This window comes from Streptomyces sp. NPDC107581, assembly GCF_055657175.1.
Genome location: NZ_JBVKBH010000006.1, coordinates 112,114 through 167,671, shown reverse-complemented (window position 1 = coordinate 167,671; position 55,558 = coordinate 112,114). Strand labels below are relative to the sequence as shown.

Genomic DNA, 55,558 nt, shown 5'->3' with positions numbered 1-55,558 from the left:
GGCGGTGTTGGCGGTGGTGGCCGTGTCCGCCGTGTCCGCCGGAGGGGCCTCCGGTCGTCCATGGCCGCCCGAAGGAACCTCCGCGAGTCCGCGTCCGCCGCGTCCGGCGTGTTCGCCGTGCGCACCGTGTCCGCCGGAAGGGCTTCCTGGTGCCTACTCCCAGCGGAAGAACTTCCCGGCGGCGGCCAGTCCCACGACCGCCCACGCGGCGAGGATGCCCAGGTCGCCCCAGGGCATGCCGGCGCCGTGCTGGAGCACGTCCCGCAGACCGTCCGAGAGGGCGGAGATGGGCAGCAGCCCGAGGACGTGCTCTCCGGCCGAGCCGAACTTGTCGAGCGGCACGATCACTCCGCCGCCCATGAGCAGCAGCAGGAAGACCAGGTTGGCGGCGGCCAGGGTCGCCTCCGCCTTCAGGGTGCCCGCCATCAGCAGGCCGAGGCCCGAGAAGGCGGCCGTGCCGAGGACCAGCAGCAGCAGGACGGCGGCCGGGTTGCCCTGCGGGGACCAGCCCAGTGCGAAGGCGATCGCCGTCAGCAGGATCACCTGGAGGATCTCCGTGACCAGGACGGATGCCGTCTTCGCGGTCATCAGACCCCAGCGGGGCAGCGGGGAGGAGGCGAGCCGCTTCAGCACGCCGTAGCGGCGCTCGAAGCCGGTCGCGATGGCCTGCCCGGTGAACGCCGTCGACATCACGGCCAGGGCCAGAACGCCCGGGGCGAGGAAGTCGACCGCCTTGCCAGCGCCGGTGTCGACGATGTCCACGGAGCTGAAGAGCACCAGCAGCAGGGCCGGGATCACGACCGTCAGCAGCAGCTGCTCGCCGTTGCGCAGCAGCATCTTCGTCTCCAGCGCCGCCTGGGCCGCGATCATGCGGGGCAGCGGAGCGGCACCCGGCCTGGGAGCGTAGGTACCCGTCGCGGTCGTCATGAGCGCAGCTCCTTGCCGGTCAGCTCCAGAAAGACGTCTTCCAGGGTGTGCCGCTCCACCGAGATCCGGTCCGGGATCACCCCGTGCTGGGCGCACCACGAGGTCACCGTGGCCAGCAGCTGCGGGTCGACCTTGCCGACGACGCGGTAGCTGCCCGGGGTCAGCTCGGCGGCCGTGCAGTCGGCCGGGAGCGCCTTGAGCAGCGAACCCACGTCGAGACCGGGGCGGCCGGTGAAGCGCAGGGTGTTCTCGGCGCCGCCCTTGCACAGCTCCTCCGGGGAGCCCTGGGCGATGACCCGGCCGCCGTCGATGATCGCCACGTCGTCGGCGAGCTGCTCGGCCTCGTCCATGTGGTGCGTGGTGAGGATCACCGAGACACCGTCGGCGCGCAGGTCCTTGACCAGGTCCCAGGTGGCCCGGCGGGCCTGCGGGTCGAGGCCGGCGGTCGGCTCGTCCAGGAACACCAGCTCGGGACGCCCCACCACGGCCATGGCGAGCGCGAGGCGCTGCTGCTGGCCGCCGGACAGCCGCCGGTAGCCGGTGCGCCCGCAGGAGCCCAGCCCGAGGCGTTCGGTCAGGGCGTCCACGTCCAGGGGATGCGCGTGCAGTCTGGCGACGTGCCGCAGCATCTCGTCCGCCCGGGCGCCGGAGTACACGCCGCCGGACTGGAGCATCACGCCGATACGGGGACGCAGCTCGGCGGACTGGCGTACCGGGTCGAGGCCCAGGACGCGCACCGTGCCGGAATCCGGCTTCCGGTACCCCTCGCAGGTCTCGACCGTGGTCGTCTTCCCCGCCCCGTTGGGGCCGAGGACGGCGGTCACTCCCGCCTGGGCCGCCAGGTCGAGGCCGTCCACCGCGGTCTTTGTGCCGTACCGCTTCACCAGGGCCTGGACCTGGACCACGGGCTCACTTCGCATGAGTGCAGAGTCTAGGGAGACGCCGGACCGCTCAGGCGCGGGGGTGCCCCCGCTCGAACCGGGCCAGGGGAGGGGAAGGGGGCGGGAACTCCTCCGCGCGGGGCCGGTGCACGGCCAGCCACCGCTCGGCGTAGGCCACCGCGTCCGCCACCGGGAACAGCCGTGCGTCGGCCGCACCGACCTTGCCCCGGAGCACGGGACGGTCCCGTTCGAAGTCGTGGCCCAGCTCGTCGAAGCGGTCCGAGGTGATCGACACCTCGGTCACCGTCTCCCAGCCGCCGCCCGGGGCCGGCCGGCCCACCTGTACCAGCGGGGACGGTATGCGGTACTCGGCGAGATGGAAGCTGGTGCAGGCGTCGTAGCCCGCGCCCAGCAGCAGGACCCGGGCCGCCAGCTTCTCCAGCCGGGCGAGCGGGCTGCGCTCGCCCAGCCGGCAGTCGGGGGCATGGCCCTCGGTGATCTCCGCGGCGCGCGGCCCGAGCGCCGCGAACGAGGTCTGCGGGTGCGCGCTGCGCCGGGCGCCCGGCCAGGTGCGCACGGTCTCCGGGAGCACGCCGACCCCGCGCGAGGGGGTGATCAGCGGGTCGTAGTCGGGCATCGTGGCGCGGATCCTGTCCCACCACTGCTCGGGCACCGGAGGAGCGCCCCACACGGCCGGGTCGGACAGGTCCGCGGACTGGGTCGGGACGACGAGTGTGCCGGACGGACCGAGGGCGTCCAGGAGCCCCTGGACGACGGCGACGGCCCCTCCGTTGACCCAGCCGAGGGAACTGAGCGACGTGTGCACCAGAAGGACCTCGCCGCCCTCGACACCCAGCAGTCGAAGCTGGGTGGCGACGGTGTCGCGAGTGACAAGAGGGCCGGTCGGAGGGGGTATGGGCATGATGCGCGAGTCTTCCCGACGGGCTCGTCCGGCGCCACCGAAATCGCCGGGGAACCCGCACCGGATGATCGATCAGAAGATCATTTCCGCAGGTCAGATTAGGTATGCCTAAGTGATGCAGGGCACCGTCCGATGATCCGGACGTGGCTTGTCAGGCTCCGAGGAATTACGCAACAATGGCGTTGTGAAAAACGTCGGCGAGGCTCGGGAGACCCCGGTGGGTACCCCGCACGAGGAGCTGGCGGCTGGGATGCGCTCGGATCGCTCGACGCGCAACCGGGTCGCGCGGTCCATCCTGGACCACGGCCCGTCGACCGTTGCCGAGCTGGCCGGCCGGCTGGGACTGACCCAGGCCGCCGTGCGGCGCCACCTGGACGCCCTGGTCGCCGACGACGTCGTGGAGGCACGCGAGCAGCGGGTGTACGGCGCCCGGACCCGTGGCCGTCCCGCCAAGGTCTTCGCGCTGACGGACTGCGGCCGCGACGCCTTCGACCAGTCCTACGACACGCTCGCCGTGGACGCCCTGCGCTGGATCGCCGAACAGGGCGGCGGCGACGAGGCGGTCGCCGCGTTCGCCCGCGCCAGGATCGCCGCCCAGGCGGGTGCGTACCGCAAGGCGATCGAGGGCGCCGGCCCCGACGAGCGCGCCGAAGCGCTGGCCAAGGCCCTGAGTGTGGACGGGTACGCTGCAACGGCGCGCAGCGCACCGGTCGGCGAGCAGCTGTGCCAGCACCACTGCCCGGTCGCCCACGCGGCGGAACAGTTCCCGCAGTTGTGCGAGGCGGAGACGGAGATCTTCGCCGAACTGCTGGGTACCCACGTCCAGCGACTGGCGACCATCGCCCACGGCGACGGCGTCTGCACGACGTTCATCCCCAAGATTTCGAAGACCGATCACCAGAGCGACCAAGCATCTGCAAGCACGGCCGGGAGGAACCCCGCATGACTCTCCCCACGGAGACTGCTCACCCCGAACTCGAGGGTCTGGGCACGTACGAATACGGCTGGGCCGACTCCGACGAGGCCGGTGCCGCTGCGAAGCGTGGCCTGAGCGAGGACGTCGTCCGCGACATCTCGGGCAAGAAGTCCGAGCCGGAGTGGATGACCAAGCTGCGCCTCAAGGGTCTGAAGCTCTTCGAGAAGAAGCCCATGCCGAACTGGGGCTCGGATCTGTCGGGCATCGACTTCGACAACATCAAGTACTTCGTGCGCTCCACGGAGAAGCAGGCGGAGTCCTGGGAGGACCTGCCCGAGGACATCAAGAACACCTACGACAAGCTGGGCATCCCGGAGGCCGAGAAGCAGCGCCTCGTCGCCGGTGTCGCCGCCCAGTACGAGTCGGAGGTCGTCTACCACCAGATCCGTGAGGACCTGGAGGAGCAGGGCGTCATCTTCTTGGACACCGACACCGCGCTGAAGGAGCACCCCGAGCTCTTCAAGGAGTACTTCGGGACCGTCATCCCGGTCGGCGACAACAAGTTCGCGTCGCTCAACACGGCCGTGTGGTCCGGCGGCTCCTTCATCTACGTGCCGAAGGGCGTGCACGTCGAGATCCCGCTCCAGGCCTACTTCCGCATCAACACGGAGAACATGGGCCAGTTCGAGCGGACCCTGATCATCGTCGACGAGGGTGCCTACGTGCACTACGTCGAGGGCTGCACGGCCCCGATCTACAAGTCGGACTCGCTGCACAGCGCCGTGGTCGAGATCATCGTCAAGAAGAACGCCCGCTGCCGCTACACGACCATCCAGAACTGGTCGAACAACGTCTACAACCTGGTCACCAAGCGCGCCGTGGCCTACGAGGGCGCGACCATGGAGTGGATCGACGGCAACATCGGCTCCAAGGTGACGATGAAGTACCCGGCCGTCTACCTGATGGGCGAGCACGCCAAGGGCGAGACCCTCTCCATCGCCTTCGCGGGCGAGGGCCAGCACCAGGACGCCGGCTCCAAGATGGTCCACATGGCGCCGAACACCTCGTCCAACATCGTCTCCAAGTCGGTGGCGCGCGGCGGCGGCCGCACCTCGTACCGAGGCCTGGTCGAGATCGGCGAGGGCGCCCACGGCTCGAAGTCGAACGTGCTGTGCGACGCGCTGCTCGTGGACACCGTCTCCCGCTCCGACACGTACCCGTACGTCGACGTCCGTGAGGACGACGTGTCCATGGGCCACGAGGCGACCGTCTCCAAGGTCTCCGAGGACCAGCTCTTCTACCTGATGAGCCGCGGTCTGACCGAGTTCGAGGCGATGGCGATGATCGTGCGCGGCTTCGTCGAGCCGATCGCCAAGGAGCTGCCCATGGAGTACGCCCTCGAACTCAACCGGCTGATCGAGCTGCAGATGGAAGGCGCGGTCGGCTAAGGCCGCCCCCAGCAGTAGCAGCCCGCCTCACGGGCGGGCCGAGGATCTCAACTGACGTAGGAAAGAGAGCAGACCGACAGCCATGGCTGAGGCTCAGAACATCCCCGTGGGCTCCACCACCGCGGGCCAGATCGCGGTGGCCGCCGAGTCGACCGTCGCCACGCGCATGAGCGCGCCCCCCTCCTTCGACGTGGCGGACTTCCCGGTCCCGCACGGCCGCGAGGAGGAGTGGCGGTTCACCCCGCTGGAGCGGCTGCGCGGCCTGCACGACGGCACCGCCGTCGCGACCGGCGAGGGCGTGAAGGTCGTCGTCGAGGCCCCCGAGGGTGTGACCGTCGAGACCGTCGGCCGTGACGACGCGCGGCTCGGCCGGGCGGGCGTCCCGGTGGACCGCGTCGCCGCCCAGGCGTACTCCGCCTTCGAGCAGGCCGGCGTGGTCACCGTCCCCAAGGAGACGGTGCTCACCGAGCCGATCCGCATCGCCGTGCACGGTGAGGGCGGGGTCGCCTACGGCCACCAGCTGATCGAGCTGGGCGCCTTCGCCGAGGCCGTCGTCGTCATCGACCACACCGGCGACGCGGTGCTCGCCGCCAACGTCGACTACGTCCTGGGCGACGGCGCCAAGCTGACCGTCGTCTCCGTCCAGGACTGGGACGACAAGGCCGTCCACGTGGGCCAGCACAACGCGCTGATCGGCCGGGACGCCACCTTCAAGTCGTTCGTGGTCACCTTCGGCGGCGACCTCGTCCGTCTGCACCCGCGCGTGGCCTACGCCGGCACCGGCGGCGAGGCCGAGCTGTTCGGCCTGTACTTCACCGACGCGGGCCAGCACCAGGAGCACCGCCTCCTGGTCACGCACAACACCCCGCACTGCAAGTCGAACGTCGTCTACAAGGGCGCGCTCCAGGGCGACGAAGCGCACGCCGTGTGGATCGGTGACGTGCTGATCGAGGCCAGCGCCGAGGGCACCGACACCTACGAGATGAACCGCAACCTCGTCCTCACCGACGGCGCGCGGGTCGACTCGGTGCCGAACCTGGAGATCGAGACCGGCGAGATCGTCGGCGCCGGTCACGCCTCCGCCACCGGCCGTTTCGACGACGAGCAGCTGTTCTACCTGATGGCCCGGGGCATCCCCGAGCACGATGCCCGCCGCCTGGTGGTCCGCGGCTTCTTCGCCGGGCTGGTCCAGCAGATCGGCGTCGCGGACATCGAGGAGCGCCTCATCGCCAAGATCGAAGAGGAGCTGGAGGCGTCGGTCGCATGACTGCCCCTTCGACGTTCCTGCGCGCCTGCGGGCTGAGCGAGCTGGAGGAGGACACCCCGAAGAGGGTGGAACTCGACGGCACGCCGGTCTCGGTCGTGAAGACGGAGGGGGAGGTGTTCGCGATCCACGACATCTGCTCGCACGCGAACGTCTCGCTCTCCGAGGGCGAGGTGGAGGACTGCCAGATCGAGTGCTGGCTGCACGGCTCCAGCTTCGACCTGCGTACCGGCAAGCCGTCCGGCCTTCCCGCAACGCGCCCCGTCCCCGTATACCCCGTAAAGATCGAAGGGGACGACGTTCTCGTCTCCCTCACCCAGGAGTCCTGAGGCACCCATGGCAACGCTTGAAATCCGAGACCTGCACGTCACCGTCGAGGCCGACAACGCCACGAAGGAGATCCTCAAGGGCGTCGACCTCACCGTGAAGCAGGGCGAGACGCACGCCATCATGGGCCCCAACGGCTCGGGCAAGTCCACCCTCGCCTACTCGCTCGCGGGTCACCCGAAGTACACGATCACCAGCGGCACCGTCACCCTCGACGGCGAGGACGTCCTGGAGATGTCCGTCGACGAGCGCGCCCGAGCCGGCCTGTTCCTGGCGATGCAGTACCCGGTCGAGGTCCCCGGCGTCTCGGTCTCCAACTTCCTGCGCACCTCCGCCACCGCCATCCGCGGCGAGGCCCCCAAGCTGCGCACCTGGGTGAAGGAGGTCAAGGAGGCCATGGAGCGCCTCAACATGGACCCGGCCTTCGCCGAGCGCAACGTCAACGAGGGCTTCTCCGGCGGTGAGAAGAAGCGCCACGAGATCCTCCAGCTCGAACTGCTCAAGCCGAAGGTCGCGATCCTCGACGAGACCGACTCCGGCCTGGACGTCGACGCGCTCCGCATCGTCTCCGAGGGCGTCAACCGCGTCCGCGAGACCGGCGAGGTCGGCACCCTGCTGATCACCCACTACACGCGCATCCTGCGCTACATCAAGCCCGACTACGTCCACGTCTTCTCCGGCGGCCGCATCGTCGAGTCCGGCGGCGCCGAGCTCGCCGACAAGCTGGAGGACGAGGGCTACGAGGCCTACACGAAGGGTGGCGCATCCGCGTGACACAGCTGCCGGGCCTCCTCGACGTCGAGGCGATCCGCAAGGACTTCCCCATCCTGGACCGCCAGGTCCACGACGGCCAGAAGCTCGTGTACCTGGACAACGCGGCGACCTCGCAGAAGCCGCGCCAGGTGCTGGACGCCCTGAGCGAGTACTACGAGCGCTACAACGCCAACGTCCACCGCGGCGTGCACGTCCTCGCGGAGGAGGCCACGGCGCTGTACGAGGGCGCGCGTGACAAGGTCGCCGAGTTCATCAACGCGCCGAGCCGCGACGAGGTGATCTTCACCAAGAACGCCTCCGAATCGCTGAACCTCGTGGCGAACATGCTGGGCTGGGCCGACGAGCCCTACCGGGTGGACCACGAGACCGAGATCGTCATCACGGAGATGGAGCACCACTCCAACATCGTGCCGTGGCAGCTGCTCGCGCAGCGCACGGGTGCGAAGCTGAAGTGGTTCGGCCTCACCGACGACGGCCGCCTGGACCTGTCCAACATCGACGAGATCATCACCGAGAAGACGAAGATCGTCTCCTTCGTGCTGGTGTCGAACATCCTGGGCACGGTCAACCCGGTCGAGACGATAGTGCGCCGCGCCCAGGAGGTCGGTGCCCTGGTCTGCATCGACGCCTCCCAGGCGGCGCCCCACATGCCGCTGGACGTCCAGGCCCTCCAGGCCGACTTCGTGGCCTTCACCGGCCACAAGATGTGCGCCCCGACCGGCATCGGCGTGCTGTGGGGCCGCCAGGAGCTGCTGGAGGACCTGCCTCCGTTCCTCGGCGGCGGCGAGATGATCGAGACGGTGTCGATGCACTCCTCGACCTACGCCCCGGCCCCGCACAAGTTCGAGGCGGGTACGCCCCCGGTCGCCCAGGCGGTCGGCCTCGGTGCCGCGATCGACTACCTGAACTCGATCGGCATGGACAAGGTCCTCGCCCACGAGCACGCGCTGACCGAGTACGCGGTCCGGCGGCTGGCCGAGGTGCCCGACCTGAGGATCATCGGCCCGACCACGGCCGAGGACCGGGGCGCGGCGATCTCCTTCACGCTGGGTGACATCCACCCGCACGACGTGGGCCAGGTCCTCGACGAGCAGGGCATCGCGGTGCGCGTCGGCCACCACTGCGCGCGGCCCGTCTGCCTGCGCTACGGAATTCCTGCGACCACACGAGCGTCGTTCTATCTGTACTCCACGCCGGCCGAGATCGACGCTCTGGTCGACGGTCTGGAGCACGTACGGAACTTCTTCGGCTGAGGGGCCTGACAGGTGAAGCTGGACTCGATGTACCAGGAAGTCATCCTGGACCACTACAAGAACCCGCACGGGCGTGGTCTGAGGGATGGCGACGCCGAGGTGCACCACGTGAACCCGACGTGCGGCGACGAGATCACCCTTCGCGTGAAGTACGACGGAACGACGATCAAGGACGTCTCGTACGAGGGCCAGGGCTGCTCCATCAGCCAGGCCTCGGCGTCCGTCCTGAACGAGCTCCTCGTCGGCAGGGAGCTGGCCGAGGCGCAGAAGATCCAGGAGACCTTCCTGGAGCTGATGCAGTCCAAGGGCCGCATCGAGCCGGACGACGCGATGGAGGAGGTCCTGGAGGACGCGGTCGCGTTCGCCGGTGTCTCCAAGTACCCCGCCCGGGTCAAGTGCGCCCTCCTGAGCTGGATGGCGTGGAAGGACGCGACGGCCCAGGTGCTGGGTGGCGCCGACGCCGAAAGGAAGACAGCATGAGCGAGACCGCTGAGATGAAGCCGGCCTCGGAGGAAGAACTCCGCGAGGCGCTGTACGACGTCGTCGACCCCGAGCTGGGCATCGACGTGGTCAACCTCGGCCTGATCTACGGCATCCATATCGACGACGCGAACATCGCGACGATCGACATGACCCTGACCTCGGCGGCCTGCCCGCTGACGGATGTCATCGAGGACCAGGCCAAGTCCGCCACGGACGGCCTCGTCAACGAGCTGCGCATCAACTGGGTCTGGATGCCGCCGTGGGGCCCCGACAAGATCACGGACGACGGCCGTGAGCAGCTGAGGGCGCTCGGCTTCAACGTCTGACACCTCCGCGTGCGGGAAGCGGCGGCACCCGGCCTGACGGGTGCCGCCGCTTCCGCGTGTTCGGGCCGGCGCGTCCACGAGCGGGAACGCCGGGCCCGTGAAGGGGAACGTGCGATGTGTACGGCCGTACGCAAGCACTGTGTACGCTTGTACACATGGGATACCTGTTGCTCGCCGGCGCCATAGCCGCCGAGGTCGCCGCGACGACGGCGATGAAGTACAGCGAGGGGTTCAGCCGGCTCTGGCCCTCTCTCGTGACGGCCCTCGGCTACGTCGTCGCCTTCGCTCTGCTCGCCCGGACCCTGAAGACCGTGTCGATCGGCACGGCGTACGCGATCTGGTCCGGGGTGGGCACCGCGGCCATCGCGGTCCTCGGCCTGCTGCTGTTCGGGGAGGGGCTGAGCGTGACCAAGGTCGCCGGGATCCTGCTGATCGTCGGGGGAGTGGTGGTGCTCAACATGGGGGGTGCGCACTGATGCCCCGCCGGCACGATCCCGAGCGGCGGCAGCGGATCATCGACGCGGCGATCCGGGTGGTCGGCAGCAAGGGCATCGCGGGGCTGAGCCACCGCTCGGTCGCGGCCGAGGCGGACGTGCCGCTGGGCTCCACCACCTACCACTTCGCCACCCTGGAGGAGCTGATGGTGGCCGCGCTGCGGCAGGCGAACGAGGGGTTCGCCAGGGTGCTGGCCGAGCGGCTGCCCGAAGCCCCCGAAGCCCCCGAAGCCCCCGAAGCCTCCGAAGCCCCCGAGGACCCTGAGGCCCCCGAGAGCGAGGACGGCCGGGGCGATCTCGCCGCGGACCTCGCCCGGGCGCTGGGGGAGTGGCTGGGCGGCGACCGTACGGGCGTGGAGCTGGAGTACGAGCTGTATCTGGCCGCACTGCGCCGGCCCGCGCTGCGCCCCGTCGCGGCCGAGTGGACCGAGGAGGCGGCGGCGAGGATCGCCCGGCACACCGACCCGGTCACGGCGCGGGCCCTGCTCGCGCTGATGGACGGCATCTGTCTTCAGGTGCTGCTGACGGGCGGTTCGTACGACGAGGAGTACGCGCGCTCCGTGCTGGCTCGGGTGATCCCCTGAACCCTGGCCCGGCACGTGAGACGTCCCCCGTACGGGTTCGCCCCCACGACCTCCCCCACGTTAGGTTTCCTACATGACCGACACTGCTTCTCGTACCACCGGCGCCGTCGCCGCCGGCCTCGCCACCCTCGCCTCCGACGGCACCGTTCTCGACACCTGGTTCCCGGCCCCCGAGCTGGTCGCGGAGCCCGGCCCCTCCGGCACCGAGCGCCTCTCCGCCGAGCAGGCCGTAGAGCTGCTCGGCAGCGGCGCGACCGCGGCGGTCGGCCCGGACGCCCGCCGGGGCGTCGAGGTGGTCGCGGTCCGTACGGTCATCTCCTCGCTCGACGAGAAGCCGATCGACACGCACGACGCCTACCTGCGCCTGCACCTGCTCTCGCACCGCCTGGTCAAGCCGCACGGCCAGAGCCTGGACGGCATCTTCGGCCTCCTCGCCAACGTCGCCTGGACCTCGCTGGGCCCGGTCGCCGTGGACGACCTGGAGAAGGTCCGGCTGAACGCCCGCGCCGAGGGCCTGCACCTCCAGGTCACCTCGATCGACAAGTTCCCGCGCCTGACCGACTACGTCGCCCCGAAGGGCGTGCGGATCGCCGACGCCGACCGGGTCCGCCTGGGCGCGCACCTCGCCGAGGGCACCACGGTCATGCACGAGGGCTTCGTCAACTTCAACGCAGGCACGCTCGGCACCTCCATGGTCGAGGGCCGGATCTCCGCGGGCGTCGTGGTCGGCAACGGCTCGGACATCGGCGGCGGCGCCTCCACCATGGGCACGCTGTCCGGCGGCGGCAACGTGATCATCTCCATCGGCGAGCGCTGTCTGATCGGCGCCGAGGCGGGCGTCGGCATCGCGCTCGGCGACGAGTGCGTGGTCGAGGCCGGCCTGTACGTCACCGCGGGCACCCGCGTGACCATGCCCGACGGCCAGATCGTCAAGGCCCGCGAGCTCAACGGGGCCTCCAACATCCTCTTCCGCCGCAACTCGGTCACCGGCGTCGTCGAGGCCCGCCCGAACAACGCGGTCTGGGGCGGCCTGAACGACATCCTGCACGCCCACAACTGACCCACGGCGGCCGTGACCTGCGGCCGCCTCATCGATCAACGTCCTGGCCTGCCGCTGAGCTGTTGGCCATGGTCGACGTCGGTCACCATCGAGCGCCCTTCCACGGCCCCAGGACGGCCCGGGAGGGCGCTCGTGCACGACACCGCAGCAGAAGTGCGTTCTACACCCGCCCCCGCTCCCGGCGCCGTCGTCGGGCTGGTCCGGCTATCGCCCGGGGGGGCGCTGACGTATGCCTCCGTCCGGCCCCGTCGACGTCGGCGTGGGATGTCGCCGAAGTGATCGCCGCCGACCGCCGTACACGCGAGGGCGGCACCGGCGTCGGCGGTCCCGTCCGTCCCGCACCCGACGGGGACCAGGACTCCTGCCGGAAGCAACGGCCCCGACGGGGACCAGGACTCCTGCCGGAAGCAACGGTGAGTCGGTCCTGCGACGTTCATGCCCCGGACATGCGTGACGACCTGTGCTGATGCCGCCCGGTGCGATGGTGGGCCCCGGACCGCCGAGCGCGCTGGACAACGCACGGCCGCGTGAGCCAGGTCGGTCCGGCACCGGCTCCGGAAAGGCTTGAGCGATGGTGAGGAACCGATGAAGCCGAGCGACGTCGACCGTACCGAACAGACCGTCACCGAACACGAAGCCGATACCGAGGCCGGAGTCAAGCCGCTGCTCGACGCCCCTCAGACGGCCGCGGCGGCGGTCGCGATGTGGACCTTTGTCGTCGGGCCGATGATCTGTCTGATCATCGCGGTGCCCTTGGCATGGGGATGGGGTCTGTCCGCGCTGGACATCGGCATGGCCGTGGTCGCCTACCTCGTGTCCGGCTTCGGCCTCACGGTCGGCTACCACCGTCTCTTCACGCACCGCTCGTTCAAGGCTCGGCGGGGCCTGCGCATCGCCTTGGCCGTCGCGGGCTCCCTGGGGGTCGAGGGCTCGCCGGTCCAGTGGGTGGCGAACCACCGGCGCCACCACGCCTTCGCCGACCGCGAGGGTGACCCGCACTCGCCCTGGCGCTACGGCACCGACACACGCGCGCTGCTCAAGGGACTTCTCCACGCGCACATCGGGTGGATGCTGAAGCGTGAACTGAGCAACCGGGCCAGGTTCGCGCCCGACATCGTCGCCGATCCCGATCTGCAGCTCATCGGCCGGCTCTTCGCACCGCTGACCGCCGTCTCGCTTTTGACCCCGGCGCTTGTCGGCGGGTTCGTCACCGGTACCTGGACCGGTGCGCTGACCGGGTTCTTCTGGGCCGGCCTGATACGGATGGCGCTGCTGCACCATGTCACCTGGTCGGTGAACTCGATCTGCCACGTCGCGGGCAGGCGACCCTTCGCCAGCCGGGACGAGGCCACCAACTTCTGGCCGCTCGCACTGCTGTCCTTCGGCGAGAGCTGGCACAACTCCCATCACGCCGACCCCACGGCCGCGCGCCACGGCGTGCTGCCGGGCCAGCTCGACCCGGCAGCACGCCTCATCTGGGTGTTCGAGAAGCTTCGCTGGGCCCACGATGTGCGCTGGCCGAGCTCGGAGCGTCTCAGCGCCCGACTGCTGCCCGAACCGGGTGTCCCGAACGGGTCCACAGGCTGACACGGGTCGGACAGCGCGTCACCGTGGTTCCGCCGGTGCGGCCCCGGCAGGATCCGAACCCGCGGCACCCGCTTCAGGAGCGAGGCTGGGCGTCGGGATGAGGGGGCGCCTGAATCGAGGAAGAGACTGGTGCCGGAGTCGACGTCGTAGATACCGCCGGTCAGGAGACCGGCGGTGTTCTTCATGATGGTGCTCCGGTCAGGTTCGGTCGGTGAGCACACCCCGAAGAGACCTGCTTCCCGTCCCCGGTTGTGGCGACCGACGGGCGGCAGGTCGGCGGAGTCCGGCTGGTCGCCCTCGCAACCGTGTGGTTCACGGGGTGTGTCCGAACCCGCCGGCGCGGATGACGCGGCCGTGGCGGCGCTGTCCATGGCTGTCGAGGTGGCGGTGAAGGGCGACGAGAGCCGCGTCGTCGCTGAGGCGTCCGCGGGTATGGGCCAGCAGATCGCGTCGGATGTGGTGGAGCAGCGATTCGGGGCCGGTCCTGTTCCACTGGGCGGCCCGCGTCTCCAGGGGGTAGAAGCGGCCGTGGGCGTCGCGGGCTTCGATGACGCCGTCCGTGTAGAGCAGGAGGGTGTCGCCGGGCTCGAAGGAAGCCATGTCGATGGTGTACGCATCCGGTCCCGTTTCCGCGACTCCCAGGGGCGGCGCGGGGTGCAGGCTGGGCACGGTGAGGGCGTTGGCCGGGCTGAGCAGCAGGGGAGGGGGATGCCCGCAGCTGATCATCCGGACGACGTGGTCGTCGTCGAGGAGCTCCAGCAGCAAGGTGGTCGCGAACCGCTCGCCGGCCTCTGCCGCAGGCTCGAAGTCGGCCAGGTAGCGGGTCACGCTGTGCTCCAGGGTGGCCGCCAGATCGGGAAGAGTGGCGTGCCGGTGGGCGGCCTCACGGAAGGCCCCCAGCAGAAGGGCGGCTTCGCCGACGGCGGACAGGCCCTTTCCGCGCACATCTCCGATCATGACGCGCACGCCGCCGGTGATGCGGGTGGCCGCGTACAGGTCACCGCCGATCTGCGCCTCGTCCTCGGCGGCCAGATACAGGCAGGCGATCCGCACGGGGCCCATCCGCTCCGGCAGCGGCCACAGCAGGCCGTGCTGCGCGGCCTCGGCGACCGACCGCACCTGGACCAGCTGGCGTTGGCGTCGCTCGCGCATCACGCAGAAGCACACGCACAGGGCTGACAGCACCGCCAGGGCGAGGATCTGGACCAGCACGGTGCGCGTGAAGAGCACGCCGAAGTGCCAGCCGATGTCTGCCTCTGCCGCTTCGGACAGGAAGCCGATCAGGCCCGTCAGCAGTGCGTCGGCGAACGTGGCGGTGACGGCGGGGGCGATCACGAGCAGCGGGCCGAGATGGATGTCCTCCGGGCTCAGCTGGTCGACTGTCGTGATCACTACGATGATGACGAGGGGAATGAGGAGCAAGGCGCGGCTTGACCGCCGCGGCTGCCGTACACCGGCCGAGCTGTCCCCAGCTTTCACATCTTCCACATTGCCACCGGAGTGGGCACCCTACGAGTAGACGCATCGGCGTCCGCGGCGCACGGGCCGGACGGGGTATCCCCACGGCCGCATCTTTATCAGGCCGAGTGGTTGCGGGCCGGCGGCACTGCCGTCGCAGTCGGGTTGATCGTGTATGGCTACATTCCGTGAGGAGTGCGCCCCGGGGCCGGGGGCCGGTTGCTGCCTTGCGCGCCGGTGGGCCCCTGTACGCCCCCCGGTGGCCCTTCTTGCCCGGGCCGGGACGTCAGCCGGTTCGCAGGCGTCCCCGTGCGTCCGCCGTCATTGATGTCGGGTGTGGATATCAGGCTTTCCGACTCGGTGGTTGTGGCGTCGGCGCATCAGTTCCCATGGGACTATCACTGCTGTGCAGTAGATGGCCACGCCCAGCCATGTCGGCATGGTGAAGCAGAGCAGAAGCCCGCTTGCGTACCAGGCCAGGCAGCAGATCAGCTCTACCCGGAGCGGAATATATCCGAGGCTGCGGAACACCAGGGGTATGGGTTGCTCCTGACTGTATGCCGAGGCGCACCGCATATAGGCGACGCTGGTGTATACAGCAGTGATAGCAGCGGTAATGATGATAAGGATCTGCATCGGAATCTCAATCTCCTGTCCCACTTGCTTTCTCAAAGTTCTCAGAGTGGGCGCGAGTCGGCCATGGAGATTTCCGGCCGGCGTCAGAGCAGCGGCACCGAATGACACGGTCCTGAGTCTCACCCGAATCTGAGGAATTTCATATCCAGGGAAGCCGACCGGAGAGCCTCACGTCATGCCACGGAACGTCGTAGCTTGACAGGTTGGCATCGGTGAGATCGCCGATATCGGTGAGATCGGTGATTGGCCAGGCCGAGCGCGCATGCGCGCCGGTGACTGGGGGCCTCCGCGCCGGTGACCGGGGGCTTCCACGCCGCCCGCGCGGCCATCCGAACAGGGACGTTCAAGGGACCGGCCGGGAGCCCCGGCCTGATCCGGGCCGAGTGGCCGTGACCTGCGTATCCCGTCAGCCGCCCTCCGTCAAGTCACGTGTTTTCCTGCCACGCACTCCAGGGGCATGACGCGATTCGATCGCCGGGGCTCAATTGGAACACGGCTCACAGCGAGCCAGTGGCCCGCCCGCACCGTCCGGAACAGTCCTGAGGATGCGATTTACGGGACACATTTCCCCCTACTCGTACAAGAAAGGATGTGGCAGCGATGCTTCCCACCTCCGTACATCCCCTGAGCGTCGAAGCGACCCTGGATCCCCGGCTCACCCGATGGAAGTGGCTGGTGAAGTGGGCCCTCGCCACCCCGCACTACATCGTTCTGTTCTTCCTGTGGATCGCGTTCCTGCTGCTGAGCATCGTCGCGTTCTTCAGCATCCTCATCACCGGCAGATACCCCCGACCGCTCTTCGATTTCAACGTCGGCGTCATACGCTGGAACACGCGGGTCAATTACTACGCCTCCGCAGTGCTCGCCACCGACAGGTATCCGCCGTTCACCCTCAAGGACGTTCCCGACTACCCGATCCGCGTCGATCTCGCCTATCCCAAGCGGCTGTCCCGGGGGCTGGTCCTGGTCAAGTGGCTGCTGGTCATCCCCCAGTTGCTGGTGGTCACGATATTGATGTACGGCGGCTGGAGCGGGTACCGGCACTTCGATCACTACAATCCGTTCTCCTCCGGACTCATCGGCCTGCTCTCCCAGATCGCGGTGGTGATCCTGCTGTTCACGGGGAGGTACCCGCGGGCTCTGTTCGACGTCCTCGTGGGCATGCTGCGCTGGACGCTGAGGGTGCTCGTCTACGTGTACCTCCTGACCGACAAGTACCCTCCGTTCCGGCTGGACATGGGAGGCAGCGAGCCCCTGGCGGCAGTGGTGCAGCCGACGGGCGGCAACTAAGTCCCCGTCGCCGGCCAACGGCTCGGTACCTTCCATCCCTGCTGGTCAACGGCCTGAGTACGGCCGGCCCAAGCTGGGAGACGTGGCACCGAGCCGAACAACGCAAAGGGCCGGCTCAGGAGGGTCTACCTCCTGAGCCGGCCCTTGCCTGGTCGGGTGGGGCCACGGCTGCGACGCCCGCGGCAAGCATTCTCGCGATCACCCGGTCTGCCAGGCCGTCATCACAGATGAGTTCGGCCATGGGCGCGTCACCCTCAGGATCGGCAGGTAGCCCGCGCCGGACTGGTGGAGCTCCCAGCGATCGCGCTCAGTGGTCCACATCGGCTCGTGTGCGAGCACGTCCCGGTCGCTCATGAACACCCCCTGGGTGCACGCCGGCGCATGGTCGGGCGGAGCGACTTCGGGAGTCCGGTGCCGGGCGGAGCGCGTACAGAGCCGTTCACCTGCGTTCATGGATGGCCTGGCTGCGGGAAGGACCCGGCACATGGTCTCGTCCGAACGATGGTGAACGGGGCCGAACGGGACGGAAACTGACCCGGTCGCACCCCGCACCGCAGTACGGGAGACGGCCCGCGGCCAGTTGCCGGGGCCGCCGTCATTCGCGGGGCTACGCTGCCTTGCGTCGTGTCGCACGTATGCCCGAGTCGGGCTCCTGTGCGTCCTCGGATGGCAAGGTCTCGTCTTCCCCGAAGTCAGGGGCCTGGAAGGGGTTGGTCGCCGGGGGCGGCGATGCTGCCGCGGAGCAGCGGGGTTGCCCTTCCAGGGCGGAGAACAGCGACGTCAGATCGATGAGAGGACTCTCTTTCGTGGCGGGCCCCGGAAGGGGCCTGGTGTGCCGTGACCGGGCACTGCGGTCCTACAGCTTGGTCATCTTGGCGTACGGGCTCAAGATCCGCATCTGCGCCGAGCCGAAATCCACGAGGGCCGCGACTCCGTCCTCGATGCCGACTACTCGACCGAGGCCGTACATGTCGTGTGTGACCTGGTCGCCCACGGCGAAGTGCTTGGGAGTCGGTGTGACCGGGGCCTTGAAGGGGCTGGTAGGCAGATGACGCTTGGGTGCAGCGGGCTTTGTCATGACTCAGTATGAGCCTACGCGCGCGCCGTTTGCTGTGGTCGTCGGCACAGATCAGGACGGGACCAACCGCCTCACGCCACTGACCTGCGGTTTAGAGACCTGGTGAGGCGAAACTTAACCATAGGTCTCCTTCGTTGACCATGGCGGCCCTCCGGCATCTGGCGCGATACGGACCGTACGCGACAGGGCGCCGTACCCTGCACTTCGCTCGAACCGCCACAACCTCCACAACCACCGCCATCATCACAAAAGAAACTTCAGCAACAAGAGTCACATCGGCAGCATCAGCCCCAACTGACGCAGACGACACGGCCGGCGTGGTCGGCGCAGATGGCGCAGGTGGCAGGTGGCAGGTGGCAGGTGGCAGGTGGCAGGTGGCAAGTGGCAAGTGGCGCAGGTGGCACAAATGACCGACGGCAGCCGCCCCGAGCGCGGTTGCCGTCGGTCGTCCCGCTCCTCGTCACAGACCCATGGAGATGGCGAGTCGCGTCAGTTCGGCCGTGCTGTTGATGTTGAGCTTGGCCCGGATGCGGCGGAGGTAGGCGTCGACCGTGTGCTTGGAGAGTCCCATGTGGCGGGCCGTCTGCAGATAGGTGCGCCCCGCGGCGATGTGGTGGAGTGTCTCCCGTTCGCGCGGAGCCAGTGCGGGAGCTTCGGCCTGGGAGGTGTTGGCGATGAGGCTCATGGGACGTCCTTCGGCGGGTCGGCATGGTGTCGCTGCTCGCATCGTCGAAAGCAGGGGGCTAAATGTCCGAATATTGGCTTTTCGCCCTCTTTCTTAGAGTTTGCTTAGGTGACGTCATGGCGGTGTCCGCCGACTGTCACAGCCGTGTCACGAGCCCTGCCGCGGCCTCGGCCGGCGTCGAAGCGGCAGGCCCGCGAAGGGGCAGGCCCGCGAAGGGGCGGGTTCGCGAAGGGGCGGGTTCGCGAAGGGGCGGGTTCGCGAAGGGGCGGGTTCGCGAAGGGGTCGGCGTGCGGCAGTCGGGGCAGGCCCGGGACCGGGGCGATCCAGTGGTTGGCCTCGGTCATCCAGGTCGTCGCCCGGCACGGCTCGTGGCCGAGCGACGGCAGCCCCGGGCCGTGGGACGGGTTCGGCCGCACCCGAAGGAGCCGCGGGCGGTCCGGACGCAGGGCGGCCCCGATCGTCTTGCCGGACGTAGGTCGGCCCTGATCGTCGCGCAACCCTCGGGGCGGCGCTCGGGCCGGGCCGCGTAAGGAGTGGGGGACCGTCGATGTCCAGGAACAACAGGGGGCGGCTCGCGCGGCCACCGTGGGGCGCGGCGGTGGGCGGGGACGCGGGATCTTTTCTTCCGCCGGTGTCCCACGGCGTCCGGCCGCGAGACCCCGGACGCCGCCTTCTCCCGGCAGCACGGGCGGCCGGTCTTCGCCGGCCGCTGCTCACGCCGCGGTCAGCTCCCGGTGGAGCGCCAGCAGCCCGTCGGTCGTCTCGCGGCCGGCGGGCAGCAGCGGTGCGCGCACCGGGCCCGCGGGCAGGCCGAGTTCCGGCAGCAGCGCCTTGGCGGTGACCGTGCCGGGCAGGCCCGCGTCCATCATCGCCTCGATGAACGGCGTGGCCCGCAGCTGGAGTTCGGCCGCGCGGTCCGTCTCGCCCGCGTCGAAGGCGTCGAGGACGGCGGCGATGTGGCCCGGTACGGCGTTGGCGACCGTGCTCACGCATCCGGCCCCGCCCACGGCGTACAGCGCGAGGATGTGCTCGTCGCACCCCGCGTAGTACGACAGCTCCGTGCGCGCCAGCACCTTCTGGGCGCCGAGGAAGTCGTAGGAGCAGTCCTTGACCGCCACGATCCGCGGGTGTCCGGCGAGGCGGATCATCGTCTCCGGCGCGATCCGGGTGCCGGTGCGGCCCGGGATGTCGTAGAGCATCACCGGCAGCCCGCTCGCGTCGGCGACCCGGCGGAAGTGCGCCTCCACCGCCTCCTGCGGTGGTCTGCTGTAGTACGGCGTCACCACCAGCACGCCGTCGGCGCCCGCCTTCTCGGCGGCGAGGGCTCCGTCGATCGTGTGCCGCGTGTCGGCGGTGCCGACGCCCGCCACCAGCGCGACGTCCCCGCCGACCGCCTCCCGGACGGCCGCGATCAGCTCCGCCTTCTCCGTGTCCGTGGTGGTCGGCGACTCGCCCGTGGTGCCGTTCAGCACCAGCCCGTCGCAGCCCTGTGCCACCAGATGGCCGGCCAGCTGCCGGGCGCCCTCCAGGTCGAGCGCGCCCGCCTCGGTGAACGGGGTGATCATCGCGCACAGGGTGCGGCCGAAGGGCTTGCGTCGGTTCGTCATGGGGGTAGTCTCGGCGGAACCACAATGTAGCTCTACTTAAATCTTCTACGATATATTGTTAAGCATTGCTGATGAGGTGAGTGGGTGGCCGACGGTCCTGTGTCCAACTCGGCCCTTCATGGGTCACTATGGGCCTGGACGGTCATCGACGTCGGTCATGGGAGGCACCATGAAGCTCGGCAAGGCACTGGCCACCGGAGTCGCCGAGGAGCGGCCGCTCGTCCACGAGGAGGAGCCGCAGCTCCCCGAGGAGATCAGCCTCACCGCACCGGCCGAGCCGGCCCGCGAAGAGGTACCGGCGGCCCGATGAGGCTGCGGCTCCCGGTGGAACGCCCGACGGAGCCGCCGACCGGTTACAAGATCGCTCACCCGGTGCTGTCCCAGGACGGCACCCGGGCCGGGTTCACCGGTGTGTCACTGGGCGGCGCGCTGCCGTACGGCGTGCTCGACGACGCGTCCTGCGTCTACGGGCGCAGGCACCGCCCGCCCGCGCGCCTGTGCGACTGCGGCTTCCACTGTGTGCACGACCGCGCGGCCGCGGAGGCCCTGCTGTGCACGGCGGAGCACCGGGCCGCGGTCCTGCTCGAAGTCTCCGTGATCGGTGCCTACATCCGTTTCGAGCGCGGCTTCCGCTACGCCCGGCAGCGGGTGCGCACGGCGACCGCCGGCCCGTGCACCTGCGGTGCCACCGCGGTCGGGTTCGCCGACGCCGGCTGGGGCAGACCCGGCTGGCGGGTGCTCGAACCGGTCTGCGCGGGCTGTGTGCGCGGCCGTACGTCCCTCTCGCTCGCCGGGTTCGCCCGGCTGGCCGGTCAGGGGCTGCGGGTGGTCGCGGGCGGCGGTGCCGCGGCGGCCCCGTCCGCCGGGTTGACGGCCGACGGGAAGCTCGGCGTGCCCGAACTCGTGGCCGAGGCGGCCCTGTTGCAGGCGCGTCTGGACTGGTTCCAGACCCAACTCGCACATCTCGGCGAGCGCGGCGCCGGTGGCGCGGAGAGGGGCTGACGGTCTTCGGCCGGGGTACCCGCAGTTCCGTGAGGAGAGGAGGCGGACGCCGCGGTCGGAGGCGTCCAGCCGGACGTGACCGATGCGTCCAGCCGGACGCGATCGATGCGTCCAGCCGGACGTGATCAGGGAAAGGGCACACCGATGACGCACAGGATCCCGCACGGCTCGGGCGCCAAGGGCCCCGACGAGCTGCGGCACCAGATCGAGCAGGCCAGGAGCCGGCTCGGCAAGGCCGACGTGAAGGGCCGGGCGCTGACCCGGGCCGCCGATCTGAGGGACAAGGCCGGCGCCATGACCGTACAGCTGCGGTCGAGCGCCACCCAGGCCGCCCTGCGGCATCCGCGGCCCCTGGTGGTCGCGGGCGCGGCGGGTGCCGCCGCCCTCGCCACGGTGGGCGTGCTGCGCCGCCGGCACCACTGACCTCACCCGACCTCCCGGCGGTCCGGGGGCAGGTCGCCATCCTCCAGCCGACAGCTTGCCCCTCCTGGACAAGAAAAGTTTTCGGTGGGAGGGTGGGCGCATGCTGGACGTGACCGTGATCGAGGACCCCGAGGCCGCAGCCGTATCGCTCGACCCGATACGAGCCCGGCTGCTCGCCGAGCTGGCCGCCGGGCCGGCCTCCGCCGCGATGCTGGCCGGCCAGGTCGGGCTGCCCCGGCAGAAGGTGAACTACCACCTCAAGGCGCTGGAGCGGCACGGCCTGGTCGAGCTGGCCGGAGAGCGCCGCAAGGGCAACGTCACCGAGCGGCTGATGCGCGCGACCGCCGCGTCGTACGTCATCTCACCGGCCGCCCTCGCCGCCGTGCAGCCGGACCCGGACCGCTTCCGTGACCAGCTCTCCGCACGCTGGCTGCTCGCACTCGGCGCCCGCCTGGTGCGGGACGTCGGCGCGCTGATCACCGGTGCCACGAAGGCCCGCAAGCGGCTGGCGACCTATGCCCTGGACGGCGAGGTCCGCTTCGCCTCCGCCGCCGACCGCGCGGCCTTCGTGCAGGAGCTGACGGCCGGCGTGAGCGCCCTGATCCGCAAGTACGACGCCCCCGACACCGAGGGCGGCCGGGACCACCGGATCGTCGTGGCCCTCCACCCCACGGTGAAGGACCAGCCGGGCCCCGACCCCCAGTAAGCCTTTTCGAGCAGGAGAGCTCCACCATGTCCAAGGAATTCGAGATCGCCCGCGAGTTCGAGGTCGACGTTCCGCCCGAGAAGGTGTGGGAGGCCGTCACCACCGGAACCGGCGGCTACCTGTGGCCGATGGACCCGCCCGAGCCCCGGGTGGGCGGCATCGGGCCCTTCGGGTCCACCGTCACCGCCTGGGACCCGCCCCACCACTACACCAGCCGCAGCGAGGACGTCGGCTTCCCGGTCCAGTCCGTCAACCAGCTCGACTACACCATCGAGCCGCGCGACGAGGGCCGCCGCGCCTGGGTGCGCTACGTGCACAGCGGCATCTTCACCGACGACTGGGACAACCAGTACGACGGCGCGAGCAAGCACACCGACTTCTACCTGCACACCCTGCGCGAGTACCTGACGCACTTCGCGCCCCGCCCGGTCGTCTTCGCGCAGTTGCAGGGACCCGCGGCCTCGCAGACGCCCGAGGCGCTCGCCGCCGTGGGCCGCGCCCTCGGCCTGCCGGACGGCGTGCGCGAGGGGGCGAAGGTGAGCGCCCGGGGGCCCGGCGGGCGGACCCTGGACGCGGTGGTCGACTACCGCAACCCGTACTTCATCGGACTGCGCACCGACGACGCCCTCGTCCGCTTCTTCGGGCGCGGCCACTGGGGCGCCCCGGTCGGCATCAGCGTGCACGACTTCGCGCCGGACGCCGATGCCGAGGCGGACGAGAGCGCCTGGCAGGACTGGCTGAACGGCGTGTTCAGCCAGTCCTGAGCCGAGGCTGCGCCGTTACGGGCGGAACCGCAGCACCTGCGGGTCGTGGTCGCTGATCTGGTCGTTGAACTCCGAGTTGATGTGCACGCTGTCGTACTCGAAGTCGCAGCCGCGCCGGATCGCCGGGCTGATCAGGATCTGGTCCAGGACCTGCTCGTTGCCCTGGTAGTCGTAGGTGTACCGCTCGCTCCTGGGCAGCGACTTGATCGCCGACCACAGCTCGCCGTCGCCTTCGAGGATCTTCGCGGTGCCGGAGAACTCGAAGTCGTTCATGTCGCCGAGCGCGATGACGTTCGCGTTCCTCTGCGCGGACAGGATGTCCTTGACGAACGCGTTCACCTCGGTCGCCTGCGCGTGGCGCTGGACCTCCGAGCTGCGCGTCGGCGGCTGGTACTGCGAGGTCAGAGCCTGGTCGCCGCCCTTGGAGATGAGGTGGTTGGCGATCACGAAGACGGTCTTGCCCCGGAAGACGAACTGGCCGACCAGCGGCTTGCGGCTGTTCTGCCAGGCCGCGTTCGCCGGGTCGATCCGGCCCGGGGAGGCCGTCAGCTCGGCCTTGCCGTGCACCTTGGTGACGCCGACGGCGGTGGTGGAGTCGCCGCCCGCGCGGTCCACGAAGGACACCCGCTGCGGGTTGAACAGGAACACCTGGCGGATGTTGCCGCCGGGCTCGCCGCCGTCCTGGTCGTTGACCGGGTCGATCGAGCGCCAGTCGTACTTCGGGCCGCCCGCCGCGACGATCGCGTCGATCAGCTTGTTCACGGTCTGGCTCGCGTCGACCGTGCCGTCGTCCTTGGCACCGTTGTTGTCCTGGATCTCCTCCAGGGACACGATGTCGGGCGACTGCAGGTTGTTCACGATCGCGGCCGCGTGCTGGTCGAAGGTGGCGTCCGACGGGTCGAGGTTCTCGACGTTGTAGGTCGCCACCGCCAGCTCGCCGCGCCCCTGCTTGTGCGTGGTCTCGCGCTGCAGACCACCGCTCTTCAGCGTGCCGAGCTTGCCGGCGACCAGGGTGTAGCCGCCGAACTGGTTGAAGTCCAGCGGGCCCGTGGTGGCGCCCTCCAGGGTGTCGCCGACGTTCGCCTTCGGGAAGTCGGCGGTCGCTCCCAGCGACTGGATCTGCAGCCGGCCGGTGTTCTGGGAGTCGTAGGAGCCGTAGATCGTGCCGCCGCGGTGGGTGCGGTGCTCGCGCGGCTTCACCGTGACCCACAGCTCGCTGTACGGGTCGGTGCCGGTGACCACGCGGGTGTCGGCGACCTGGACGTTCATGCCCTCCAGGGACTCGTAGTAGTCCAGGGCGTACTTCGCCGGGTCCAGCGCCAGGCCGTTGACGGAGCCGGCCGCGGCGGTGTCGCCCGCCGGGGCGTACCGGTTCGGCACCGACCGGGCATTGATCACCACGGGGGCGGGCACCGCGTTGCCGGTGGAGACCGTGGTGATCACCGGCTTGGTGATCTCCGTCAGCGACTGGTTGCCGGTGGAGGCGCCGCCCGGGACGTACTCGGAGACCGTGCCGGTCACCGTGACCGAGTCGCCGACCGCGACCTTCGGCGTGGAGCTGGTGAAGACGAACACGCCCTCACTGGTGGCCGGGTTGTCGTCCGGGGTCGGGTCCTGGATCCAGAAGCCTCTGGAGGAGCCGTAGGTGCGCGTGGCCGTGACGATGCCGGGGACGTCCGTGACCTTCTGGCCCGCGAACGGCGATATTCGGGTCGCACCCTGGATGTCATGGATGCGCACCGAGTCGGCGTGCGCGGGGGAGGTGAGGACTACGGCCGACGCGGCGGAACAGACGGCTGCGACGGTGAGCGCGGCGAGGCGCGCGGAAGACCTGCTCGGCAAGGGATCCCTCCGGGGACATGCGTGAGCGCCGGGACGAGGACGTAACGGGAGCGTGCAGGGCTCGTAGCCCTGTGTGACACGCGTAGAAAAGAGTGAACAGTTGTCCCCCCAACTTCTACGCGCGTCAATCTCCTGCCTGCCGCGGGGAGTTGTCAAGGTTTCGGCCATGGACAGCCGCCGACGCGGAGATGAACCGGGTGGCATGGGTGGAAATCCGTCTAGGCTGAGCGGTCGAGTCCGTTCACGGTCCGAGGAGAACCAGCCGATGTCAGACAGCTCCCCCCTGCCGCCCGTACGGCTGCACCCCGAAGCGGAGCTGGCGCGCGCCGCGCTGTCCACGCCGTTGCTCTCCCGCGCCGCCCGCCTGGCCCGCTGGGCCGGGCCCGAGACCCGGGTGGACGCCGGCGGCGAACTGGCCGAGGAGCAGCTGCCGGCCGCCGCCGAACTGCTCGGACTGAGCGGGGACGACGCCGCCGCGTACGCGAGCGAGGCCTGGCGGGCGGCCGTGGACGCCGGGCTGGTCGAGATCACCGACGAAGAGGCCGGGACCGTGGCGGCCGGCGAGGAGCTGGCGCTGCTCACCGGCGGCTCGCCGCACGACGTGCTCGCCGTCTGGCTCGCCGCCCTGGAGACCGTCATCGCGGACGCGAGCGTGCCCGACCTCGACGACCTGGTCGACAGCCTGGACGAGGGCGGCACGGTCGATTTCTCGTCACTCGACTGGGACCCGGAGGCCGAGGCGGAGTTCCTCGACGGCGTCCTCGGCAACCTCTACCTGCTGACCGTCAGTGAGGACGGCCCCGGCGAGACGGCGGTGCCGCTGCCCGCCCTGGCCGCCTCGATGATCGTGCCCAGCGACATGGGGGAGCCCACCAACGACGTCCTGGAGCAGGTCTCCGACGCGATGATGCGTCTGGACGACCAGTTCCGGATGCTGGAGCCGGTCGGGCTCGTGGCGTACCAGCCCGTCGACGAGGCGCTGATGGCCGACGCCGACGAGGAGCCCGCCGCGCCGGTCGACGACACCGACGTCTCCCGCTACGGCATGGTCCGGCTCACCCCGCTCGGGGTGTACGGGCTGCGGGCCCGGCTGCTGGAGGCCGGCTTCGAGGCGCCCGCCGTCGGTGAGCTCGCCGGCAAGGGCGCCGACGCGCTGCTCGACGGCACCGCGCACTTCGGGCAGTTGGCCGCCCGCGCCGAGACCGAGCAGTGGCTGACCCTGCGCGAACCGCTCGACGCGGCCCGGGAGTTGCTGACGGCGGCGCGGGGCACCGACGCCGGGGCGCCGCTGCGCCGGCTGCGCTGCCAGCAGGCGCTGTCCCTGGTCGGCGTCGAGGCCGAGCCCGCCCTGCGGGACGTTCTCGACGATCCCGAGCTGGGCGGGCTCGCCCGGGTGTGGCTGAGCGAGCGGGGCACCTCCGGGGTCCCCGCACCCTCCCAGGAGCTGGTGTTCTGGCTGACCATCGACACGGTGGCCGCGCAACTGGCCGCCGAGGGCAACTCGGAGGAGCTGCAGGCGCTGGTCGAGGGACTGGCCGAGCAGCACAGCGGGTTCTTCGCCGCTGCCTGGCGGGTCGAGCACCCCGCCACCGCGGACGTGCTGGAGGCGATGGGGCGGTTGCATCCGGACAAGAAGGTGGCGAAAGAGGCGCGGAAGGCCGCGTTCAAGGCCCGTTCGCAGCAAGGGGGTTGAGCGGTCCGCCGGGTGCTGCCGGTCGGTGCTGCCGGTCCGTCGGGTGCTGCCGGTCGGTGCTGCCGGTCCGCCGCCCCCCGCGGGTGAGCACCGTCGCGGCGGCACGGCGGGCGGTGACCGTGGGAGAAGACATGGCCGGATTTTTATTCGGCCATGGTGCTGCGCATACGGATTCATGGAAGAGGGGTCTCCGAAGTAGCCGCGTGTTCAACTCCTGTTCAAAAGGCGGCGGGAGCGTGAGCGCCGCAACGAGGTCCGCCACCCTCCACGGCACGCTCACCGTCACAGGAGACACCATGTCGCTCACCCGCAGGGACTTCGCCAGAAAATCCGCGATCACCGGTGCCGGGGTCGCGCTGGCGGGCAGCGTCGGCGCCCTCGCCACCGCTCCCAACGCCCTGGCCGCCTCCGACGACTTCGAGAGCGCGGACGGCGCGTCGGCGCACGGCCACGGGCACCACGGAGTCGGCTACGGCCCGCTGGTCCCCGACCCGCAGGGCATCCTCGCGCTGCCCGCCGGCTTCAAGTACCGGATCATCACCTACAGCGGGAAGACCAAGCTGGAGTCCGGCGAGTTCACGCCGTCCAACCACGACGGCACCGCCACCTTCGAGGGCCCGCGCGGCACCACGCTGCTCGTCAACAACCACGAACTGGCCGGCGCCCGCGCCGACTGGCCGCACCCGGTCCCGCTGACCGAGGGCCTCGTCTACGACCCGGCGGCGGCCGGCGGCTGCACCGTGGTCGAGGTACGGCGCGGCGGTGAGGTCGCCGAATGGGTGGGCATCGCCGGCACCGCCACCAACTGCGCGGGCGGCAGCACCCCGTGGGGCACCTGGCTGACCTGCGAGGAGACCGAGGACAAGGCCGGCAAGAACGGCTTCACCAAGGACCACGGCTATGTGTTCGAGGTCGACCCGGAGGACCGCCGGGCCAACCGCGGCCCCCGGCCCGTCAAGGCCCTGGGCCGCTACGCCCACGAGGCCGTCGTGGTCGACCCCAGGCGCGGCCACCTCTACCTCACCGAGGACGCCTCCGGTCCCAACGGCCTGCTCTACCGCTGGACCCCGCCCGCCGGCTTCCACCACGGCCGCGGCAGGCTGCGCACCCTCGCCGACGACGCGGGCGTCCTGCAGGCCTTCAAGTGCTTCGACTCCGGCGGCAAGTTCGTCGACGACCTGTCCCGCGCCACGAAGACCGGCACCGTCTACGGCGTCGACTGGGTGGACGTCCCCGACCGTGACGCCAGGGCCGTCTCCGTGCGCAAGCAGTTCACCACCGGCCAGGTCACCCGCGCCCGCAAGCTGGAGGGCATGTGGTGGGCCGACGGCGGCGCCTACATCGTCTCCTCCTTCGCCCGCGAGGAGAGCCCCGTCCAGCACGACGGCCAGGTCTGGTTCTACGACCCCAGGCGCCGCACCCTGACCCTCAAGGTTCTCCTGGGCGTCAACCCCGACCCGTCCGAGGACGGCGCCTTCGACGGCCCGGACAACATCACGGTCTCCCCGTACGGCGGCCTGGTCATCGCCGAGGACGGCGAGGGCGTCCAGCACCTGTTCGGCGCCACCGACAGCGGCCGCACCTACCCGATCGCGCGCAACGAGCTGAACATCGGCACCGCGGACGAGCCCGAGTACAGCGAGTTCACCGGCGTCACCTTCTCGCCCGACGGCCGGACCCTGTTCGCCAACATCCAGACCCCGGGCATCATGCTCGCCGTCACGGGGCCCTGGAAGCGCCAGAAGTGCGACTGACCTCCGCGCGGTGATTAATTCGCTCGCCCGCCCCGCGGCTCTCCTCCTAGAGTGATCCTCGTCCAGGTGCGACAGGCAGGACCTACTTCCACTCTTCATGGGGAGGCCGCGGGTTCGAGTCCCGCCACCGGCTCTCCGGGCCGGTGTAGCTCAGGGGTCAGAGCACCATCGTCGGTTCCGCCGGCCTCGATCTCTGGACACCGAAAACTTCATGCACCTCCCGGTGCGCAGGCTGCGGTTACTTCTTTCGCGAAGAGAATCCACGACCGCCGCCGATCTGATCTCGGGAGGCGCAGCTCATGGTGGGTGTCCGGTGCGCAGGCAGCGGATACTTCGGGCACAGCGGGTCGCGGGTTCGAATCCCGTCAGCACTTAGCGGGTGCTGTAGCTCAGCGGTAGAGCAGCTGTTTTGTTCCGTCGCCGACCCCTGACCTCGGACACCCTCCATTTGCTGCGCCTCCCTCCGAAACCGATCGTGAATTCGGGGGAATTCATCATGGCGCGATTCAACACGCGTGCCGCCAAAGCACAGCTGAAGTCGGCGGTGACATCGACCGGCCGCATCCTGCGGACCTACGAGGGCGGCAAGGGCCAGGAGCGCGACCCGCGCTCGGAGCTCTTCCTGCTGGCCGTCTCCAACTTCGTCTCGCAGAACACCTTTTACGAGAGCGGCGCCGACCGCGACGACCGGTTCACCCGCCTCGTGCGCGACCTGGCCGTCACCGACCCGGCCTGGACGGCCGGCCTGCTCGGCTGGCTGCGCGGCGAGGGCAGCATGCGCACGGCCTCGATCGTGGGCGCCGCCGAGTACGTGCACGCCCGGCTGACGGCGGGCGCCACCGACGGCCCGTCCAACCGGCAGGTCGTGGACTCCGTGCTGCAGCGCCCGGACGAGCCCGGGGAACTGCTCGCCTACTGGACGGCGACCTACGGGCGTGCCGTCCCCAAGCCCGTCAAGCGCGGCATCGCCGACGCCGTACGACGCCTGTACCACGCCAGGTCGCTGCTCAAGTACGACACGGCGGCCAAGGGCTACCGCTTCGGCGACATCCTCAACCTGGTGCACGCGGCGCCGGATCCGGACAAGCCCTGGCAGGGCGAGCTGTTCCGGTACGCCCTCGACCGGCGGCACAACCCGGACACCGCCGTACCGCCCGCGTCCCTCCCGGTGCTCACCGCCCATCGCGAGCTGATGGCGCTCCCCGTCGACCGGCGGCGCGCGGTCGTCACGGCGCCCGACGGCGTCGAGCGGCTGGCGGCGGCCGGTGTCACCTGGGAGGCGCTGGCCGGCTGGCTGCAGGGCCCGATGGACAAGGCGGCCTGGGAGGCCGTGATCCCGTCCATGGGCGCGATGGCGCTGGTCCGCAACCTGCGGAACTTCGACGAGGCAGGGGTCTCGGACGAGGTCGCCGCCAAGGTCGCGGCGAAGATCAGCGACCCGGAACAGGTGGCGCGCTCGCGGCAGTTCCCCTTCCGCTACCTGTCCGCGTACCGGCACGCACCCTCGCTGCGCTGGGCCTACCCGCTGGAGCAGGCGCTCGCCCACTCGCTGGCCAACGTGCCCGCGCTGCCGGGCCGCACGCTCGTGCTGGTCGACCGCTCGGGCTCCATGTTCTGGTCGCAGGTGTCCGACCGCGCCCAGCTCACCCGGGCCGACGCGGCGGCGATCTTCGGCACGGCGCTCGCACTGCGGGCGGATGACGCCGATCTGGTCGAGTTCGGTTCGAGCAGCGCCGAAGTGGAGTTCCGCAAGGGCGAATCGGTGCTGAAGATCCTGGAGCGCTTCGGCAACCTGGGCGGCACCGACACCACCGAGGCGGTGCGCCGGCACTACAGGAATCACGACCGGGTGCTGATCGTCACCGACGAGCAGTACACCCCGCACCAGCACGGCGACCCGACCGCCCGGATCCCCGACCGCATCCCGGTCTACACCTGGAACCTGGAGGGCTACCGCGCCGGGCACGGCCCCTCGGGGACGGCGAACCGGCACACCTTCGGAGGCCTGTCCGACTCGGCCTTCCGGATGGTGTCCCTGCTCGAAGCCGCTCGTGACGCCCACTGGCCCTGGGCGGCCTGACCCGCGACCGGCCTGATCGTGGCCCGCACTTCAACGGGGGGTGCGGGCCACCCCTCCCGGGGGCTCATCGAGGCTCAACGGCACCGCCACCGGGCGCCCCGTCCGGAGAGCGGCTCGTCGCAATTCCTCGTCGCAATTCCTCGTCTGCCAAGGCGGGCTCGGCCCAGGCGGCGGGCCGACACGGCGCCCCATTTAAGATCACAAGTTACTACCAACAGTGCATATACCCTCACGCTGAGTAGTCAATCGATACAGGGCTTCATCCTCAGGTGAGAAAGGGTCGAATCATGCGCACATTGCAGCGTGCTGCGCTCGTGGCCGCAGTGGTGGCGGGGCTGTCCACCATGGGCGTCGGCGTCAGCTGTGCCGATGACTCCGATGATCCGCAGCAGGTCTCCGCGGTGGCTTCCTCCCAGGCGACCGCCGTGGCCACATGGAACACCCCGCACGGCGAGCACCAGTCCGACTCGCAGTCCGACTCGCAGTCCGACATGCAGTCCGACATGCACGGGGCTCGGCACCCGGCGAAGGAGCACGGAGGCGCGCAGAAGGACCGTGAAGGCAAGCAGAAGGACCGTGACGGCAAGCCATCGGAGTCGAAGAAGCATGGTCACAAGCGTCATGCGGTGAAGAAGCAGGCCGGCAAGCACTCGATGGCGAAGAAGCAGGTCCACGAGCACTCGGCCGGGAAGAAGCAGGTGCACAAGAATGCCGCGGGAAAGAAGCGGGTGCACAAGCGTCTGGTGGTGGAGAAGCAGGTGCGCAAGCACTCGGTGTCCCGGCACGGCCAGAAGCGCGGGGCCGGAGTGGAACGGTTCTCCCGTACCTGGGTCGCCGTGCATGCAGTGCGGACTTCGGTTGCGTGAGCTGTCAGCCCCGGGCCAGGGGCGGCGGCCGTCGGCGGGCGGGGCCATGATGGCGGTGTGCCCCGCCCTCCGACGTCCGGCCCGTTCGAAGCCCTCGGCCGGCTCGAGTCGGCCCCCACGTCCCGGACCGCCGTGGCGTGGCTTCCCCCGGCCGAACTCTGGCCCGCCATCCAGCGCATCCGCGCCGAGCACGACCCGCAGATCCGCCGCTGGCCACCCCATGTGAACCTGGTCTTCGGCTTCGTCCCGGAGGAGGACTTCCCGGCGGCGCTCCCGCTGCTGGCCGCCGCGGCCGCCGGGTGCGAGCCCTTCGACATCCGGCTCAGCGGGGTCCGCGCCTTCCGTCACCGGTCCTACGCCACCGTGTGGCTCGACCCGGCGGCGGCCGGCGCCGCGCCCTGGAGCGAACTCCGGCGCGCGCTGGCGGAGCCCTTCCCGTACTGCACGGAGCGTTTCCCGCGGTTCACCCCGCACCTCTCGCTCGGGCGCACCCGAGTTCCGCGCGTCCTCGCGGCCGAATGCGCCGCCCGGCTCGGCGCGCTGCACGCGCGCGTGACCGAGGTCGGACTGCTCTCCCGCCGTGGTGACGGCCCCATGCGGACGCGTGCCACGATCGGCCTGGGGACCGGATCGGTAGGCCGCGGTCCCGGGCCGGACCCGGCCACCGGCGGGTACGAGCCGGCCCAGTGGCTCTGACCGGGCGTCGACGGGCGCATCGCCCCGGGCCGGCCGCCCCCTTGCCCGAGGCTGCCGGTTGCGGGGAGGGTGGAGTGCGGAGGAGGTCCCCGGTTCGCAAGGAGTATCTGGATGTCGCAGGTCAGGCCCATGCGTGCGGACGCTCGGCGCAACTACGAGCGGTTGCTGAGGGTGGCGGCGGAGGCCTTCGCCGAGCACGGGGAGAACGCGTCACTCGATGACATCGCCAAGCGGGCGGGCGTCGGTTCGGGCACGCTCTACCGGCACTTCCCGACGCGGCAGGCGCTGCTGGAGGCGGCGTACGTGGACCGGATCGAGGCGCTGGGGACGCGGGCCGACGAACTGGCGGGGGAACTGCCGCCGGGCGAGGCGCTCATGGAGTGGCTGAACGAGCTGTGTGTCGCCACGATCCAGGTGCGGGGAATGAAGTCCCTGCTCGGCTCGGCGGTCACGGACGGCGGTTCGGCCGCGATGACGGCATGCGGTACGTCGGTGAAGGGCGCGGCGACACGGCTGGTGGAGGCGGCCCGGGCGGAGGGGGTGCTGCGGGCCGACCTGGAGCCGATCGAGGTGCTGCGGCTGGCCCACGGGGTGGCCACGGCCTCGGAGCTGGCGAACGGCCAGGGCCGCGAAATCCCCCGCTACCTGGCATTGCTGACGGAGGGGCTGCGCCCGCCCGGCTGGAACGCCGTACGGGAGCGTGCCCGCTAGCGGAGCCGCTGCGTGCGGGGCCGATGCCTGCGGGGCTGATGCGTGCGGAGCTGATGCCTGCGGGGCCGGTGTCTGTGGGGCAGATGTCTACGGGACCCGGTGCCTGCGGACCCGGTGTCTTCGGAGTGGACCCGCAGGCCAGGTCGGAGCGGCGGGGGGAGAAGCCGCTGTCCCTCCACCGCTCCGACCTGTACGGGGTCACAGGGCGCGTGCCCCCGGCTCGACCATGTTCCGGACCGTGCGCGCCTTCACGAACCCGCCGATCGCCGTCATGTCCCACTCGCCGGAGAACTGCCGGATCAGCTTGGCCATCATGACGCCCGTCTGCGGCTCGGCGTTGGTGAGGTCGAAGCGGACCAGTTCCTCGCCGGTGGCCGGGTCCAGCAGGCGGCAGTAGGCATGGGCGACATCGGTGAACTTCTGCCCGGAGAAGGAGTTGACGGTGAAGACCAGGCCGGTGACCTCCTGCGGAATACGGCCGAGGTCGACCGTGATCACCTCGTCGTCGCCCCCGCCCTCGCCGGTCAGGTTGTCACCGGAGTGCTTGATCGCGCCGTTCAGGATGGTCAGCTTGCCGAAGTAGCAGCTGTCGACGGCGTTGCGCTGCGGGCCGTAGGCGATGACCGAGGCGTCCAGGTCGATGTCGCTGCCGCGGAACGCGGGCTCCCAGCCGAGACCCATCTGCACCAGGGAGAGCAGCGGACGGCCGCCCTTGACCAGGGACACGGTCTGGTTCTTCTGGAGGCTGACCCGGCCCTTGTCCAGGTTGACCTTCCCGGCGCCGGGCGCCGGAGCGGGCGGGGCCGGGGGAGCGGCCGCAGGCGGGGCCGGCTGGGCGGTGGGCGCCGGAGGGACGGCCGGCTGCTGCGGCGGGGCCGCGGGCGAGGCGGAGGGCTGCTGCGGCGGGGCCGCGGGCGCGGCGGCGGGTTCCTCCACCGTCACACCGAAGTCCGTAGCGATGCCCGCCAGCCCGTTGGCATACCCCTGGCCGACGGCGCGGGCCTTCCATGCGCCGCCCCGGCGGTAGATCTCCACGATCACCAGCGCCGTCTCGGTGCCGAGCTGCGGCGGGGTGAACGCGGCCAGCACCGAGCCGCCGTCCGCGTCCCGGATCGTGGCCGTCGGCTCGATGCCCTGGAAGGTCTGGCCGTCCGCGTCCGGGCTGGCCGTGACCACGATCTTCTCGATGTCCGGCGGCACGGCACCGGTGTCGACCGTGATCGCGTCGGGGGCCGCACCGCCGCCGGACGTGTACGTCACGCCCGGCCCGGCGGGCTGGTTGTAGAAGATGAAGTCGTCGTCGGAGCGCACCTTGCCGTCGGCGGTGAGCAGCAGGCCCGACACGTCGAGCCGCACCGGCGCGGCGACGTCCACCGTCACGCGGGCGGCCGACAGAGGGATGTTCGAGCCAGGGGTCATAGCTGTCATGCCGGGTGAACGAACGACACCGCTTTACCGTTCCCTTACCGACGGGCCCGTCGGGCGATCGCCCTCGATCGGCTCAAGGCACCACCACGATCTTGCGTCCGACGCCCGCCGCGAACTGCTCCAGCGCCTCGGGATACCGCTCCAGCGGGATCCGGTCGCTGATGAACACCTCCGGGTCCAGCACCCCGTTCGCGAACAGCTCCGCCGCCCGCTCGAAGCTGTGCAGCACCGCCATGGAACCGGTGATGGTGATCTCCTGGTTGTAGATGCGGTACGGATCGATCGTCACCCGCGTCGCGTAGTCGGCCACCCCGAACTGCAGGAACGTGCCCGCCTTCGCCACCCGCTCCAGTCCGTCCTGGATCGCCGCCGCGTTGCCCGTCGCGTCCACGACCACGTCCCAGCCCTGCGGGCGGTCCAGCTCGTCCGCCCCGGCCGCCGCGCGCGAGACGCCCAGGCGGTGGGCCGTCTCCAGGCGTGCGGGGTTGACGTCCACCACGTCCACGCTCGCCGCGCCCGTGCGCTTGGCCAGCTCCAGCATCATCAGGCCCATGGTCCCGGAGCCGTAGATCAGGACGTGGGCGCCGAGGCGGGAGCGCAGGACGTCGTAGCCGCGTACCGCGCAGGACAGCGGCTCCACCAGGGCCGCGTCCTGGGTGCGCACATGCTCGGGCAGCTTGACGCAGTTGGCCACGGGGGCCACCGCGTACCGGGCGGCGCCGCCCGCCGTCGTCACGCCGATCGCGGCCCACCGCTCGCACAGGTTGTTGTGGCCGGTACGGCAGCGCCGGCACTCGTAGCAGTACAGGGACGGGTCCACGGCCACCCGGTCGCCGACCGCGACCTCCGTGACCTGGCCGCCGACCCCGACGACCTCGCCCGCGAACTCGTGGCCGGGGACGATGGGCAGCTTGGGCGCGAACTCGCCCTGGAGGATGTGCAGGTCGGTGCCGCACAGGCCGCAGGCGGCGACCTCGACGACGACCTCGCGGGGCCCTGGCGTCGGGTCCGGGACCTCGGTGACGACGACACGGCCCACGGACTCGATGACGGCGGCCTTCATTTCACGGCTCCCAACGACAGGCCCTGGACCAGCTTGTCCTGGGCGGCGAACCCCGCGGCTAGCACCGGCAGGGAGATGACGAGCGACGCGGCGCACACCTTGGCCAGGAACAGGCCCTGGCTGGTGATGAAGCCGGTCAGGAAGACGGGGGCGGTCTCGGCGACCACGCCCGTCAGGACCCGGGCGAACAACAGCTCGTTCCAGCTGAAGATGAAGCAGATCAGGGCGGTGGCGGCGATGCCGGGAAGGGCGATCGGGGCCACCACGCGCGCGAGGATCGTCGGCAGCCGGGCGCCGTCCACCCGCGCCGCCTCGATGACGGCGACCGGCACCTCGGCGAGGAAGGACTGCATCATCCACACCGCGATCGGCAGGTTCATCGAGGTGTAGAGGATGACCAGCAGCCAGATGTTGTCGAGCATTCCGGCGTTCTTGGCGAACAGGTAGATCGGCAGCAGGCCCGCCACGGCCGGCAGCATCTTCGTGGACAGGAAGAAAAACAGGACGTCGGTCCACTTCTTCACCGGGCGGATGGAGAGCGCGTAGGCGGCCGGGAAGGCGAGCAGCAGCACGCAGACCGTCGAGGCCACGGACGCCACCGTGGAGTTGATCAGCGCGGGCCACGGGCTGGCCCCGCCGCCCGTGCCGAAGAACTCGCGGTAGCCGTCCAGGGTGAGGGAGGCGGTGAAGGAGGGCGGGTTGGTCGCCGCGTCCGCCTCGGAGTGGAAGGAGGTCAGGGCCATCCAGGCCAGGGGCAGGAAGAAGACGATTCCGGCCAGCCAGGCCACCAGGCCCAGGCCGAGCCCCGGACGGCTCCTGCGTCCGACGACGGTTGCGCTCATGCGCGGGACACCTCCTCGCGGAACAGGGACGACACCACGCGCAGGGCGAAGGTCGCGATGACGATGGACCCGATGACCACCAGGACACCGGCGGCCGAGGCGAGGCCGTTCTCATGGGCCTGGTAGAAGCTCTGGTAGACGGTGTAGGGCAGGTTGGCGGTGCCGAGGCCGCCGGAGGTGATCGTGAAGACCGCGTCGAAGTTCTGCACGATGTAGATCGAGCCCAGCAGGGCGCCGAGTTCGAGGTAGCGGCGCAGGTGGGGCAGCGTGAGGTAGCGGAAGATCTGCCAGTCGCTCGCGCCGTCGACCCGCGCGGCCTCGATCTGCTGCTGGTCGCGGCTCTGCAGTCCGGCCAGCAGGATCAGCATCATGAACGGCGTCCACTGCCACACCAGGGAGGCCTCGACCGCGAGCAGCGGGGTGCTGGAGATCCAGTCCGGCTGGGGGCCGCCCACGTAGTGCAACAACCCGTTGAGCAGGCCGTATTCGGGGTTGTAGAGCACGTGTTTCCAGAGCAGGGCCGCGGCCACGGGCACCACCAGGAACGGGGCGATGAGCAGGGTGCGTACGACACCCCGGCCGCGGAACCTCCGGTCGAGGAGCAGCGCCAGCGCCAGGCCGAGGACCAGACTGGCCAGCACCACCGCCACCGTGAGCAGCACGGTCGTCCACACCGAGTGGCGCAGGTCGGCGTCGGTCAGCACCTGGCGGTAGTTGTCGAGGCCGGTGAAGCGACGGGCCTTGGGATAGAGGGCGTTCCAGTCGAAGAAGGAGATCACCAGCGTGGCCACGAACGGCAGCTGGGTCACCACGATCATGAAGACGAGGGCCGGCAGGAGCGGGCCCCGGGCGGCCCAGGCGCGCAGCCGGGGCGAGGGCTGTTTCACCGTCCTCACGGGGGCGGTGGCGAGGGGTGCCGTGGTCGTCGCTGTCATCGTCCCTCGTACTCCTTGGAGATCTTCTCGGCGAGCTGCTGGGACTTCTTCAGGGCCGAGCCGGTGGACTGGCGTCCGGCGATGGCCGCGCTGATCTCCTGGGAGACCCTGGTGCCGAGATCGGTGAACTCGGGGATGCCGACGAACTGGATGCCGGGCGCGGGGCGCGGCTGCACGCCGGGGTCGTTCGGGCGGGCGTTCTCGATGGCCTCCTTCGTCATCTCCTGGAAGGCGGCTGCCGACTTGCGGTAGTCGGCGTTCGTGTACGTCGACGCCCGCTTGCCCGCCGGGACGTCGGACCAGCCGCTGGTCTCGCCGACCAGTTGCTCGTAGCCCTTGCCGGAGGCCCAGGAGACGAACTTCCAGGCCTTGTCGGGGTTGCGGGAGGCCTTCTGGATGCCCCAGGCCCAGGTGTAGAGCCAGCCGGAGGAGTCCGTCTTCTCCACGGGGGCGGGGGCGTAGCCGAGCTTGCCCTTGACCGGTGAGCCGGCCGCCTCCAGCAGACCGGCCGCGGAGGTGGCGTCGTACCACATGGCGACCTTGCCCTGGGTCATGTCGTTGAGGCACTCGGCGAAGCCGGACTGGGCCGCGCCCGACTCGCCGTGGCTGCGCACGAGATCGACGTAGAACTCTGTCGCCTTCTCGAACTCGGGGGAGTTCAGGCGGGCCTTCCAGTCCTTGTCGAACCAGGTGCCGCCGAAGGTGTTCACGACGGTGGTCAGCGGCGCCATCATCTCGCCCCAGCCGGGCAGTCCGCGCAGGCAGATGCCCTTCATGCCGGACCGCGCGCCGTCCGCCTTCGCGGCCAGGTCGGCGACCTGCTGCCAGGTCGGACGGGCCGGCATGGTCAGGCCCTTCGCCGCGAACACGTCCTTGCGGTACATCAGGAAGGACGACTCGCCGTAGAAGGGCTGCCCGTAGAGCTTGCCGTCGTCGGCGGTGAGCGACTGGCGCATGGGCTTCAGCACGTCCTGCTCGTCGTACGACGGGTCCTTGGCGACGTACGCGTCCATGTCGTGCAGCCACCCGTTGCGGGCGTAGATCGGTATCTCGTAGTTGGAGAGTGTGGCCACGTCGTACTGGCCGGCCTGGTTGGCGAAGTCCTGGCTGATCTTGTCGCGGACGTCGTTCTCGGGCAGGACGGTGAAGTTGACCTTGATGCCGGTCTCCTTCGTGAAGTGCGCGGCGGTCAGCTTCTGCAACTCGGTCATCTGCGGGTTGTTGACCATGAGGACGTTGATGGAGTCGCCGCCGGAACCGGTCCCGCCCGCCCCGACCCAGCAGCCGGAGAGCAGCGGGGCGAGCAGCGTCCCTGCGGCGGCCATGGCGAGCGTGGTTCGAGGCCTCCGTCGGCTCGGGGTGCGCATCGTTCGCTCCTGGATGTATCGGGATATATGGGGCACTGGAGGGTAGGGAGAGGAGGGCCGGGGGGTGAGTTCGGCTTTCACACCCGGATGACCTGCGGGCCCAGGAGGGAGTAGCGGTGGGCCTCGGCCGCCGGGAGCTGGGTGCTCGTGACGATCGCCTCCAGCGCGCCGACCTCCGCGAACCGGCAGAAGCTGACCGCTCCGAACTTGGTGTGCACGCCCGCGAAGACCGTGCGCCGCGCGGCGCGGATGGCCTGGGCCTTCACCTCGCTGACCGCGGGGTCGGGGGTGGTGAGGCCGTGCTCGCGGGAGATGCCGTTGGCCCCGATGTAGGCGAGGTCGACGACGAACCCGGCGAGCATCTTCGTCGTCCAGTGGTCGACGGTGGCCAGCGTGCCGGCCCGGACCCGCCCGCCGAGGAGCAGGACCGACATGGTCTCGGCCTCGGCGAGGGCGCCCGCGATCGGCAGGGACGCGGTGACCACGGTCAGCGGGCGGTCCGTGGGCAGGGCCTCGGCGATGAGCTGCGGGGTGAAGCCCTCGTCGACGAAGACCGTCTCCGCGTCCCCGAGCAGCTCGGCCGCGGCGGTCGCGATCCGGCGCTTCTCCGGGACGTGGCTGGTGGCGCGGAAGGCGAGCGTCGTCTCGAAGCCGGCGCTCTCGACCGGATAGGCGCCGCCGTGCGTACGGCGCACCAGGCCGTGGTCCTCCAGGGCGCGCAGATCGCGCCGGATGGTCTCCTTGGCCACGCCCAGCTCGACGGAGAGCGCGGTGACGTCGACCGAGCCGGTGGCCCGTGCGGCCAGCACGATCTCACGCTGGCGTTCTTCCGCCGTTCTCGTGGCCATCTCGTCACCCGCTTCACCGCGAACCTGCCCGTTCGGGCCCATGAGGGAAGTTCTACAGGGGGTGTGGTGACACTGACCAGCTCTGTTGCGGGCCCGATGGTGCCCGTCTGGGCCCGTTTGCCGGGCGGGTTGCCCGCCCCGGACCTGCACGGCTGCCCGGAGCGGGGGTGGAAGCGGGCGGCCGGGATGCCCGAATGCGGCGGCGGGCGGGCCCGTTCGGTGCCCGCCCGCCGTCGTGAGCGCTCGTTTTCCGCCGTCCGGCGCGATGCTCAGTACGGCCAGATCGGCGGGTCGCTCACGAAATGCCCGCCCAGGTGGCTGTGGGCCGGGTTCTGCGGGTCCAGCTCGCCCTGCTCGGCGATCAGCTTCCCGGCGTACGGCTCGGAGTCGTCCTGCGGCTCGTAGCCGAGCGCCCGCGCCGTCGTCAGGTCCCACCACAGCCGGGTGTTGGCCGAGGAGCCGTAGACGACCGTGTGGCCCACCCGCTCGGCGGTCAGGGCCGCGTGGAAGAGGCGGGCGCCGTCGGCCGGGCTCATCCACACCGAGAGCATGCGCACGCTGTTCGGTTCCGGGAAGCAGGAGCCGATGCGCACCGAGACGGTCTCCAGGCCGTGCTTGTCCCAGTACAGCTGGGCGAGGTCCTCGCCGAAGGACTTCGACAGACCGTAGAAGGTGTCGGGGCGGCGCGGGGTGTCGACGGGGATCAGCGGGTCGCCCTCGCGCGGGGCCGGGGTGAAGCCGACGGCGTGGTTGGAGGAGGCGAAGACGATCCGGGGCACGCCTTCGAGGCGTGCCGCCTCGTAGAGGTTGTAGGTGCCCTCGATGTTCGACCTGAGGATCTTCCCGAAGGGCGCCTCCAGGGAGATGCCCGCGAGGTGGAGGACCGCGTCCACGCCCCGCACGGCCTCGCGCAGCGCCGCCGTGTCGGTGAGGTCCGCGGTGACGGCCTCCGGCGCGTCCTCGATCGGGCGCACGTCGAACAGGCGCAGCGTGTAGCCGTACTCCGGCAGCAGGGACCGCATCAGGGTGCCGAGCCCGCCGGCGGCGCCGGTGAGCAGAACGGTGCGGGGAGCGGGCATCCTCGATCTCCTTGGGGCGATGGCCGCGTGCATGGACAGGATTCACATTCATGGACACGCTAAGGAGCCGCTGCGGACCTAGTCAAGTGTGCCGTGGGGTGGGGGAAATCCGTTGCTGTGATGCGGGTTTGCCTGCTTGACCCGCCCCGAGGCGGGCCTTTAGCGTGAGATCGTTCAGAAACATAGACGACGATCAGAAACATGCACCGACAGGGAGCGCTTGTGACGCCAGCCCCTCTCGCCGCCCGGCTCCGCGACCCGAAGGGGCCGCTCTTCTTCCCCGTCACGGCCTACGGCTCCGACGGCTCCCTCGACCTCGACGTCTACCGCACCCATGTGCGCCACGGCGTCGCGGCCGGCGCGGCCGCCGTGTTCGCCTGCTGCGGCACCGGGGAGTTCCACGCGCTGCTGCCGGAGGAGTTCGAGGCCTGCGTCGGGGCGGCCGTCGAGGCGGCCGAGGGGCGCGTCCCGGTGATCGCGGGCGCCGGCTACGGCACCGCGCTCGCCGTCCGCTACGCGCGGCTGGCCGGACAGGCGGGCGCCGACGGACTCCTCGCCATGCCGCCGTACCTCGTCCTCGCCGGCCAGGAGGGTCTGCTGCGGCACTACCGGGAGATCGCGGCGGCCACCGCCCTGCCGGTGATCGTCTACCAGCGCGACAACGCCGTCTTCACCCCGCGGACGGTGGTCGAACTCGCCCGTACCGAAGGTGTCATCGGCCTCAAGGACGGCCTCGGCGACCTGGACCTGATGCAGCGGATCATCAGCGCCGTGCGCACCGGGGTCCCCGGCGACTTCCTGTACTTCAACGGACTGCCCACCGCCGAGCAGACCCAGCTCGCCTACCGCGCCCTCGGTGTCACCCTCTACTCCTCGGCCGTCTTCTGCTTCGCCCCCGAGATCGCCCTCGCCTTCCACCGGGCCCTGGAGACGGACGACCGGGACACCGTGCGCCGCCTCCTGGACGGCTTCTACCGCCCGTTCGTGGAACTGCGCGCCCAGGGCCGCGGCTACGCCGTCGCGCTCGTCAAGGCCGGCGTACGGCTGCGCGGCCTGGACGTCGGCGAGGTCCGGCCCCCGCTGCACGAGCCGGACGAGGACCATCTCAAGCAGCTCGCCCGGCTCATCGAGCGCGGCCACGCCCTGCTGGAGGAGAACGCGTGAAGGCGTCGGCGTTCGTCTATCCCTGGGACGTCAACGGGGACGCCGGGGCACCTGCCCGGATCGCCGCACTCGGCGTACGACAGGCGACCCTCGCGTCCGCCTACCACTCCACCCGCGCCCTGACCCCCCGGCACCCCCGCCACCGCATCGTCACCGCCGAGTACGCGGCCGTCCTCTACCCCCCGGACGGCCGCTGGGCGGGCCGCGGTCTGCGGCCGTACCCGGCCGGGCGCTGGGCCACCGGGAACGCCTACGGCGAGGCCGCCGAGGCGCTCGCGGCGGCCGGTCTGGAAGTGCACACCTGGGTCGTCCTCGCGCACAACTCCCGCCTGGGCGCCGAACATCCGGACACCTCGGTCGTCAACGCCTACGGCGACCGCTACCCGTGGGCCCCCTGCATCGCCCAGCCCGCCACGCGCGCGTACCTGGCCGACCTGGCCGCCGAGGCCGCCGTACGCCCCGGCGCGCACGGCACCGAACTGGAGTCCCTCGGCTGGTACGGGCTGCAGCACCTGCACGCCCACGACAAGACGTCCGGGGTCGGCCTCGGGGAGGCCGGGCAGTACCTGATGGCGCTCTGCTTCTGCCCGGCCTGCCGCACCGGCTACGGCGCACAGGGCCTGGACGCGGACGAGCTGGCGGCCGCCGTGCGCACGGCGCTGGAGCCGCTGTGGCGGGGGGCCGCGGACGACGGGGGCTGGCCGGCGGTCGAGAAGCTCCTCGGCGAGGACACGGCGGCCGCCACGCGCGCGTGGCGCGACACCACCGCCCGCACCCTCCAGGAGGAGGCCGTCACCGCCGTACGCGCCGCCGCGCCCGAGGGCTTCCAGGTCCTGCTGCACGCCGACCCGGTGTCCTACCACTGCGGCGCCAACGCCGGCGTCGACCCCGCCCGCATCCTCTCCGTCGCGGACGGCGTGGTCGTGCCGTGCGCGGGCGGTACGGCCCTGCTGGCGCCCTTCGCCGAGCAGGCACGCGAACGGACGGTGCTGGCCGCCAACTTCACCGTGGTCTCCGGGATGGGCGGCAGCCCCGGCACGCTCGCGGCGGACGCGGCACGCGCGCGTGCCGACGGAGCGACGGAACTGCGGCTCTACCACGCCGGGCTGGCATCGGACGGCGACCTCGCGGCGGTGCGCGAGGCGCTCGCCGCGCCCTGAGCGAGCACCGCGACCACCGGGAACGGCACCAGGCCGACAGGGGCGGCGCCTGGTCGTGCGGAGGCGGGGGCAGGTCGTGGAGGGGCGGCCCGACGGCGTTCGGTGGGCTGACGGCGTTCGGCGGTCCGTCGGCGTTCGGCGGGCGGGCGCGGCCGTGCCCCGTCCGTGCCGCGGGACACGACGGCGACAATCCGTCGGAAGCCGTCAGTAATGCCCCTGGGGCACACGCCGGCCCGCTCCTACGGTCGACCGCATGCGCTACATCGCTCCGGTCCTCATCGGCCTGCTCTACGTCCTGCTCATGTCGCTCGTCCCGGAACCCCACCGGCGCCGCCTCAACGCGGTCATGGTCGCCGGTGCCGGTGCCGCCTACCTCAGCGGCGGGGGTCTGGGCGGCTGGGAGTTCGCCTTCACCGCGGTGGCCACCTGCGTCGCCTACCGGGCCCTGGACTCATGGACCTTCGTCGGCGTCGGCTGGCTGCTGCACACCGCGTGGGACGTGGTGCACCACCTCAAGGGCCATCCGATCGTCCCGTTCGCCCACGACTCGTCCTTCGGCTGCGCACTGTGCGATCCGGTGATCGCGGTGTGGTGCTTCGCGGGCGGCCGGTCACCATGGGAACGGCTGCGCGGCCGCACGGCACCGATGAGTTTCCGCGAGCCGTCCGGTCACTCTTCCGTACGGGTATCGCAACCTCGAAGGAGCAAGGCATGACCTCCGACACGATCCTCGACCTCGGCCCCCAGACCCGGATCGTGGCGCGGCTCGCCGAGGCCGTCACCGACGAGCACCTGGCGGCCCCCACACCGTGCCCCGACCTGGCGGTCCGCAACCTGCTGGGCCATCTGCTGGGGCTGTCCGTCGCCTTCCGCGACGCCGCCCGCAAGGACCTGGGAGCGACGACCGACACCAGCCCGGCCGCGACCGTGCCGGACATCGGACCCGGCTGGCGCGAGGAGCTGCCCAAGGCGCTGGACGACCTCGCCGACGCCTGGCGCGACCCGGCCGCCTGGACCGGCATGACCCGCGCGGGCGGCGTGCACCTGCCCGGCCCGGTGGCGGGCGCGGTCGTCGCCGACGAGCTGGTGATCCACGGCTGGGACCTGGCCCGCGCGACCGGACAGTCCTACGCCCCCGACGCCGCCGCCCTCGGCTCGGCCCTCGTCTTCCTCCGCGCCGCGGTGGACGACCCGAACCGCGGCAGCGGCCTGTTCGGCCCGGTCGTGCCGGTCCCGGAGGAGGCATCCCTCCTGGACCACGCGGTCGGCCTGAGCGGCCGGGATCCGGGGTGGCGGCATGCGGCGTCGCGGGGCGAGCGGCGGTAACCCGTCGAGGGCTGCCGCCCGTGGCGCCGCCCTCGCCGCCCGGCCCACCCGCGCGGCGGTCGAGGGCGGCACCCGCACCGCCCGAGCCGCACCGTCCGAGCCGCTCCGTCCGAGCCGCTCCGTCCGAGCCGCTCCGTCCGAGCCGCGCCGTCTTCGAGCCGCTCCGTCCGGTCAGCCACGCCTTCTACCGCCGGAAGCGTCTCCCGCCAGCGGCACCTTGTGCCAGCGGCCCCTTCGGCCGGTCGCACCTTCTGCCAGCGGCTACTTGTGCCGGTCGGACCTTCTGTCAACGGCACCTTCTGTCAACGGCACCTTCTGTCAACGGCACCTTCTGTCAGCCGCGCCTTCTTCCGGTCGCACCCTCTGGCAGCGGCAGCTCCTGCCGGAGGGCCTCTTTTGTCAGAGGCATTGACGAAACGCGGGCCCGCTCCTAGCTTCAACGCGTCGTACTTCGTACGTCATATATGAGACGCGACAGGCGAGATCTGAGAGGGCCGCATGACCTCGGTGCCCACCCCGATCCCGTCCCGCACGCAATACGTGCTGGACGCGATCAGACACCGCATCCTGACCGGACGGCTGACGCCCGGTCAGGCCCTGGTCGAGACGGAGCTGGCCGCACAGTTCGGGGTCTCCAAGACCCCGGTGCGGGAGGCGCTGAAGACCCTCGCCGGGACCGGTCTCGTCGTGATGAGCCAGTACAAGGGCGTCACGGTGCGCACGGTGGACGCGGACATGGCGCGCGAGGTCCACGACGTGCGGCTGCTCCTCGAACCGGAGGCGCTGCGACGAGCGGTGGTGCGCGGTGCCTCCTTCAACACCGCCCGCGCCGCCCTCACCCGGGCCGACGCCGCCGCCGACACCGCCGAACGCTCCCTGGCCAACCGGGAGTTCCACCGTGCCCTCTACCTGCCGTGCGGCAACCCGCTGCTCGGCCGGATGCTGGACGAGGTCCGCGACCAGGCCGCCCTCGTCTCGGCCGTGGCCTGGGCGGCCGCACCCTCCTGGGGTCAGGAGGCCGCGGAGCACCGCGAGATCCTGCGGCTCGCGCTGGCCGGCGACGCGGACGGCGCGGCGGGCGCCCTGCACGACCACATCGCGTCGTTCGTACGGCGGGCTTTCCCCGAGCCCCCTCCAGAGGAAGGGCAGCAATGAGCAGCGTGACGTTCGCGACCCAACGGGCGGCCCTGGCCGATGTGGTGGCCATCCCGGTGACCCCCTTCGCCGAGGACGGCTCCGTCGCGCGGGACACCCACCGGGCGCTGCTGCGACGCCTGCTCGACTGCGGGATCAGAACCCTCACCCCGAACGGCAACACCGGCGAGTTCTACGCCCTCAGCCCCGAGGAGCGCCGCCTGGTCACCGAGCTGACCGTGGACGAGGCCGGCGACCGCGCCGTGATCCTGGCCGGCGTCGGGCACGACCTGCCCACCGCGACAGCCTCTGCCCGCCACGCCCGCGCGGTCGGCGCCCGGATGGTGATGGTCCACCAGCCGGTGCATCCGTACGTCTCGGACGCCGGCTGGGTCGACTACCACCGCGCCATCGCCGAGTCCGTGCCCGAGCTGGGCGTGGTCCCCTACCTCCGCAGCGACCGGCTGCCCGGCACCCGCCTCGCCGAACTCGCCGGCCACTGCCCGAACGTCATCGGTGTGAAGTACGCCGTACCGGACGCCGTGCGGTTCGCGGCCTTCGCCCGGGACGCCGGCCTCGACCGCTTCGTATGGGTCGCGGGTCTCGCCGAACCGTACGCCCCCTCCTACTTCTCCGCGGGCGCCACCGGCTTCACCTCCGGTCTGGTGAACGTCGCCCCGGCCGTCTCCCTGCACATGCTCGAAGCACTCCGGTCGGGCGACCACCCGGGCGCCATGAAGGTCTGGGAACAGATCCGCCGCTTCGAGGAACTGCGCGCCGCGCACGGGTCCGCCGACAACGTCGCCGTCGTCAAGGAGGCCCTCGCCTCGCTCGGCCTGTGCCGCAGGGACGTCCGCCCCCCGAGCAGACAGCTGCCCGGGGACCAGCGCGCCGAGGTCGCCGCGATGGCCGCCGGGTGGGCGGCATGAGCGCACCCCGCAAGCGCCCGGAAGAGCTCCGAAGCCATCAGTGGTACGGCACCGGAGGCCTGCGCTCCTTCAGCCACCGCGCCCGCACCCGCCAGCTCGGCTACCTGCCCGAGGAGCACCTGGGCAAGCCGGTCGTCGCGATCCTCAACACCTGGTCCGACATCAACCCCTGCCATGTGCATCTGCGGGACCGGGCACAGGCCGTCAAGCGCGGGGTCTGGCAGGCCGGGGGCTTCCCGCTCGAATTCCCGGTCTCCACCCTCAGCGAGACCTTCCAGAAGCCGACCCCGATGCTCTACCGCAATCTGCTCGCGATGGAGACCGAGGAGCTGCTGCGGTCCTATCCCGTGGACGGCGCCGTCCTGATGGGCGGCTGCGACAAGTCCACGCCGGCGCTGCTGATGGGCGCGGCCTCCGTGGACCTGCCCGCCGTCTTCGTACCGGCGGGGCCCATGCTCCCGGGGCACTGGCGGGGCGAAGTCCTGGGCTCCGGCACCGACATGTGGAAGTACTGGGACGACAAGCGGGCCGGCCTCATCGGTGACTGCGAGATGGCCGAGCTGGAGAGCGGTCTGGCCCGCTCGCCCGGCCACTGCATGACCATGGGGACGGCCTCCACGCTGACCGCCGCCGCCGAGGCGCTCGGCGTGACCGTGCCGGGCGCGTCCAGCATCCCGGCGGTGGACTCCGGACACGACCGGATGGCCGCACGCGCGGGCCTGACCATCGTCGAACTGGTCCACCGGGGCAGGAGGCTGACCGACATCCTCACCCCCGAGGCGTTCGCCGACGCGGTCACCGCCGTCCTCGGCCTCGGCGGCTCCACCAACGCGGTGATCCATCTGATCGCCATGGCGGGGCGCGCCGGGGTGAAGCTCACCCTGGACGACTTCGACCGCATCGCCCGCACGGTCCCGGTCCTGGCCGACGTCCGCCCCGGCGGACAGCGCCACCTCATGGAGGACTTCCACTTCGCGGGCGGCCTGCCCGGGTTCCTCTCCCGGATCCCGGACCTGCTCCACCTCGACCGGCCGACGGTCTCGTACGACACCCTGCGGGAACAGCTGGACGGCGCGCGGGTGCACGACGACGACGTCATCCGCCCACGCGACCGCCCGGTCGCGAGCGAAGGCGGGGTCGCGGTGCTGCGCGGCAACCTCTGCCCGGACGGCGCCGTGATCAAGCACATCGCCGCCGAGCCCCGCCTGCTCAGGCACACCGGCCCCGCGGTCGTCTTCGACGACTACAGGACGATGCAGCGGACCATCGACGACCCGGCGCTCGGCATCACCGCGGACAGCGTGCTGGTGCTGCGCAACGCCGGGCCCAAGGGCGGCCCGGGCATGCCCGAGTACGGCATGCTCCCCCTTCCCGGCCATCTGCTCCGGCAGGGCGTGCGGGACATGGTGCGGATCTCCGACGCCCGGATGAGCGGTACGAGCTACGGCACCTGTGTGCTGCACGTGGCCCCGGAGTCGTACGTCGGCGGACCGCTGGCGCTGGTGCGCAGCGGGGACCTCATCACCTTGGACGTCGAGGCGCGCGCCCTGCGTCTCCATGTGGACGACGCGGAGCTGGAGCGCAGGCGGGCCGCCTGGACGCCGCCGCCCGCCCGCTACGAGCGCGGCTACGGCGCCCTCTACAACGAGCAGATCACGCAGGCCGACACCGGCTGCGACTTCGAGTTCCTGGCCCGCCCGGGCCAGGTGCCGGACCCGTACGCCGGCTGAACCTCCCGGCACCGCCCATCGGGCCGATGCCGCACCACGCCCGTGCGGCGGACGGGCCCTGCCGTCGACCACGTTCCCGACGACGGGTTCCACCGCCGTCGGGGCCGTGCGGCGAGCTGACGGACCGGCAGGTGCGCGACTGGGGGCTTCTGTTGAATCCGCCGAATCCGATATCGATCGGGTAACGAGGCTCGCGGAGTGGTGTGTGATGCGCGTAGACAATGCGTGACCTGGTGCAACAATCACCACATACTTTCCGGAGAATCCATGCGGAAGTCCCTCAGAGCGGCCGCGATAGCTGCCGCCTGTGCCCTCGCCGGCGGCGCCCTGTACGGCGCGGGCGCGGCCACCGCCGGGCAGTCGACGGCGAACTCCACCCACGAGCCCTACAACATCGGGCAGTTGGTGAAGGACATCGACACCTACTACGGCACCACCGCCGACGCCAACGGCGTCTACCAGGCCTCCCCGGCCAGCCCGTACGCCAAGGACCTGAAGCGTATGGACGCCGACGCCAGGCGCTACATCGACAGGGCGGCCCGCAAGTCGCACCGTCACGGGGAGAAGCCGGCCGTCGTCTTCGACGTCGACGACACGCTGCTGCTCAGCCTCGACTACGAGAAGCGCTACAACTACACGTACAACTCCGCCACGTGGAGCGACTACGTGAACAAGGCCGACCGCCCGGCCGTCTTCGGCAGCCCCGAGCTGGTCCGGTACGCCGAGTCCAGGGGCGTCGAGGTCTTCTACAACTCCGGTCTGACGGAGGCGCAGCGCGCCGCCGCGGTCGCCAACCTGAAGAAGGTCGGCGCCGATGTGAACCTCGACCCCGGCCACATGTTCCTCAAGGACGCGGCCAACCCGCCGGCCTACCTGAGCGACTGTGCCGCCCCGGGCGCCTGGAAGTGCACGACCGTGCAGTACAAGTCCGGCACCCGCAAGCACATCGAGGACGACCTCGGGTACGAGATCATCGCCAACTTCGGCGACCAGTACTCGGACCTGGACGGCGGCTACGCCGACCGCACCTACAAGCTGCCCAACCCGACGTACTTCGTCGGCTGAGCCGGTCCGGACACACAGCAGTCCCCAGCATGTCGGCGCCCCCGTCGGTCGAAGACCGCGGGGGCGTTCCGGTTCACGAGGGGCCGTCGCTCCCGTCGTGTGCGGCGAAGCCGCCCGTCACCCGGCAGGGGTGGACGTCCGGCGCCCTTGTCCGGGGAGTCGGACGGTGCAGGGCGGGCCGAACGGGATTCCGTAACACGGAGAAAACCTGAAGAGGGTTCGGCGAGGGAACAATCCAGCCAGCATCCGCACACGCTCATCAGGCGACGAGGAGTACGACCATGTCCGAGACGCAGAAGGTGGACCGGCGACCGGACGCCGCGCCACCTGCCGGGAACAGCGTCGACCGGTACTTCAGGATCTCCGAACGGGGTTCCACCGTCGGCCGGGAGATACGGGGCGGCTTCGCCACCTTCTTCACGATGGCCTACATCCTTGTCCTGAACCCGATCATCCTGGGCAGTGCCAAGGACAAGTTCGGCCACTCCCTCGACACCGGCCAACTCGTCACCGCCACCGCACTGGTGGCCTGTGTGATGACGATCGTCATGGGCGTCGGCGGCAATCTCCCGCTCGCGATCGCCGCCGGCCTCGGCCTCAACGCCGTCGTCGCCTTCCAGCTGGCCCCGCTGATGAGCTGGTCCGACGCGATGGGCCTGGTCGTCCTCGAAGGTCTCATCATCTGCCTGCTGGTCCTCACCGGACTGCGGGAGGCGATCATGAACGCGATCCCGCAGCAGCTGAAGCAGGCCATCGGTGTCGGCATCGGCCTGTTCATCGCGTTCATCGGCTTCGTGGACGCCGGGTTCGTCAGCCGCATCCCGGACGCCGCGCACACCACCGTGCCCGTGCAACTCGGTGCCGTCGGACGGCTGACCGGCTGGCCCGTCCTCGTCTTCTGTCTCGGCGTGCTGCTGACCGTCGCCCTGCTCGCCCGCAAGGTGAAGGGGGCGATCCTGATCAGCATCGTGACGATGACCGTCGTCGCGATCGTCATCGACGCCGTCGCCGGCATCAAGAGCTGGGGCCTGACCACCCCGAAGGTCCCGGACAAGATCGTCGCCGCCCCGGACTTCGGGCTCATCGGCCACTTCAGCCTGTTCGGCGGTTTCGCCAAGGCCGGGGTGCTCACTGCCGTCCTGCTGGTCTTCACCCTGATCCTGTCGGACTTCTTCGACGCCATGGGCACCATCGTCGGCATCAGCGCGGAGGCCGGACTGCTCGACGACAAGGGGCAGGTGCCCGGTATCGGCCGGGTCCTGTTCATCGACGGTGCCGCCGCCGTCGCCGGGGGTGTCGGCTCCGCCTCCTCCAACACCGCCTACATCGAGTCCGCGGCCGGCGTCGGCGAGGGCGCCCGCACCGGCTTCGCCAACCTGGTCACCGGCGGCCTCTTCGGCCTCGCGCTCTTCCTCGCCCCGCTGCTCACCATCGTCCCGCTGCAGGCGGCCGCGCCCGCGCTGATCGCGGTGGGCTTCCTGATGATGACCCACGTCAAGCACATCGACTGGGACGAGTACGAGATCGCCGTCCCGGCGTTCCTGACCATCGCCGCGATGCCGTTCACGTACTCGATAACCGATGGCATCGGCGCGGGCTTCGTGTCGTACGTCGTCATCAAGACGGTGCTCGGCAAGGCGAAGGAGGTCAACTGGCTGCTGTGGGGAGTCTCCGCGCTGTTCGTGGTCTACTTCGCGATCGATCCGGTGGAGCAGCTCCTCGGGGTCAAGTGAGCCGGCCCGGAGACCGGGAGGGTGCCGCCTCGAAGGCCGGGAGGGCCGTCGTCCTGCAGAGCAGGAGCGCGGACCCTCCCGTACTTCTCCGTCCCCCGTGCTAGTTCAGCTTCAGCGCCGCCTGCATCATCGCCTTGGCAACCGGCGCCGCCAGCCCGTTGCCGCTCACCTCGGAGCGGGCCGCGTCCGACTGCTCCACCATCACCGCGACGGCGACCTCCTTGCCGCTGCTGTGCGACTTGCCGTAGGAGGTGAACCAGGCGTACGGCGTCTTGCTGTTGTTCTCGCCGTGCTGCGCCGTACCGGTCTTGCCGCCGACGGTCGCCCCGTCGATCAGCGCGTTCGTACCGGTGCCGTCCTTCACCACCGTCTCCATCGCCGACCGCAGCTGCTCGGCCGTGCCGGAGCTGACGATCTGCTTCGAGTCCGCGTCGTCGTCATAGTCCTTCACCACGTCACCGTCACTGTCGGTGGTCTGCGACACCATGTGCGGCGAGACCAGCTTGCCGCCGTTGGCTATGGCCGCCGACACCATGGCCATCTGGAGCGGGGTCGCGGTGACGTCGAACTGGCCGATGCCGGACAGGGCGGTCTGCGCCTTGTCCATGTCCGAGGGGTACACACTCGCGTAGGCCCGCACGGGCACGTCCTGCTGGTCGTCGTTGAAGCCGAACTTCTCGGCCATCGCCTTGACCTTGTCCTGGCCGAGGTCGACGGCCATCTTGCCGAAGACGTTGTTGCAGGAGTAGCGCAGGGCGACCCGGATCGAGGCGTTCTTGCACGGGGCCGACCTGTTCTCGTTCTCCAGCGGGCGCGTCGTGCCCGGCATGATGTACGGGTCGGGGCTCTCGGTGGGGTCGTCCACGTTCTTGTACAGTCCGCTCTCCAGCGCGGCCGCGGCCACGACCAGCTTGAACGTGGAACCCGGCGGCAGCGGCTGGCGCAGCGCCCGGTTGGTGAGCGGCTTGTCCTTGTCCGCGTTCAGCCGCTTCCAGGCCACCCCTGCCGTGTTCGCGTCGGTCAGCTGCGAGGGGTCGTACGACGGGGTCGACACCACCGCGAGGATCCTGCCGGTCTTCGGGTCGATCGCGACGGCCGCGCCCTTGTTGCCGCCGAGCGCGTCGTAGGCCGCCTTCTGCACCGCCGGGTCGATCGTCGTGAGCACGTCGCCCGGGTCGGCGCGCTTGCCGGTGACCGTGTCCAGCACGGTCTTCAGCTTCGTGTCCGTGCCGTTGAGGAGATCCTTGTAGATGCCCTCCAGCTGGGTCGGGGCGTAGGCCTGCGAGGCGTAGCCCGTCACCGCCGCATACAGCTTGCCGTTCTTGTACGTGCGCTTGTACGCGAGGTCGCTGCCCTTCGTCCGTGCCGAGCCGGTGATCGAGTCCCCGGCCACGATGATGTTCCCGAGCGGGCGTGAGTAGGTCTCGATCACGTTCCGCCGGTTGTCGTTGTCGTCCGCGAGGGCCTTTCCGTCGTAGTACTGCACCCAGGTCGCCCTGACCAGCAGGGCGAGCACGAGCAGCAGCGTGAAGACGGACGCCCGCCTGATCGTCTTGTTCATCCCGCTCGTGAAGACGATCGAGACGGGGGCAATCGTTCCCGTACGCCCGCTTTTCTCATCGCACGCTCAGGAACCCGGCCTCGTAGGCGGCGATCACCGCCTGTGTCCGGTCCCGGGTGCCCGTCTTCGCAAGCACCGCCGCGACGTGCGTCTTCACGGTGGCGGGGCCCACGTCCATGCGCCGGGCGATCTCGGCGTTGGTCAGCCCGGCGGCCATGTGCCGCAGCACCTCGCTCTCGCGCCCCGTGAGCCTTCTCACCCAGGCGGGGGGCTCGGCCGCCCTGCGCGTGTACTCGGCCGCGAGCGCCCGTACGGCCGACGGGAACAGCAGGCTGTCGGTGCGTGCGACCAGCCGTACCGCCTGCACGAGCGCGTCGGCGTCCGCCCGCTTGAGCAGGAACCCGGCGGCCCCGGCGCGCAGCGCGTCGTACACGTACGAGTCGTTCTCGAAGGTGGTCACGACCACGACCCGGGGCGGCTCGTCGAGGGTGGCGAGGATCTGCTCGGTGGCCCGGATGCCGTCGATCTCCGGCATGCGGACGTCCATCAGGACGACGTCGGGGCGCAGTTCCCGGACGACGGACACGGCCTCGGCGCCGGTCGCCGCCTCGCCGACCACCTCCAGGCCGGGCTCGGCGGAGAGGATGGCCCGCAGGGCGGTGCGGACCATGCGCTCGTCGTCGGCGAGGACGACCCGGATCGCGGGCCGGGTCGTGCCGGTGTTCTCGTCGGTCATGCGGCACCCTCCAGGGGCAGTCGGACGTGCAGGCGCCAGACGCCGTCGGACGCGCCCGCGTGCGAGGTGCCGCCCAGCAGCCGGACCCGGTCGGCGATGCCGCGCAGGCCGTGCCCGCCGCCGGGGCGGGGGGCGGGGCCGCCGCCGAGGGGGTTCTCGACGGTGATCTCCAGCCGGCCGTCGGCGACGGAGACGCGGAGGCCGACCGGTTCACCGGCGTGCTTGAGGGCGTTGCTCAGGCCCTCCTGCACGATCCGGTACGCCTCCCGGGAGACCAGCGGGGGCAGGGCGGCGGGGTCGGTCTCGACGGCGGCCGTCACCCGCTGCCCGCCCGCCCTGGTCCGGTGCAGCAGCCCGTCCAGATCGGCCGCGAGGGTCGGTGCGGGTGCGGTGCCCGGTGTGTCGCCGTCCCGCAGCACGCCGAGCACCGCGTCGAGTTCGCCGACCGTGCGCCGGGTGGTGTCCTCGATCGCGGCGAGCGCCTCGCGGACGAACTCCGGGTCGGTGTCCAGGACACGGCGGGCGGCGCTCGCCTGGAGGGTGACGGCGCTCAGCGCATGGCCGACGCTGTCGTGCAGCTCGCGGGCGAGCCGGTTGCGCACGGCGAGGTCGGCGGCGCGGGCCTCGGCCGCGGCGAGCCGGTCCTCGGGCGTGGGCCCGAGCAGCGCGGGCGCCCAGCGGGCGAGCAGGGTTCCGCAGCCGGCGGCGCAGGCGGCGAGGGCCAGCAGCATCGCGAGGCCGGCGACCGGTGACAGGGCCGGCGCCCAGGAGTGTCCGAGGGCGTCGGGCACGGCGAGCCGGGTGTCGCTCAGCCGGACGACCAGGGGGAGCACGAGGAGCATGACGGCGAAGGGCGGAACGGCCAGCGACATCCCGGCGATGATTCCGCCGAGCCCCAGATGCAGGGTGAACCAGGCGGCCGTGCGCACCCGTTCGGTCCGGGTGCGTGCCGGGCCGTGGGCGAGGGCGTCCGCGTCCACGCCGCACAGCGCGCGGGCGGCACCGGACTCCAGCGGCCGGGTCAGCGGGAAGAGCGAGGTGACGGCGGCGATCGGCAACCCGACGGCGAACGAGCCCAGTTGCAGGAACGGGGATGCGAAGACGTTCTTCGCGTCGGTCAACGGCCCCACGATCACCGAACCGAGGAGGACGTACGGCATGGCGAGCGCGCCGCCCAGGATCAGATGGATCCAGCGGCGCCGGGCCCGCCCGCCGAAGAGAAAGCGCAACGCCTCGGTCACCGGGGGGTCCTGGCGTACCGGTCCGCGAAGTGGTGCGCGGCGACGGTCGCCACGAGCAGGCCGACGATCATCTGGACAGCGTAGGTCAGGTCCAACGCCGGTGTCGGGCGGTCGGCGAGGTTGTGGGGGGTCACCAGGGAGGCGAGCGCCGTCCAGCAGCCCCGGCAGGCCACGGCACCGGAGCCGGTCCAGGCCAGGGCGAGCGGAACGGCGACCGGAAGCCGGCGGCCGCGGCGGAAGGCGAGTTGGCAGGCGCCGGTGACGGCGGCGGCCAGGAAGCCGACGTACATCCGCTCCGTGAGTCTGCCGCAGCTCGTGTGGCAGAGATACGGCAGGCAGGCGGCGATGGCGACGAGCCGCAGGACGGGGGCGCGCCACGTGCCGATGGCGGCGGTGGTGGCGGAGGACGTCATGCCTCGACGCTCCCGCACGCGCGGGCCGGTCCACTTCCTGCGTGACGATGATCCGCCTCCGCCGCTCGGGGGAGGCCCCGGCAGCCCGGGGCGGACGGGGCCCGCGGGTCACCGCCTTCGTGACCCGACGCCGTCGGGGCCGAATCAGGTGCCGCCGGCCCCCTCGGCCCGCCGCGACCGCCTGCCCCCGCGTCGGCGGTGACCGGCGGTGTACGGCCCCGGGCGGCCGGGACCGCCCGCCGGACCCCCACGGGTCACAGCCGCCGCGTCGCCAGTGTCAGCCGGTCCCTCGCGTCGAACAGCGCGTCCTTGATCATCTGCTCGTGGGCCGGGGTCAGCCGGGCCACCGGGACCGAGCAGCTGATGGCGTCGCGGGCGGGGGTGCGGTACGGGATCGCGACGCCGAAGCAGCGCAGGCCCAGCGTGTTCTCCTCGCGGTCGACGGCGAAGCCCTGCTCGCGGACCTGGTGCAGCTCCTCGATCAGCTTCTCGCGGTCGGTGATCGTGTGCTCGGTCAGGGCGGGGAGGGTCTCCGGGAGGAGCTTGCGGACCTGTTCGTCGGTGTGGGTGGCCAGCAGCGCCTTGCCCAGGGACGTGGAATGGGCGGGCAGGCGCCGGCCGACGCGGGTGAAGGGGCGCAGGTAGTGCTGCGACTGCCGGGTGGCCAGGTAGACGACGTTCGTGCCGTCGAGGCGGGCCAGGTGGATCGTCTCGGTCGTGTCGTCCGAGAGGCGGTCGAGGGTCGGCCGGGCCGCCGCCACCACCTCGTCGCCGTCGATGTAGGACGTGCCGACCAGCAGCGCCCGCACCCCGATGCCGTACCGCGTGCCCGTCGCGTCCGTCTCCACCCAGCCCAGCTCCACCAGCGTGCGCAGCAGCATGTACAGGCTGGACTTGGGGTATCCCACGGCCTCCTGCACGGCCGCGAGAGAGTGCATACCGGGCCGGCCGGCGAAATACTCGAGCAACTCAACGGTCCGCACCGCGGATTTGACCTGTGCCCCGCCGCCTGTCTCGCCTGCCGACATCGCCCTTGACCCCTTCGTTCGACGAGGACCTAGATATATAGTCTCCGAGCAGCGTATTCATCATCGGAGACAGCGTTCAGTATATCGAACGCGGCTGATGGTTGACCTCGAAAGTGCGGCCTTACTTGGAGGGATCCGCGGTGGCAGCAGCACCAGTCTGGAGTGTCGACCCGCGCACCGGGAAGCAGCGCGAACAGGTTGCGGTGGAGGCCACGGCCCAGGAGGTGGACACGGCCGTC

General features: G+C 70.8%; 54 protein-coding genes (1 of these 54 cut by a window edge). 34 read left to right on the top strand and 20 right to left on the bottom strand.

What is annotated here, in order from left to right; genetic code table 11:
* Positions 1-153: 153 nt before the first annotated feature.
* The 3 genes from ACZ7P3_RS16985 to ACZ7P3_RS16975 are packed head-to-tail and all read right to left on the bottom strand — an operon-like array spanning position 154 to position 2,730.
* On the bottom strand, positions 154-927 hold the full coding sequence (locus ACZ7P3_RS16985; protein WP_472082308.1) for an ABC transporter permease: 774 nt from the start codon (positions 925-927) through the stop codon (positions 154-156).
* Positions 924-1,847, bottom strand: coding sequence for an ABC transporter ATP-binding protein (locus tag ACZ7P3_RS16980; RefSeq protein WP_472082306.1), 924 nt, complete (start codon positions 1,845-1,847; stop codon positions 924-926). The genes ACZ7P3_RS16985 and ACZ7P3_RS16980 overlap by 4 nt, the downstream gene beginning before the upstream one ends.
* A gap of 31 nt (positions 1,848-1,878) precedes the next feature.
* Positions 1,879-2,730 carry an AAC(3) family N-acetyltransferase gene (locus ACZ7P3_RS16975; RefSeq protein WP_472082304.1) on the bottom strand — a complete coding sequence of 284 codons (852 nt, stop codon included), beginning with the start codon at positions 2,728-2,730 and terminating at the stop codon, positions 1,879-1,881.
* A 184-nt stretch (positions 2,731-2,914) separates the two neighbouring features.
* Between ACZ7P3_RS16975 and ACZ7P3_RS16970 the strand changes: the two genes are divergently transcribed.
* From ACZ7P3_RS16970 to ACZ7P3_RS16915, 12 genes are all read left to right on the top strand, one after another.
* Positions 2,915-3,676: a helix-turn-helix transcriptional regulator gene (locus tag ACZ7P3_RS16970; protein WP_472082302.1), complete on the top strand. Its 762-nt coding sequence runs from the start codon at positions 2,915-2,917 to the stop codon at positions 3,674-3,676.
* Complete coding sequence (gene sufB / locus ACZ7P3_RS16965) at positions 3,673-5,094, top strand: Fe-S cluster assembly protein SufB (protein ID WP_472082300.1); 1,422 nt, start codon at positions 3,673-3,675, stop codon at positions 5,092-5,094. The genes ACZ7P3_RS16970 and sufB overlap by 4 nt, the downstream gene beginning before the upstream one ends.
* Before the next feature lie 82 nt (positions 5,095-5,176).
* A complete protein-coding gene (gene sufD / locus ACZ7P3_RS16960; RefSeq protein WP_472082298.1) occupies positions 5,177-6,361 on the top strand; it encodes a Fe-S cluster assembly protein SufD in 1,185 nt (394 codons plus the stop codon).
* The gene (locus tag ACZ7P3_RS16955; RefSeq protein WP_472082296.1) at positions 6,358-6,687 is read left to right on the top strand and encodes a non-heme iron oxygenase ferredoxin subunit; all 330 of its coding nucleotides are present in this window, start codon (positions 6,358-6,360) and stop codon (positions 6,685-6,687) included. Before sufD ends, ACZ7P3_RS16955 begins: the two co-directional genes overlap by 4 nt.
* A 7-nt stretch (positions 6,688-6,694) precedes the next feature.
* Positions 6,695-7,459, top strand: coding sequence for a Fe-S cluster assembly ATPase SufC (gene sufC, locus ACZ7P3_RS16950; RefSeq protein WP_472082294.1), 765 nt, complete (start codon positions 6,695-6,697; stop codon positions 7,457-7,459).
* The gene (locus ACZ7P3_RS16945) at positions 7,456-8,712 is read left to right on the top strand and encodes a cysteine desulfurase (protein WP_472082292.1); all 1,257 of its coding nucleotides are present in this window, start codon (positions 7,456-7,458) and stop codon (positions 8,710-8,712) included. Before sufC ends, ACZ7P3_RS16945 begins: the two co-directional genes overlap by 4 nt.
* Positions 8,713-8,724: 12 nt before the next feature.
* Entirely contained in the window at positions 8,725-9,192 is a 468-nt protein-coding gene (gene sufU / locus ACZ7P3_RS16940; protein WP_472082290.1) for a Fe-S cluster assembly sulfur transfer protein SufU, read from the top strand.
* Positions 9,189-9,521 carry a metal-sulfur cluster assembly factor gene (locus tag ACZ7P3_RS16935; RefSeq protein ID WP_031166063.1) on the top strand — a complete coding sequence of 111 codons (333 nt, stop codon included), beginning with the start codon at positions 9,189-9,191 and terminating at the stop codon, positions 9,519-9,521. Before sufU ends, ACZ7P3_RS16935 begins: the two co-directional genes overlap by 4 nt.
* Before the next feature lie 155 nt (positions 9,522-9,676).
* Entirely contained in the window at positions 9,677-9,997 is a 321-nt protein-coding gene (locus tag ACZ7P3_RS16930; protein ID WP_472082288.1) for a DMT family transporter, read from the top strand.
* Positions 9,997-10,599: a TetR/AcrR family transcriptional regulator gene (locus tag ACZ7P3_RS16925; RefSeq protein WP_472082286.1), complete on the top strand. Its 603-nt coding sequence runs from the start codon at positions 9,997-9,999 to the stop codon at positions 10,597-10,599. The genes ACZ7P3_RS16930 and ACZ7P3_RS16925 overlap by 1 nt, the downstream gene beginning before the upstream one ends.
* Before the next feature lie 73 nt (positions 10,600-10,672).
* Positions 10,673-11,659 (top strand): 2,3,4,5-tetrahydropyridine-2,6-dicarboxylate N-succinyltransferase, encoded by a 987-nt coding sequence (gene dapD / locus ACZ7P3_RS16920; protein ID WP_472082284.1) that lies wholly within the window; start codon positions 10,673-10,675, stop codon positions 11,657-11,659.
* A gap of 585 nt (positions 11,660-12,244) precedes the next feature.
* Positions 12,245-13,246, top strand: coding sequence for an acyl-CoA desaturase (locus ACZ7P3_RS16915; protein WP_472082282.1), 1,002 nt, complete (start codon positions 12,245-12,247; stop codon positions 13,244-13,246).
* Between the two features lie 312 nt (positions 13,247-13,558).
* Here ACZ7P3_RS16915 and ACZ7P3_RS16910 read toward each other — a convergent pair whose 3' ends face one another.
* Positions 13,559-14,725, bottom strand: coding sequence for a PP2C family protein-serine/threonine phosphatase (locus tag ACZ7P3_RS16910; protein ID WP_472082967.1), 1,167 nt, complete (start codon positions 14,723-14,725; stop codon positions 13,559-13,561).
* A gap of 1,215 nt (positions 14,726-15,940) precedes the next feature.
* Here ACZ7P3_RS16910 and ACZ7P3_RS16905 point away from each other — a divergent pair.
* A complete protein-coding gene (locus tag ACZ7P3_RS16905) occupies positions 15,941-16,630 on the top strand; it encodes a DUF4389 domain-containing protein (protein WP_472082280.1) in 690 nt (229 codons plus the stop codon).
* A gap of 856 nt (positions 16,631-17,486) precedes the next feature.
* On the opposite strand, the gene ACZ7P3_RS16900 is transcribed toward ACZ7P3_RS16905, so the two are convergent.
* The 3 genes from ACZ7P3_RS16900 to dapA form a co-directional block, all read right to left on the bottom strand.
* Positions 17,487-17,708: a hypothetical protein gene (locus tag ACZ7P3_RS16900; protein ID WP_472082278.1), complete on the bottom strand. Its 222-nt coding sequence runs from the start codon at positions 17,706-17,708 to the stop codon at positions 17,487-17,489.
* Positions 17,709-18,168: 460 nt separating this feature from the next.
* Positions 18,169-18,393, bottom strand: coding sequence for a response regulator transcription factor (locus tag ACZ7P3_RS16895; protein ID WP_472082276.1), 225 nt, complete (start codon positions 18,391-18,393; stop codon positions 18,169-18,171).
* A 713-nt stretch (positions 18,394-19,106) separates the two neighbouring features.
* A complete protein-coding gene (gene dapA, locus ACZ7P3_RS16890; RefSeq protein WP_472082274.1) occupies positions 19,107-20,000 on the bottom strand; it encodes a 4-hydroxy-tetrahydrodipicolinate synthase in 894 nt (297 codons plus the stop codon).
* A gap of 169 nt (positions 20,001-20,169) precedes the next feature.
* Here dapA and ACZ7P3_RS16885 point away from each other — a divergent pair, with 169 nt between their 5' ends.
* The 5 genes from ACZ7P3_RS16885 to ACZ7P3_RS16865 all read left to right on the top strand — a co-directional run bounded on the left by ACZ7P3_RS16885 (position 20,170) and on the right by ACZ7P3_RS16865 (position 22,895).
* A complete protein-coding gene (locus tag ACZ7P3_RS16885; RefSeq protein WP_472082272.1) occupies positions 20,170-20,310 on the top strand; it encodes a hypothetical protein in 141 nt (46 codons plus the stop codon).
* Entirely contained in the window at positions 20,307-21,002 is a 696-nt protein-coding gene (locus tag ACZ7P3_RS16880) for a hypothetical protein (RefSeq protein WP_472082270.1), read from the top strand. The genes ACZ7P3_RS16885 and ACZ7P3_RS16880 overlap by 4 nt, the downstream gene beginning before the upstream one ends.
* 144 nt (positions 21,003-21,146) lie before the next feature.
* A complete protein-coding gene (locus tag ACZ7P3_RS16875; RefSeq protein ID WP_472082268.1) occupies positions 21,147-21,425 on the top strand; it encodes a hypothetical protein in 279 nt (92 codons plus the stop codon).
* Between the two features lie 100 nt (positions 21,426-21,525).
* Entirely contained in the window at positions 21,526-22,131 is a 606-nt protein-coding gene (locus tag ACZ7P3_RS16870; RefSeq protein ID WP_472082266.1) for an ArsR/SmtB family transcription factor, read from the top strand.
* A gap of 26 nt (positions 22,132-22,157) precedes the next feature.
* The gene (locus tag ACZ7P3_RS16865) at positions 22,158-22,895 is read left to right on the top strand and encodes an SRPBCC family protein (RefSeq protein ID WP_472082264.1); all 738 of its coding nucleotides are present in this window, start codon (positions 22,158-22,160) and stop codon (positions 22,893-22,895) included.
* 15 nt (positions 22,896-22,910) lie between these two features.
* Here ACZ7P3_RS16865 and ACZ7P3_RS16860 read toward each other — a convergent pair whose 3' ends face one another.
* A complete protein-coding gene (locus tag ACZ7P3_RS16860; protein WP_472082262.1) occupies positions 22,911-24,737 on the bottom strand; it encodes an endonuclease/exonuclease/phosphatase family protein in 1,827 nt (608 codons plus the stop codon).
* 265 nt (positions 24,738-25,002) lie between these two features.
* On the opposite strand from ACZ7P3_RS16860, the gene ACZ7P3_RS16855 reads away from it, so the two are divergent.
* The 6 genes from ACZ7P3_RS16855 to ACZ7P3_RS16830 all read left to right on the top strand — a co-directional run bounded on the left by ACZ7P3_RS16855 (position 25,003) and on the right by ACZ7P3_RS16830 (position 32,537).
* Positions 25,003-26,430, top strand: coding sequence for a hypothetical protein (locus ACZ7P3_RS16855; RefSeq protein WP_472082260.1), 1,428 nt, complete (start codon positions 25,003-25,005; stop codon positions 26,428-26,430).
* Between the two features lie 296 nt (positions 26,431-26,726).
* The gene (locus ACZ7P3_RS16850) at positions 26,727-28,184 is read left to right on the top strand and encodes an alkaline phosphatase PhoX (RefSeq protein WP_472082965.1); all 1,458 of its coding nucleotides are present in this window, start codon (positions 26,727-26,729) and stop codon (positions 28,182-28,184) included.
* A gap of 496 nt (positions 28,185-28,680) precedes the next feature.
* Entirely contained in the window at positions 28,681-30,264 is a 1,584-nt protein-coding gene (locus ACZ7P3_RS16845; RefSeq protein WP_472082258.1) for a vWA domain-containing protein, read from the top strand.
* Positions 30,265-30,551: 287 nt separating this feature from the next.
* Positions 30,552-31,130 (top strand): hypothetical protein, encoded by a 579-nt coding sequence (locus ACZ7P3_RS16840; RefSeq protein WP_472082256.1) that lies wholly within the window; start codon positions 30,552-30,554, stop codon positions 31,128-31,130.
* Between the two features lie 57 nt (positions 31,131-31,187).
* Positions 31,188-31,826 (top strand): 2'-5' RNA ligase family protein, encoded by a 639-nt coding sequence (locus ACZ7P3_RS16835; protein ID WP_472082254.1) that lies wholly within the window; start codon positions 31,188-31,190, stop codon positions 31,824-31,826.
* Between the two features lie 111 nt (positions 31,827-31,937).
* The gene (locus ACZ7P3_RS16830) at positions 31,938-32,537 is read left to right on the top strand and encodes a TetR/AcrR family transcriptional regulator (RefSeq protein WP_472082252.1); all 600 of its coding nucleotides are present in this window, start codon (positions 31,938-31,940) and stop codon (positions 32,535-32,537) included.
* Between the two features lie 198 nt (positions 32,538-32,735).
* Here the strand turns inward: ACZ7P3_RS16830 and ACZ7P3_RS16825 are convergent, their stop codons facing one another.
* From ACZ7P3_RS16825 to ACZ7P3_RS16795, 7 genes are all read right to left on the bottom strand, one after another.
* Positions 32,736-33,956, bottom strand: coding sequence for a TerD family protein (locus ACZ7P3_RS16825; protein ID WP_472082250.1), 1,221 nt, complete (start codon positions 33,954-33,956; stop codon positions 32,736-32,738).
* Between the two features lie 82 nt (positions 33,957-34,038).
* Positions 34,039-35,028 carry a zinc-dependent alcohol dehydrogenase family protein gene (locus ACZ7P3_RS16820; RefSeq protein WP_472082248.1) on the bottom strand — a complete coding sequence of 330 codons (990 nt, stop codon included), beginning with the start codon at positions 35,026-35,028 and terminating at the stop codon, positions 34,039-34,041.
* The gene (locus tag ACZ7P3_RS16815) at positions 35,025-35,870 is read right to left on the bottom strand and encodes a carbohydrate ABC transporter permease (RefSeq protein WP_472082246.1); all 846 of its coding nucleotides are present in this window, start codon (positions 35,868-35,870) and stop codon (positions 35,025-35,027) included. The genes ACZ7P3_RS16820 and ACZ7P3_RS16815 overlap by 4 nt, the downstream gene beginning before the upstream one ends.
* Positions 35,867-36,805: a carbohydrate ABC transporter permease gene (locus ACZ7P3_RS16810; protein WP_472082244.1), complete on the bottom strand. Its 939-nt coding sequence runs from the start codon at positions 36,803-36,805 to the stop codon at positions 35,867-35,869. Before ACZ7P3_RS16810 ends, ACZ7P3_RS16815 begins: the two co-directional genes overlap by 4 nt.
* On the bottom strand, positions 36,802-38,172 hold the full coding sequence (locus ACZ7P3_RS16805; protein WP_472082242.1) for an ABC transporter substrate-binding protein: 1,371 nt from the start codon (positions 38,170-38,172) through the stop codon (positions 36,802-36,804). Before ACZ7P3_RS16805 ends, ACZ7P3_RS16810 begins: the two co-directional genes overlap by 4 nt.
* A gap of 77 nt (positions 38,173-38,249) precedes the next feature.
* Positions 38,250-39,020 (bottom strand): DeoR/GlpR family DNA-binding transcription regulator, encoded by a 771-nt coding sequence (locus ACZ7P3_RS16800; RefSeq protein WP_472082240.1) that lies wholly within the window; start codon positions 39,018-39,020, stop codon positions 38,250-38,252.
* A gap of 269 nt (positions 39,021-39,289) precedes the next feature.
* Complete coding sequence (locus ACZ7P3_RS16795; RefSeq protein ID WP_472082238.1) at positions 39,290-40,099, bottom strand: NAD-dependent epimerase/dehydratase family protein; 810 nt, start codon at positions 40,097-40,099, stop codon at positions 39,290-39,292.
* Positions 40,100-40,321: 222 nt separating this feature from the next.
* On the opposite strand from ACZ7P3_RS16795, the gene ACZ7P3_RS16790 reads away from it, so the two are divergent.
* The 9 genes from ACZ7P3_RS16790 to ACZ7P3_RS16750 all read left to right on the top strand — a co-directional run bounded on the left by ACZ7P3_RS16790 (position 40,322) and on the right by ACZ7P3_RS16750 (position 50,340).
* Positions 40,322-41,263, top strand: coding sequence for a 5-dehydro-4-deoxyglucarate dehydratase (locus tag ACZ7P3_RS16790; protein ID WP_472082236.1), 942 nt, complete (start codon positions 40,322-40,324; stop codon positions 41,261-41,263).
* A complete protein-coding gene (locus tag ACZ7P3_RS16785) occupies positions 41,260-42,423 on the top strand; it encodes a hypothetical protein (protein ID WP_472082234.1) in 1,164 nt (387 codons plus the stop codon). Before ACZ7P3_RS16790 ends, ACZ7P3_RS16785 begins: the two co-directional genes overlap by 4 nt.
* A gap of 253 nt (positions 42,424-42,676) precedes the next feature.
* Positions 42,677-43,138 carry a DUF6010 family protein gene (locus ACZ7P3_RS16780; RefSeq protein WP_472082232.1) on the top strand — a complete coding sequence of 154 codons (462 nt, stop codon included), beginning with the start codon at positions 42,677-42,679 and terminating at the stop codon, positions 43,136-43,138.
* Complete coding sequence (locus ACZ7P3_RS16775) at positions 43,135-43,749, top strand: TIGR03086 family metal-binding protein (protein WP_472082230.1); 615 nt, start codon at positions 43,135-43,137, stop codon at positions 43,747-43,749. The genes ACZ7P3_RS16780 and ACZ7P3_RS16775 overlap by 4 nt, the downstream gene beginning before the upstream one ends.
* Positions 43,750-44,247: 498 nt before the next feature.
* A complete protein-coding gene (locus ACZ7P3_RS16770) occupies positions 44,248-44,904 on the top strand; it encodes a GntR family transcriptional regulator (RefSeq protein ID WP_472082228.1) in 657 nt (218 codons plus the stop codon).
* Positions 44,901-45,812: a dihydrodipicolinate synthase family protein gene (locus ACZ7P3_RS16765; RefSeq protein ID WP_472082226.1), complete on the top strand. Its 912-nt coding sequence runs from the start codon at positions 44,901-44,903 to the stop codon at positions 45,810-45,812. Before ACZ7P3_RS16770 ends, ACZ7P3_RS16765 begins: the two co-directional genes overlap by 4 nt.
* Positions 45,809-47,542, top strand: a complete 1,734-nt coding sequence (araD, locus tag ACZ7P3_RS16760; RefSeq protein WP_472082224.1) for an L-arabinonate dehydratase — start codon at positions 45,809-45,811, stop codon at positions 47,540-47,542. Before ACZ7P3_RS16765 ends, araD begins: the two co-directional genes overlap by 4 nt.
* A 267-nt stretch (positions 47,543-47,809) precedes the next feature.
* Complete coding sequence (locus ACZ7P3_RS16755; protein ID WP_472082222.1) at positions 47,810-48,607, top strand: HAD family acid phosphatase; 798 nt, start codon at positions 47,810-47,812, stop codon at positions 48,605-48,607.
* 281 nt (positions 48,608-48,888) lie between these two features.
* Entirely contained in the window at positions 48,889-50,340 is a 1,452-nt protein-coding gene (locus ACZ7P3_RS16750; protein ID WP_472082220.1) for an NCS2 family permease, read from the top strand.
* Between the two features lie 100 nt (positions 50,341-50,440).
* On the opposite strand, the gene ACZ7P3_RS16745 is transcribed toward ACZ7P3_RS16750, so the two are convergent.
* From ACZ7P3_RS16745 to ACZ7P3_RS16725, 5 genes are all read right to left on the bottom strand, one after another.
* Positions 50,441-51,901 (bottom strand): peptidoglycan D,D-transpeptidase FtsI family protein, encoded by a 1,461-nt coding sequence (locus ACZ7P3_RS16745; protein ID WP_472082218.1) that lies wholly within the window; start codon positions 51,899-51,901, stop codon positions 50,441-50,443.
* A 55-nt stretch (positions 51,902-51,956) separates the two neighbouring features.
* Positions 51,957-52,637 carry a response regulator gene (locus ACZ7P3_RS16740; protein WP_472082216.1) on the bottom strand — a complete coding sequence of 227 codons (681 nt, stop codon included), beginning with the start codon at positions 52,635-52,637 and terminating at the stop codon, positions 51,957-51,959.
* Positions 52,634-53,878: a sensor histidine kinase gene (locus ACZ7P3_RS16735; protein ID WP_472082214.1), complete on the bottom strand. Its 1,245-nt coding sequence runs from the start codon at positions 53,876-53,878 to the stop codon at positions 52,634-52,636. Before ACZ7P3_RS16735 ends, ACZ7P3_RS16740 begins: the two co-directional genes overlap by 4 nt.
* On the bottom strand, positions 53,875-54,291 hold the full coding sequence (locus tag ACZ7P3_RS16730; RefSeq protein WP_472082212.1) for a hypothetical protein: 417 nt from the start codon (positions 54,289-54,291) through the stop codon (positions 53,875-53,877). Before ACZ7P3_RS16730 ends, ACZ7P3_RS16735 begins: the two co-directional genes overlap by 4 nt.
* 254 nt (positions 54,292-54,545) lie before the next feature.
* The gene (locus tag ACZ7P3_RS16725; RefSeq protein WP_316762132.1) at positions 54,546-55,319 is read right to left on the bottom strand and encodes an IclR family transcriptional regulator; all 774 of its coding nucleotides are present in this window, start codon (positions 55,317-55,319) and stop codon (positions 54,546-54,548) included.
* Positions 55,320-55,459: 140 nt separating this feature from the next.
* On the opposite strand from ACZ7P3_RS16725, the gene ACZ7P3_RS16720 reads away from it, so the two are divergent.
* A protein-coding gene (locus ACZ7P3_RS16720; protein ID WP_472082210.1) for an aldehyde dehydrogenase (NADP(+)) crosses the window boundary here: on the top strand, positions 55,460-55,558 show its beginning. 1,431 nt of this gene lie beyond the right edge of the window; the window shows 99 of its 1,530 coding nt (coding positions 1-99); the start codon lies at positions 55,460-55,462; its stop codon lies off the right edge, out of view.

Coding starts and splice junctions, on each gene's coding strand:
- ACZ7P3_RS16985 (WP_472082308.1), bottom strand. CDS start 927: ATGACGACCGCGACGGGTACCTACGCTCCCAGGCCGGGTGCCGCTCCG.
- ACZ7P3_RS16980 (WP_472082306.1), bottom strand. CDS start 1,847: ATGCGAAGTGAGCCCGTGGTCCAGGTCCAGGCCCTGGTGAAGCGGTAC.
- ACZ7P3_RS16975 (WP_472082304.1), bottom strand. CDS start 2,730: ATGCCCATACCCCCTCCGACCGGCCCTCTTGTCACTCGCGACACCGTC.
- sufB (WP_472082300.1), top strand. CDS start 3,673: ATGACTCTCCCCACGGAGACTGCTCACCCCGAACTCGAGGGTCTGGGC.
- sufD (WP_472082298.1), top strand. CDS start 5,177: ATGGCTGAGGCTCAGAACATCCCCGTGGGCTCCACCACCGCGGGCCAG.
- ACZ7P3_RS16955 (WP_472082296.1), top strand. CDS start 6,358: ATGACTGCCCCTTCGACGTTCCTGCGCGCCTGCGGGCTGAGCGAGCTG.
- sufC (WP_472082294.1), top strand. CDS start 6,695: ATGGCAACGCTTGAAATCCGAGACCTGCACGTCACCGTCGAGGCCGAC.
- ACZ7P3_RS16935 (WP_031166063.1), top strand. CDS start 9,189: ATGAGCGAGACCGCTGAGATGAAGCCGGCCTCGGAGGAAGAACTCCGC.
- ACZ7P3_RS16930 (WP_472082288.1), top strand. CDS start 9,677: ATGGGATACCTGTTGCTCGCCGGCGCCATAGCCGCCGAGGTCGCCGCG.
- ACZ7P3_RS16925 (WP_472082286.1), top strand. CDS start 9,997: ATGCCCCGCCGGCACGATCCCGAGCGGCGGCAGCGGATCATCGACGCG.
- dapD (WP_472082284.1), top strand. CDS start 10,673: ATGACCGACACTGCTTCTCGTACCACCGGCGCCGTCGCCGCCGGCCTC.
- ACZ7P3_RS16915 (WP_472082282.1), top strand. CDS start 12,245: ATGAAGCCGAGCGACGTCGACCGTACCGAACAGACCGTCACCGAACAC.
- ACZ7P3_RS16905 (WP_472082280.1), top strand. CDS start 15,941: ATGCTTCCCACCTCCGTACATCCCCTGAGCGTCGAAGCGACCCTGGAT.
- ACZ7P3_RS16900 (WP_472082278.1), bottom strand. CDS start 17,708: ATGACAAAGCCCGCTGCACCCAAGCGTCATCTGCCTACCAGCCCCTTC.
- ACZ7P3_RS16895 (WP_472082276.1), bottom strand. CDS start 18,393: ATGAGCCTCATCGCCAACACCTCCCAGGCCGAAGCTCCCGCACTGGCT.
- dapA (WP_472082274.1), bottom strand. CDS start 20,000: ATGACGAACCGACGCAAGCCCTTCGGCCGCACCCTGTGCGCGATGATC.
- ACZ7P3_RS16885 (WP_472082272.1), top strand. CDS start 20,170: ATGAAGCTCGGCAAGGCACTGGCCACCGGAGTCGCCGAGGAGCGGCCG.
- ACZ7P3_RS16880 (WP_472082270.1), top strand. CDS start 20,307: ATGAGGCTGCGGCTCCCGGTGGAACGCCCGACGGAGCCGCCGACCGGT.
- ACZ7P3_RS16875 (WP_472082268.1), top strand. CDS start 21,147: ATGACGCACAGGATCCCGCACGGCTCGGGCGCCAAGGGCCCCGACGAG.
- ACZ7P3_RS16870 (WP_472082266.1), top strand. CDS start 21,526: ATGCTGGACGTGACCGTGATCGAGGACCCCGAGGCCGCAGCCGTATCG.
- ACZ7P3_RS16865 (WP_472082264.1), top strand. CDS start 22,158: ATGTCCAAGGAATTCGAGATCGCCCGCGAGTTCGAGGTCGACGTTCCG.
- ACZ7P3_RS16855 (WP_472082260.1), top strand. CDS start 25,003: ATGTCAGACAGCTCCCCCCTGCCGCCCGTACGGCTGCACCCCGAAGCG.
- ACZ7P3_RS16850 (WP_472082965.1), top strand. CDS start 26,727: ATGTCGCTCACCCGCAGGGACTTCGCCAGAAAATCCGCGATCACCGGT.
- ACZ7P3_RS16845 (WP_472082258.1), top strand. CDS start 28,681: ATGGCGCGATTCAACACGCGTGCCGCCAAAGCACAGCTGAAGTCGGCG.
- ACZ7P3_RS16840 (WP_472082256.1), top strand. CDS start 30,552: ATGCGCACATTGCAGCGTGCTGCGCTCGTGGCCGCAGTGGTGGCGGGG.
- ACZ7P3_RS16830 (WP_472082252.1), top strand. CDS start 31,938: ATGTCGCAGGTCAGGCCCATGCGTGCGGACGCTCGGCGCAACTACGAG.
- ACZ7P3_RS16825 (WP_472082250.1), bottom strand. CDS start 33,956: ATGACCCCTGGCTCGAACATCCCTCTGTCGGCCGCCCGCGTGACGGTG.
- ACZ7P3_RS16820 (WP_472082248.1), bottom strand. CDS start 35,028: ATGAAGGCCGCCGTCATCGAGTCCGTGGGCCGTGTCGTCGTCACCGAG.
- ACZ7P3_RS16815 (WP_472082246.1), bottom strand. CDS start 35,870: ATGAGCGCAACCGTCGTCGGACGCAGGAGCCGTCCGGGGCTCGGCCTG.
- ACZ7P3_RS16810 (WP_472082244.1), bottom strand. CDS start 36,805: ATGACAGCGACGACCACGGCACCCCTCGCCACCGCCCCCGTGAGGACG.
- ACZ7P3_RS16805 (WP_472082242.1), bottom strand. CDS start 38,172: ATGCGCACCCCGAGCCGACGGAGGCCTCGAACCACGCTCGCCATGGCC.
- ACZ7P3_RS16800 (WP_472082240.1), bottom strand. CDS start 39,020: ATGGCCACGAGAACGGCGGAAGAACGCCAGCGTGAGATCGTGCTGGCC.
- ACZ7P3_RS16795 (WP_472082238.1), bottom strand. CDS start 40,099: ATGCCCGCTCCCCGCACCGTTCTGCTCACCGGCGCCGCCGGCGGGCTC.
- ACZ7P3_RS16780 (WP_472082232.1), top strand. CDS start 42,677: ATGCGCTACATCGCTCCGGTCCTCATCGGCCTGCTCTACGTCCTGCTC.
- ACZ7P3_RS16775 (WP_472082230.1), top strand. CDS start 43,135: ATGACCTCCGACACGATCCTCGACCTCGGCCCCCAGACCCGGATCGTG.
- ACZ7P3_RS16770 (WP_472082228.1), top strand. CDS start 44,248: ATGACCTCGGTGCCCACCCCGATCCCGTCCCGCACGCAATACGTGCTG.
- ACZ7P3_RS16765 (WP_472082226.1), top strand. CDS start 44,901: ATGAGCAGCGTGACGTTCGCGACCCAACGGGCGGCCCTGGCCGATGTG.
- araD (WP_472082224.1), top strand. CDS start 45,809: ATGAGCGCACCCCGCAAGCGCCCGGAAGAGCTCCGAAGCCATCAGTGG.
- ACZ7P3_RS16755 (WP_472082222.1), top strand. CDS start 47,810: ATGCGGAAGTCCCTCAGAGCGGCCGCGATAGCTGCCGCCTGTGCCCTC.
- ACZ7P3_RS16750 (WP_472082220.1), top strand. CDS start 48,889: ATGTCCGAGACGCAGAAGGTGGACCGGCGACCGGACGCCGCGCCACCT.
- ACZ7P3_RS16745 (WP_472082218.1), bottom strand. CDS start 51,901: ATGAACAAGACGATCAGGCGGGCGTCCGTCTTCACGCTGCTGCTCGTG.
- ACZ7P3_RS16740 (WP_472082216.1), bottom strand. CDS start 52,637: ATGACCGACGAGAACACCGGCACGACCCGGCCCGCGATCCGGGTCGTC.
- ACZ7P3_RS16730 (WP_472082212.1), bottom strand. CDS start 54,291: ATGACGTCCTCCGCCACCACCGCCGCCATCGGCACGTGGCGCGCCCCC.
- ACZ7P3_RS16725 (WP_316762132.1), bottom strand. CDS start 55,319: ATGTCGGCAGGCGAGACAGGCGGCGGGGCACAGGTCAAATCCGCGGTG.